The following is a 57671-nucleotide window of genomic DNA, read 5'->3' as shown; positions in this document are numbered from 1 at the left end:
AGCACCTGCGTCAGCGCCTCGCCGCGTTCAAACGCCTGCTGGCATTGGTGCAGGAACAGAAAACCGTGCACGTCGGCGCGACTGCGCAAACCCCGCGATTCGGCGCAGAACTCGACTTTTTCATAGGTGTAGATGCCCAGGTCGGCGAGCACGAACTCGGACCAATCCTGGTGCAGGTTGCCGAAGAACATCAGCCGCAGGCGGTCGCATAACTCCATCACGGTGAGGCTGTACAGCGTGTCGGCGAGGTCCGGGCACCAGTCGGCGAAACGGCGCGTGTCGGTGAACTGCGCCGCCAACCCTTCCAGCCAATCGGCCTTCTTGCCCTTGGGCTGGTCGATCCAGGGTGCGAAAGTGCTGAGGATCTCGCCTTTTTGCAGCAAGGCGAATAATGCTTCAAATGCCAGAAGATGGTTGTCGTCCACCCATCCCAATTCCCGCAAAGGCGCGGCAGCGCCATGGGGGCAACCGATCTCCACGTAGTGCAGCTTGCCCACGCGAAAATGCACGCCCTTGCGCATCACCATGCGCACCAACAGCGCCTGGGACGCTTGCGGCAACCTGTCGAATTGCTGAATGAAATGCTGTTCGTCAGGGTCGAGCAGATCGGCATAGCGTTGCCCCAGCCAATGCAGGACCTGGCGGAAGTTATGCAGGTAATAGAGCGGGTTTTCGAGGGGATTGGCCATGGTACGCATTGGTCGAATACTGGTTATGCATACAGAGTGCCGTCGTAAATGCGGTGTTGCAATCGGTAATAGATAAATGGCACACGCAACTTTTTGCATAAAAATGATCAGATGGGGAGTCGATGGCGTAACATTTGTCGCCCGCGTCCCTGGCGTGGGATTTTTCAGGGTTAAAGGTAAGGGTTATGAACATGAAGAATTTGGGGCTGCCACTGGTTGCACTCACTTTTCTGGTATTGGCCGGTTGCGCGACGCAAACCGTAGTGACACTGCAAAATGGCACGCAGTATTTGACCAAAGACTCTCCAAAAACCAAGACGGCCGACGGGTTTTATGAGTTCACCGATATCGCCGGCAAGCGCATCCGCGTCAAAGCCGACGATGTGGCCACGGTGCGCAAGGAAGACTGATTTCCGGTGGCCCGCATTGAACAAATGTGGGAGAGGGCTTGGCCCCCTCCCACCGTTTTAACCGATCACGATCCCCTCCCCCGACAAGCCAACCACCCCCACCAACGTCACCGAGTCCGCGCCAAAACTGATCACCGTATCCCCGCCGACGACCTTGGCGTGATCACGGTAATCCGCACTCCCCTCAACATCCCTGAACACCAGCTTGTCCGTTGCTTGATAGCCGATAATCCGGTCCTGGCCAAACGGCCCGCTGAACAAAAAGGTGTTATGCCCGCTGCTGTCGCGGATCGTGTCATTGCCCTTGCCGCCCTCGATAAAGTCCGCGCCCTTGCCGCCCTGGATCAGGTCATTGCCGTCGCTGCCAATGATGTAAGTATCGCCCTTGTGCGGTTCGGCGTTGCGGTTGAGGTCCTGCACCCAGGTGGTGGCGCGTGCCGGGTCGGACAGGTTGGCGACGATAATCGTCGAGTCGCGGCTCATCTGCCCATAGAACCCGGACTCGAGGATGCGCGTCATCCCGTCGCCATAACCCGTAGGTAAATGGGAGATCCAGGTCGGCAGGTTGGTGATGGAAAACGGCAGCACATTCCACAGCGTCGAAGCGTAATGGTCGTTGAAGCTGACGATATTGTCGGTGGTCGACTCATGGGGTTTGTCATGCACGCCCAACGATGACCAATTGAAGGATGAGCCGTCCAGCGCACGGAATACCGGGTCGTTTTCGTAGCCGATATTAAGCACCTTGTCGCCGGCGCTCTGGGTCGGCGAGGCGTAGGCCAGGTAGTTGGCGTCCTGGTAGAAACCCGCCCATTTGCTGCTGCTCAAGTCGGCCATGCTGTTGACCGCCAGGCCGCCCAGGCTATGGCCGCTGACCACTACGTCGTGGCCGCTGAGGCCGTGGGCACTGGCGTAGTCGGCGACGTTCTTGAGCAGGCCGCCAAAGGCTTCGCCGGCGTAGTTCTTGGCGTAATCCTTGGGCCCCAAGGCCGCGAGCAGATCGCTGACCAGATCGCCGATGGAGTCGCTGACCAGCGTTTCCCGAGGGCCCGACGTACCGCGAAAACCGATACCGATTTCCAGCAACTTGCCGGCTTCATCGTACTTGCCCAGCACCTCGACCTGGGCTGTGGTGTAGCCGGCTTTTTCGCCGAAGAACGTGTCGCGGGCGTCGACCTTGCCGGTATAGCCCAGGGTGCTGGCGCTGATGGGCGTCCAGCCTGCAGCCTGTATGGCGTCCAGGGCGGCTTTTTCCGAATCCGGGTTCCAGGGAATGCCGGGAATCACGCCCTGGGAATCGGTGCTGCCCAGCAGTGCACCGACCAGCGTGGCGGGCAAACCGAGCCCCAGGCCGTTGTGCTGGTAGCCCACGGCAAAGCCGTTATCCAGGTTGTGATAGGAGTACAGCGTGATCGCCATGGCATCGGCGAACAGCGCTTTGGAGCCTTCGGCCCCGAGTTTTTTATAGTCGAACACACCCATGGTATTGCCTCTCTGTTGTTGGAATTGTCGAGAAAGTCAATTAATGCGGTGCCGGCCCGAACGCCTCATCCACCTTGGCCAGGTCGGTGTCGCGCAGGTTGCCGGCGTAGTAGTGCAATTTGGTCCAGGCCATCAGGTAGTCGTAACGCGCCTGGGCCAGGTCACGCCGCGTGGTGTAGAGCTGTTGCTCGGCGTTCAACGCATCGAGGTTGACCCGCTCGCCACCGAGGATGCTTTGCTTGGTCGACACCACCAGCGCTTCCGCCGACGTCAGAGCCTTTTGATAGGCGCGCAGTTTGCTCACGCCGGACAGGCACGCACTGAACTGCCGACGCAGCTCGATCAAGGTCTCGCGAGTCTTGCCTTCCAGCTCATACTCGGCCTGTTCCATGGCGCGGCTGGCCTGGCGAGTGGACGCGGAGATGCCGCCACCGGCATACAGCGGCAGGCTCACTTCGACGCCGATGGTGTTGGTGTCGTAGCGCTGGTTGTAGGTATTGCCGCTGTCGGACTCCTGCTGGCGCGAACTGGCGTAAGCGGTGACCTTGGGCAGGTGCCCGGCGCGGTTACGCTCCACTTCATAACGCGCGACTTCCAGGGCCTGGCGCTGGGACGCGAGCGTGGGGTTGTTGCTGATCGCCAGTTCATGCCAGGTGTCGTAGTTCGCCGGAGTCAAGGTAAACGCGGCAAAGCTCTGGTTGAGCGGCGCCAGGTCGTGGATGTTGACGCTCTGCACACCGATCAACGCGCCCAGTTCTCTAAGCGAGGCGTCCTGTTCGTCCAACGCCTGGATCTCTTCGGCGGTGGCCAGCTCATAGCGCGACTCGGCTTCGAGGATATCGGTGCGGGTGCCCTCGCCCTGCTGGAACAGGTGCCGGTTCTGCTGGAACTGCTGCTCGAAGGCTTTCTTCTTGGCCCGTGCGATATCGATCTGGTCCTGGGCAAACAGCGCCTGGGTGTAATAGCTCAGCACCCGCACCAGCAGCGCCTGGCTCTTGTCGCGAAAGCTTTCATCGGCGAACAGCGCCTGGGCCACGCCCTTGCGGTAGTTGGCGTATGCCTCATAGTCGAACAGCGGCTGTTGCAGGCTGAAGGTCGAGCCGTAGCTGTTGTAGTTGCGGTCGTCGTGGTAATTGCCGCCGCGGCCGTCGGGCAAGGTCGCCTGGGAGTTGTTGCGGCCCTTGTTGTAGTTGTACGACAGCTTGGGCAGCAAGCCTGCGCGGCCGATGGTGCGGTTTTCCAGGCCGGCGTCGCGCTCCTTGATCGCGCCGAGAAACACCGGATCGTTACGCAGGGCCTGCTCGTACACATCGAAAGGGCCCATGGCGGCCTGGACATTGAAGCAGGTGAACAGCAAGGCAATGAACACAGCTTTCATGTTCATTCCTCGGTCAACGCGGAGCCGGCGCGGTCGAGCAGCGGCTTGAACAGATAATTGAGCAACGAGCGCTCGCCGGTGCGCACAAACATCTCGGCGGGCATGCCGGGCTTGATCACCAGGCCGTGGAGGGTCTCCAGCGCCGCCTCGCTGACGGTGGTGCGCAACACGTAATACGGCGCGCCGGTTTTTTCGTCGAGCATCTGGTCGGCGGAAATCAGGCTGACCTCCCCCGGCACACGCGGGGTGCGGCTCTGGTTAAAGGCGGTGAACAGAATATCCACCGGCAGGTGCGTGCCGACCTTGTCCACCAGGTGCACCGGCAAGTGCCCTTCGACTTCCAGGCGCGTGCCCTGGGGCACGATTTCCAGCAGGGTTTCACCGGCACGCACCACGGCGCCTTCGGTGTGCACGCTGAGGTTGACCGCAATGCCGTCAGCCGGTGCGTTGATCTCGCTGTGTTGCAGATCGAAGCCGGCCGAGGTGAGTTGCTGCTCGAGGGTCAGGCTGCGCAATTGCGCGTCGGCCAACTGGCTGCGCACGTCCTTCTGGTATTCCTCGCTGTGCTGCTGCAATTTCAGGCGCGATTCAAGGATGCCCTGCTCCACCCGGCCGCTCTCTCCGGTGTTCTGCGCCAGGTCCTGTTGCACCTGGGACAGCTGGCGTTGGTACTCCATCAGCCGGTTGCGCGGGATATAGCCGTTGTCGGCCAGGGGTTGCAGGTTGCTCAGTTGGTCGCGCAGGGACTGGGCCTGGGCGGTCAGGTCGCTGCGGGCGCGGCGCATGCCGTTGAGCTGCGCGGTGGCGCCCTCGATATTCGCGCGGATGCCCGCCTGTTCACGGGCAAAGGCTTCGCGACGGCTGCTGAACAATTGGCGCTGGCCTTCCAGGACCAACGCCAGTGCTGGATCGGGGTTGCTGCTCAGCTCGGCGGGAAAGGTGATAGCGGATTGGTTGTCGCGCTCACTCTGCCACCGCGCGACGCTGGCCCAGGCCATGCGGTACTGGGCCTGCAGGGACTGCACGTCGGCCTGGTGCTGGGTCTGGTCCAGACGGAACAGCGGCTGGCCTTGCTTCACCAGTTCACCCTCCTTGACCAGGATCCGACTGACCACGCCGGGGCTGAAGGTTTGCACCGCCTTGCGTTTGCCCGACACCACCACCGTGCCCTGCACCGGGATGCCCTGGTCCAGGGGCGCCAGGCTGGCCCAGAGGAAAAAGCCACCGGCACCGACCAGGGTCAGCAGCCAGCCCATGCGCGCAAAGAACCGGGGGTCGCGCTCTTTGAAACGTGGTTCAACAGTGATACTGCTCATGCGCCTGGATTCCTTCCGGCTTGATACTGACGGCTGAAACTCACACCGGGTTTTTCCTTCGGTGCTTCCTGCTGGCCCGATAACGCCCGCAGCACGTCCTGGCTCGGCCCGAACGCCTGCAAACGCCCTTCGTTGAGCACCAGCAATTTATCGGCCTGGGCCAAGGCCGAAGAACGATGGGTCACCAGCACCACACTGCTGCCCTGGGCCTTCATCTGCACAATGGCGCTGGCCAGCGCGGCTTCGCCGACGGTGTCGAGGTTGGAATTGGGCTCATCCAGTACGATCAAGCGCGGCCCGCCGTACAGCGCACGTGCCAGGGCTACACGTTGTTTCTGGCCGCCGGACAGGCCACCGCCGTTATCGCCGAGGACCGTGTCATAACCGTGGGGCAGGCGCAGGATCAATTCATGCACGCCGGCTTGCTGCGCAGCTTTCACTACCAGCTCGGGGTCGGCCTCGCGAAAACGTGCGATGTTGTCGGCGATGCTGCCGCTGAACAGTTCGATGTCCTGGGGCAGGTAGCCGATGTGCGGGCCGAGGTCGTCGCGGTCCCAGCGGTGAATATCCGCACCGTCCAGGCGCACGGTGCCGGCCAGGGTCGGCCACACGCCCACCAGCACGCGGGCCAGGGTAGATTTGCCGGAGCCGGAGGCACCAAGCACGCCGAGCACTTCGCCGGCGCCAAGGGTGAAGCTGACCTGATGCAAGGTGGGCATGCGCCGCCCGGGCGGCCCCGCGCTGACCTGTTCGAAGCTGACCTGGCCCTTGGGTGCGGGCAATTTCATCTGCTCCACTTCCGGCGGGAACTCGCGCAGCAGTTCGTCCAGCCGCTGATAGGCCAGCTTGGCCGAACTCCATTGCTTCCAGACCGCAATCAGCTGGTCGATGGGGCTGAGTACACGGCCCATCAGGATCGAGCCCGCGATCATCATCCCGGCGGTCATGTCGCCCTTGATCACCAGCAGCGCGCCCAGGCCCAGCACCAGGGATTGCAGGCACAGGCGCAGGGATTTGCTCAACGCGGTGATCACCGACCCGGTATCACTGGCTCTGTTCTGCAAACCCAGGAACTGCGAATGCACAGCAAACCAGCGGTGGCGCAACGCGCCGAGCATGCCCATGGCCTGGATGGTTTCGGCGTTGTGCAAATGGCTGGTGGCCAGCTGCGTCGACTGCTGGGAGAAGCCACTGGCCTCGCCCAAGGGTTTCTTGGTCAGGTATTCGTTGAGGCACGCAAGGCCGATCAACAGCACTGCGCCGGCGGTGGCCAACACCCCGAGCCATACGTTGAAGAGGAAAATCACAAACAGGTAGATGGGAAACCACGGCGCATCGAAGAACGCGAACAGCGCCGGCCCGGTGATGAATTGGCGGATATGGGTCAAGTCACCCAGGGATTGCCCGGCATGCCCCTGGCCGCGTTGCAGGTTGCGCTCGAACGCGGCCTTGTACACGCGCAAGTTGAAACGCCGCTCCAACTGACTGCCGATGCGGATCACGATAAAACTGCGGATGACTTCGAGCAGGCCAATAAAGGCAAAGAAGCCCACCACCATCAGGGTCAACATCACCAGGGTGGTTTCATTCTGCGAGGAGAGCACACGGTCATACACTTGCAGCATGTAGATCGATGGCACCAGCATCAACAGGTTAATCAACGCGGTAAAACAACCGACGCTGATCAAGATGCTCTTGTATTCACCCAGCGCCTTGAATAAAGGCGCAACCGCATGGGGCCTGGCCATAGGTTCTGATCTTCCTTGAATCAAATTACGCGCATAAGTTTGCCGTCCTCCGCGATAGAGGCCGCTCAACTAATGAAATCGAGTTATAGGCTTATAACAACAACTAAGGCACTCGTTTTAATTCAACCACGGTGCCGGACTTCGTCCGTGCCTGGTACTCACCGTCTTTCTGACGATTCAAATGGGTGATCCCGCTGCCTTCGGCATTGAACAGCCAGATACCGTCGGGTGTGGGCGACCAGGTCAGGGGCTTGTCCCCCAGCCACTGCGCCACACAGGCCACATCTCCGCCCAAAGCATTGGCCTGCTCGAGCAGGTCCAGTGCACACACCTGATCCTGCTGGTGCAACTGCCAGTGCCCGGCCAGTTGGGCGCTGGTGGGTAAAACAAGACTGCTCGCCATTGCGTGGGCTCCTGCCGACACGAACATCACCTGCAACACGCAGGCGATCACATTGTAAAAACGCTGCATCTGAACGCTCCAGCCTGGAGGCGCGGCGCTTGCGCGCCGCGCCCGTGCATCATGCCACGATGTCGCTGACCGCTGCCTGGCCGACGGTGGTGACGAGGAAATCCGCCACGCCGTGCCCGGAGAAGTCCACGGCCAGGGTGCCCAGGTTGGTACCTGCCGCGTAGGTCAATACCGCATCGCCGGCATGCCCGGTGAAGGCATTGACGAAGGTCAGGCCGGCCCCTTTGGTGATGCCGCTGAGGTCTATCTTGTCGGAGCCCGAGGTGAAGTCAAAGATCTTGTCCGCCGCCCCTGGCTTGGAGTCGGAACTGGCACCGAACACAAACGTGTCGTTGCCCGCGCCGCCCCACAGTTGATCCGCGCCGCCAGCGCCGTAGATGAGGTCGTTGCCGGCGCCACCCTTGATCACGTTGGCCGCGTTGTTGCCGATGATCAGGTCGTTGCCCGCACCGCCGAACGCGTTCTCGACGGTCACGCCCTTGGCGATGGAGACGTTGCCCACCAGGCCGCCAACGTCGGAGAACGAGGCCTCATTGAGGTTGATCTTCTGGTTCTGGGTAAATCCGGAGAAGTCCAGGGTGTCATTGCCGCCACCGTCCCAGACCGAGAACACCAGCTTGTCGGCGTTGGAAGTGGCGCTGAGGAAATCACGCCCGGTGTTGGAGTTGAACCCGTAGGTGGTGTCGCCGGCGCGGGTGTTGTAGTTGGCACCGTAGAGCTTCTGGATCGCGGCGATGTCGTCGATCAGCGGGCCGGAGGCATAGGCTTCTACCCCGCCTTTACTGAAGTTCTGGTTGGTGTTGCTCTCGCTCCAGTAACTCATGAGGCTGTAGCCACGCGTGTCCTGTCCATAGGTCGCGTCGTTGTAGGTCGGGGCGCCTTCGCCGGCGTTGTAGTCGCCAGGGTGAGCCAGGCCCAGGGTGTGCCCGATTTCGTGGGTCAGGGTCTGCCGGCCGTAGTTGTTCAGGTCCGGGGTCTTGTTCGGCGTGTAGCTGTTGTTGGTCAGGTACCACGAGGTGCCGTCGTAGCCTGCACCGGTGCCGGGCAGGTAGGCGAAGGCTGCCGCGCCGTCCTGGCCGCCGCTGTAGTTGCCGAATGTCATGTGGCCGTCACCGCCGCTGGCTTTCTCGGTGAAGGTGACGTTGGCCACGTCCGACCAGGATTGCATGGCCAGGGCGGCCTGTGCTTTCTGCTGGGCGTTGAACTGGCTGAAGCCCGAGATGCCATGTTTGTTCATGGTGCTCGAGGACGCCGAGGTCAGGAAGGTGTAGGTCAGGTCGATCTTGCCGTTGCCGTCAAAGTCCCGGTACGCGGCGCCGTCGCGCAGCAGCTGGGTGGCCGCCTGGTCAACGGTGTAGGAGGGTTTGCCATTGATCGTGAGATTGCCGCCACGGTCATACAGATGGCTGAAGCTATCGATTTGCGAGTAAGCGGTGCTGGCTTGCGCCGCCGACACGATAGCCTTGTCTTTTGCTTTTGACATAAACGTACTTCCTTGTTTGCAAATGCATCAGTCTTGGGTCGATAGGAATCCCGTGGGCGAGATCGTCCTATCACTCGCCTCTTTTGAAGGCGTCACGAAACTGACACAACTTGAAATCTTTCGTCTACATCTTTTCAAGGATGAAAATTGACCAACAAACATGCATTCCAAGTTAGGCGCCGTATCTGTTGGGCAACGTTGCTGTTGTCCGACAAAAGACAGCGGCGGGTTATTTAAATATTAAATAGCGCTAAAGCCGCTCAAGTTGAACGGCGTACTTGATAATTGGATCCATTGTATTGTCACGGTGTCATTGGCGACATTAAACAGCCACTGTTTATATTTATATATCGGCGCTGGCCCTCCATTATCGGGACGCGCGCCAGCCCGTGTCGTGCAATGCCCGTAACAACGTTTCGCCTTTCAAGCCCGGCACCTGTACGCCGTCGTCCGTCATCATGTCTTCGCCTGCCAGGATCGCGTTGATGATCGCCTCCTCCACCGCCTCCGCCGCAGCGCTGAACAGCGGGGATATATGATCGTTATTCACCATCTGCAAGGTGCTGCTCAACGGCAGGCCCTTGCGCGCGTAGTCCGCTGGCGGCAGCTCCTGGTTGCCGGTGGCGAAGGCCAGGAACAGGTCGCCGCTGGAATCCTCGGTGCCACCCCCGGTGCGCGCGATGCCGATAGACGCGCGCTGTGCCAGGCGCTGGCATTGGTGCGGCAGCAGGGGCGCATCCGTGGCGATGATCACCACGATCGAGCCCATGCCCGGCGTGCCTCGTTCGGCGAAAGGTGACGGGATGTCCGTCAAGCGGCGGCCCACCGGATAGCCGTCGACCCGCAATTCCTGGCGCTTGCCATGGTTGGCCTGGACCAGCACGCCGACGGTCCAGCCGCCCTGCTCTGCCGGCAAACGGCGCGAGGCGCTGCCGATACCGCCCTTGAATTCATGGCAGATCATCCCCGTCCCACCGCCCACGGCGCCTTCTTGCACGGGGCCGCGTTCGGCGCTCTCCAGCGCCTGGCGCACATGCTCGGGGGTGACGTGCTGGCCCCAGATATCGTTGAGCAGGCCGTCGTAGGTTTCCATCACCACCGGCATGCACCAGTACACCGCCGGGTCCGCCAGGCGCTCGCGCTCCAGGGCAATCAAGGTGTCGCGCACGATGCCGATGCTGTGGGTGTTGGTGATGGCCAGCGGCGTAGTCAACAGGCCCGCCTCGCTGATCCATTCCAGGCCAGTGGCGTCGCCATTGCCGTTCAGCACGTGATACCCGGCAAAGCACGGCTGCAACCGCGCTTCCCCGGCGCGGGGCTGGACCACGCTGACGCCAGTGCGCACCTGTTTACCGTCGACACGGGTCTTGAGCGTACTGTGACCAACCCGAACCCCGGGAACATCGGTGATGGCATTCAACTCGCCGGGTGTGCCCAGCCCCAACGTGATGCCCAATTGACGTGCACGCATAACCACTCCTTACAATTTTTGAAAGGCCGGACTCGACCTGCCACTGATGCAATACAGAATCACCGACAGGGCCAGTAAGCCGATGATGATCATGATGTCGCGTACTGACGCCGCGTAGATCAAGGTCACCAGCAAGTAACCCGCGCCCAGTGCAGCCAGCAACGCCGGCAGCGGCCACAGCGGCATGCGATAGGGATGCTCGCGGTCGCGCAGCAGCACGCGGCTCATCAGCGCGCTCAATGCCACCACCAGGTACACCAATATGATCAGCAATACGCTGAACGAGGTGAGGTCGGCCAGGTTGGAGCTGAAGCTCAGCAACGCCGACGGGATCGCCAGGAACAGCGTGGCCAGCCAGGGCGAATCCCAGCGCGGATGAATGCGGGTGAACAGCTTGTTGATGGTAGGCGTCCACAATGCATCGCGCCCGCTGCTGAACACCACGCGGCCAATCTGGATAACGATGGCGACGATGGCGTTGAACACCGACAGGAAGATCCCCGCACTGACCAGGCGCGACAGGGTTTCATTGCCATGACTGGTGAGCAGGTAGCCGATAGGGTCCGGGCTGCTGATCATCGCACTCAGTGACGGCGCGCCGATCAACAGCGCCGTGATCGGCACCAGCTCGATCACCACCACCAGGCCCAGGGACCACAGCACCGCCTTGTGTACGCCCTTGCCCCCGCATTTCATGTCTTCGGCCAGCAACACGGCGGGGCCGTAACCGTTGTAGGAAAACAGGCCAATGCCTACCGCGCCGATCACCAGGGCCCAGGGCGCCAGGTGCAATACACCGTTTTCGACGATCTGGGGTTGAAACAGCACGCTGGCGGGCTGCACCGGGTTACCGAAGCCGATGCACACGATCACCAGCAACGCCGCGACTTCCAGCAGCAGGCAGGTCCCGGTGATCCAGGCGTTGAGCTTGATATTGAGGATGCCCAGGGCGTAGCTGCACACCACGATCACCAGGGCCACGGTTTGCGCGTCGAAGGTGGTACCCAGGGCATTGTTGAGATAGGTGGCGGCACCGGTGGCCAATACCGGCGGAATAAACAACAGCATCACCAATACGGTCAGGAACGTCGCGTAGCCGGCCATGCCACCGAACACGCGCTTGGCATACACATACTCGCCACCGGCGCTGTTATGGGCGCGGCCCAGTTCGGCGTAGCAAAACGCGAACATCAGCGCGAGCAGCCCTGCCATCACGAACGCCAGGAACACGCCGCTGCCGGCCTGCTGGATGGCAAAGGGCGCGATCACGAAGACGGAACTGGCGGGGGTCACAGCCGAAACGGTGATGGCCACCACATCGAAGACGCTCAGGGTGGGTTTCAGCACGCCATCGGGCGTGGGGGAAGTGCTCATATCGTTATCCTCTGTCGTTGTTCTTGGTGTGAGGCAGAAACGAAAGGTCTGAAAGTGACGGGATATGTTTCCCGCTGAATGATGCCAAAGGTAACCGTGGGGTTTATGCCAGCCAATTCCCCTATTGGCGTACTCCCCTTGACGGCTCCCGGCAAAAGCCGAACCCTTGGCCGACCTTTTGCTGGCGGGAGCCTGCTACATGAGCCTGTTTCGCGAAGTCGGCATGCACGCCGGCCTGGGCCGTACCGTTGCGCACATCGGCACCGAGCGTTTCTGGAAACAGCTGGTGCTGTTGCTGCACCAGTGCGTGCCCTTCGATAACGCGCTGGCGATCTTCTACCCCGTGGATGGTGCGCCCCAGGCACTGGAAGAGTACGACGCCCAGCCGAGCAGCAAACCGGCGTCGATGCTGGCGTACCTCAATGGCCTGTATTTGCTCGATCCGTTTTTCCAGGCCTGTCGCGAGGGTTATGCCAGCGGTGTGTATCGCCTTGAGGAAGTGGCGCCGGACCATTTTCGCCAGAGCGAATATTTCCTCAGTTACTTTCACGACAATGTGCTGGAAGACGAGGTGCAGTTGATCCTGCAATTGCCGGGCGTGGGGACGCTGTCGCTGTCACTGGGCATGCAGCGGCGATTCAGCATTGAGGAGACCGGGTTGCTGACGACGCTGGCCGCCTGGGTGCTGCCGTTGATGCAGCAGCATTGGCAACAAAGCACCCGGCGCGTGCCGGCCATGGACAGTCAGATCCGGGATGCGCTGAGCCAATTTGGTTGCGGCGTGCTCTCGGAGCGCGAACTGGAAATCGCCCGCCTGGTACTGCGCGGGTTCTCGTCCAAGGCCATGGCCGAACGCCTGCATATCTCGCCGGACACGGTGAAGGTGCACCGCCGGCATCTGTACGCGAAGCTGGACATCTCGTCACAGCCGGAACTGTTTTCATTGTTTATCCAGTCGTTGGGGCATGACCTGGAAAACCCCTGACATCGGCGGTGTGCCCGACGCAGCCTCGCTTGCGCTCGGCAGCTGCTACGGGGGCGTGGGATGGCGCGTAGCAGCTGTCGAGCCCTGGCGAGGCTGCGTGAGGCCCTCACAATCGCCGCGAGAACGTGGAGGGTCAGTGATGTCGGCGGTGTGCCCGACGCAGTCTCGCTTGCGCTCGGCAGCTGCTACGGGGGCGTGGGATGGCGCGTAGCAGCTGTCGAGCCCTGGCGAGGCTGCGTGAGGCCCTCACAATCGCCGCGAGAACGTGGAGGGTCAGTGATGTCGGCGGTGTGCCCGACGCAGCCTCGCTTGCGCTCGGCAGCTGCTACGGATTTGCGTTGTATCTACGGGATACATGGGCTTTTAAAGCCACCAGACATCCCACAGCGGGTAGTCGTGAACACGACTGACCAGCCCTGCACGAATGGGGTTACACACCACGTAACGAGCAAAATCTTTCAAGTCCGCTTCGCGCCGTACACCACGGTCATGATAGCCCTTTTGCCATAAACGCCCTTTACGACCTAGAGCGCCGTTAACCGTTAAGCTGCTGCGCGATTTAATTCGGCACATCAGTTCCGCCAATGTCCGCTCATGGAGTTGAACCAGCCAATGCATATGATCTGGCATGACCACAAAGGCCAGAGAGTTAACCCAATCATCCTCGTGGGCTTCTCGAAACTGCTTCACAACCAGGCGCCCGAGCCGCCAATCGTCGAAGATTGGTTCACGCCGGTTCACCACGGCGGTCAGCAAGTAAACGTCCCCTGCTTGTGACACTCTACCGATTCGCAAACGGCCTGATTTGTTCGAAGTGAGCATTCCTTGCCCCCGTTCTATTGAAAGGAGGCAAGGACACTACAGAAAAAAACAGCTAAACAGCGAACCCAAAAGGCGACGAGATATTACTCGTCAGCGGCCCATTCGAATGGTGTTCCACACCCGCGTGCGAATCCGGTCGATGTTCAGCGGCATCGCTTCCAGCGCGAATAACTTGCCCATCATTTCGTCGCTGGGGTAGATCTTGGTGTCGGCCTTGATCTCAGGGTCTACCAGGCTATCCGCTGCACGGTTGCCATTGGCGTAGTGCACGGAGTTGGTGATGTCCGCCATCACCTGGGGCTCCAGCAGGTAGTTCATGAACGCGTAGCCGGCCTTTTCATCGGGGGCATCGGCGGGCATGGCGACCATGTCGAACCAGATTGCGGCGCCTTCCTTGGGAATCTCATAGCCGATCTTCACCCCATTCTTGGCCTCCTTGGCGCGGCTTTCGGCTTGCAGTACGTCGCCGGAGAAACCGACCGCCACGCAGATGTCGCCATTGGCCAGGTCGCCGGTGTATTTCGAGGAGTGGAAGTACGCCACATACGGCCGCACTTTCATCAGCAGCGCCTCGGCCTTTTTGTAGTCCTCGGGGTTTTTACTATGGGGCGGCAGCCCCAGGTAGTTAAGGGCGATAGGCAGCAATTCCGGGCCGTTATCGAGGATCGCCACCCCGCACTTGCTGAGCTTCTCCATGTACTCGGGCTTGAAGATCAGGTCCCAGGAATCCACCGGTGCGTTTTCCCCCAGTACCGCCTTGACCTTGTCGATGTTGTAACCGATGCCGGTACTGCCCCACAGGTACGGGAAGCCATGGGCATTACCCGGGTCGTTGTTTTCCAGGGCCTTGAGCAGTACGGGGTTGAGGTTTTTCCAGTTGGGCAACTGACTCTTGTCGAGCTTCTTCAGGGCGCCGCCCTGGATCTGCCGTGCCATGAAGTGGTTGGACGGAAACACCACGTCGTAGCCGGAGTTACCCGTCATCAGCTTGCCGTCGAGGGTTTCGTTGCTGTCATACACGTCGTAGCTGAAACCGATGCCGGTTTGTTTCTGGAAATTCTTCGTGGTGTCCGGCGCGATATAGCTGGACCAGTTGTAGATCTTCACCGTCTCAGCGGCCTGGCTGATAGCGGCCACCCACATCAAGGGCAACAGGGCAATGGCTTTCATGGTTCGATTTCCTGGCGATTTTAGGGCTGTTTTTATGGCAGGCGATCAAGGATCAAAGCGTTACAAAATCAGTACGTAGGTTTTGCGCACGGTTGCCTGGATGTCCCAGATACCGGTGCTGTTGGCCGGCAACATCAGTGCGTCACCGGCTTGTATGTGAACGATTTCACCGTTGTCAGGGGTGAAGGTGCAGCGCCCCTGGATAAAGTGGCAGAACTCCTGGGATTTGATCTGCCGACGCCAGCGGCCCGGGGTGCATTCCCAGATACCGGTCTCGACGCCGTCGCTGCGTTCAACGCTCAAGGTCGAGGCCACGGCGATCGGCTCGCCCAGGGGCACGGCCACCGGTGATGAGTCCGGCAGGTGGGCATGCAGCGTGTCTTTGAATTGAGTGATGCTCATGGGGTTTTCTCGTGTAGGTGAAACGGCTCAATGCATGAAACCTTCCATGAACCCGGCTATGCCGATCGCCAGCTTGCGGCGCCAAGGCGCGGTGTTGGGGTTGGCCAGCACCTGGTCTTCATGGACAAAACTGCGAATGATCGCGTTGTAGCCAAGCCAGCGGCATGGCTCCGGCTCCCAGGCCTTGAGCGCGTGCAGGCCACGCTCACGGATCACCCAGGGTTGGTGGATAAGCGGTGTGTCGCGACCGAGGATCAGGTCGGCCAGGGTGCGGCCACCCAGGTTGGTGGCGCCGACGCCCTCCCCGCCGTAACCACCGGCCAGGGCGATGCCGGTCTTGTGATCGCAGAGCATGTGCGGGCGGAAACGGCGCGACATGCCGAGGTTGCCGCCCCAGGAATGGGTAATCCGCACCTTTTTCAGCTGTGGGAAGAGTTCGCCGAACAGGTAGCGCCGCAGTGCCACTTCGCTGTCAGTCAAATCAAAGTTGTGGCGCAATTTGCCGGCGAACTGGTAACCGCCGCGGGCGCCGAACACCAGGCGGTTATCCGCCGTACGCTGGCCATAGGTGACCTGGCGGCTATTTTCGCCAAAGGCCTGTCCACGGCTCAGGCCGATTTCATCCCAGGTACCGGCGGGCAGCGGTTCGGTGGCAACGATCAGGCTTTGCACCGGCAACTGGTATCGGCCGAGGGGCGGCAAGGTATTCGCATAACCTTCGACAGCCGGCACCACCCAGGCAGCCCGCACACGGGCCTTGGCGGTGCGCACAGTGCCGGACTGCCAATGGGCAACCGGGCTGTTTTCATAAATCGTCACGCCCATGTTCTCCACCACCCGCGCAAGGCCGCGCACCAGCTTGGCCGGGTTGATCGTGGCGACATGGGGGGCATGGATACCGCCATAGGGCTTGGCGATGCGGATCTGCTCAGCCAACTGTCGAGGGCTCAGCCAGCGGTAGTCGGCTTCGGTCAGGCCTTGGGCGTAGAGTTTGTCCAGATAAGCGCGCAGGCTGCCTTCCTGTTCGGGATAGCGCGCGGCGCAGTACAGCGCGCCGCCCTTGCGGTAATCGCAGTCGATGCCTTCACGGGCCAGCACCTGGGCCACTTCGTCGGGAATGCCATGCAGCAGGTCGAAAGAGGCGCGGCGCTGTTCAGGCGCAAGGCCGGCCAGCAGGCGGTCTTCGCCCAGCAGATTGCCCATCAGCCAGCCGCCGTTGCGACCCGAGGCGCCGAAGCCAGCGGTTTGCGCCTCGATAATCGCGATCTTCAGCTCAGGCGCCTGGCGTTTCAGGTAGTAGGCGGTCCACAGCCCGGTGTAGCCGGCACCGATAATGGCCACATCGACGTCCAGGTCATGCTCAAGGGCCGGCCGCGCCGACAGCGGGTCGTCCAGTTGGTCCATCCATAAACTGATAGTGCGCCATGCCGGCATGCCAAGTTCCCCAACCACGTTTCGATGGGGGGATCCTAGAACTGCGGGTTATTCGCTGTCTTGCGCGCGTGCACGCAGGGAAATTTGTTTGACGTAGGCCTTGGGCGACTGGCCGGTATGCTGGCGGAAGGCGCTGTAGAACGCCGACAACGAATTGAAACCGGCGGCGAAGGCCAGGTCGTCGACCTTGATCGGTGGTTGCGCGGTATCCAGTGCGGCCAGCAGGTGCTGGAGCCGAGCCTGGTTGACGTAGCGGTAGAAACTTTGCCCCAGCACCTGGTTGAGCAGGTAGGAAATCTGATTGCGGCTGTAGCCACACTCCTTGGCGACGCGCTGCAGGTCCAGTTCCGGGTCCAGATAAGGCTGCCTGCGCTCGAAGTACTGCTGCAAGTCATTGGCCATATGCCCCAATTGCTGGGGGGACAGGCCCAGGCGGCTGACGCTGGGGCGCTGGGCCTGGGAGGGTTGTTCATGCACCAATGACGCGTACTCGTTGACGCGCCAGATCAACCCATCGCGGACGGTGATGGCTTCGCTGGTACGGAATGACACCAGTCCCTGACCGCCGCGCAAGGTGATGCGGTACTGGATGAATGCCGTGTCGCCATCGGCGCGGATGCGGTCGGTATGTTCAATGGCCTCGTCGGCTTCGCGGGGCATGCTGGCTTGCAGGTACTCACGCAGTTCGGCGTAACCGACCACACGATTCTGGAAAAAGTCGTGGTACTGGATGTCCGGGTGGTAGTAGGACATCACGCCCTCAAGGTCGCGATGACGCCAGCACAGGTGGTGGCGCAGCACCAGCTCACGCGTGGCGTGGGTGTTATGGCAATCATCGTCTGGCGCGATGTCGGGCATGGAAGGCTCTGAGGCGGGTAAACCTCGGAGATTGCCGAATTTTGCCAGTGCCGACAATGGCCAATTGGAACTTCGCATTAGTGGCATTGTGCCCAGTCATTGGTAAGAGATGACCCACATCAAGCGAATGGCTGACAACCGCCGAACGGGGCAGAAAAAGTCACCTTGTACTTGCGAACGAATGCTATTTTTAGCTCCTACGACGCCACGACCAGTGACGGTCCTGGCCCCCTGCCGCGAGCTAAAGGAAGCGCTCAATGAACAAGGTGGGCAACATGAACAAAGTGACATTCCCCAATGCCTGCCAGCTGATGCGCTGGCATTTTCATCCGATGGGCTTCGAGGGCAGCATGGATGCGCCCGGCAGTATGGTCGCCCGCCTGTTCGATCGGGCCAGCGGCGAGACGCTGATTGCCATCGCCGGCATCCCCTGCGCCACCGTGATGAATGCTGCCGACGTGGAACGGATTATCGAGGCGGTGGAGGATGAGTTGGAGTCGTTTGTGCCGCCGTTGTCGCTGAGGGCCTGATCCCGGCCCAGCCAACAGAAAGAAGCTCAACTGTGGGAGGGAGCAAGCCCCCTCCCACATTGGAATCGCCTTTGTCCCCTACTAATGGCGCTGATCGTCGAAAAACGCTTTCCTGCCGTCGACCCGGTCAGAGGCCTTGGGCACATTCACCGCCTGGCCCTCGGTTTTTTCCACATACCAGTAGCAATGGCTCACGGCCCGGGTAATCCCGACGTAGGCCAGGCGCAGCACTTCGTCCTTTTGCGCAGTGTCGTAGGGTTCGCTGTCCCCGTCCTTGCCCAGGCCCGCCATGCGGTAGACCTGGTTCTTGTAGGGCGAGCTGGTCACATGCTGGCAATCACCGAGCAGGAACACCGCATCCGCCTGCAGGCCCTTGGCGCTGTGGTACGTCAGCTGCTTCAACCTGCGCGTCGCTGCGGGCAAGCTAGAATCAACATTAACAATCGACTGAATATGCTCTTGAATCAGTAACTTATCGCTACTTCTTCGATACAGCATTAATATCGAATCACCCCGTTGATAATGCTCCAGCAGTTGCCGCCCCAACGCCGCATCGTCCCGTTCCAGTACCGTGACCGGCACCAAGGCTTTTGGCGTGCCGCTGGCCTTGGCCTTTTTTCCCGGGATGGCCGGTGCGGCGCGCACGATATGTTCGGCGGCGTCGATGATGTGCTGATGGCTGCGGTAGTTCTCGCCGAGCATGACGCGGGTAGTGCTCGGCGATGGGAATTGCTGGTTGAATTCCATGAAGTACTTGGGCGAACTGCCGCGCCAGCCGTAGATCGACTGCCAGTCATCACCCACGCACAGCAAGGACGAACGTTGCGCGCCACGGCCCACATGCATCGCGGGCCCACGACTGCGGATTTCCCGCAGGCTGGCGCGTATCCACGAGACGATCTGGGGCGATACGTCCTGGAATTCGTCGATCATCAGGTGCGACATCGGCCGCAGCAGCGGATCGCTGAGGAGCTTGAGGTTTTCCGGGGTGTTCTCGCCGAACAGCGAGAACATGCGGTTATAGGTCATGATCGGCGGCGACTGATCCAGCAGGTGGTCTTCCAGGGCCTTCCAGAAAATGCTCAGGGCTTCAAAGAAGAACCGGTCCGGGTCGTCCTTGGCGAAGCTCATCTGGCCGACGGCGGTCGGCACGTCCAGCCCCAGGTTCTCGATAAAACCGGCGGCCATCACGAAACTGTCCAGCAGCGGTGCCGACGCCAGCTCGCCCTTGACCTTGTAATCAAAGCCGGGACCTGCGCTGGCATCCTCGGCGAGGCTGCTTAAAAGACGCTTTGACGAATCATAGCTATCCAGCCATATCAATGGCTTACGACAGAAAGCTTGAAACAAGGTGCGCTTAACCGCCCACTCTGCACGGACCGACAGCTTCGAGTTCGGCCGGCTGGCCTGGGGGTTTTCACTGGCGTCAAAGCCCAGCACTACCCACGCATCCAGCGCCGGGATATAGCCGTGGCAATGGAACTGCGCGCCATTGATTTCGAAGCGCTGGCGACTGGGCTCAATCCCCTTGATCGGCCAGGCGCCGGCACGAAACCACAGGTCCTCGATCACATCGCAGAGTTCTTCATCGCGCTTGGCCGCCAGTTCGGTCACCGCTATGCGCTTCTGTACATCCGGATGATCGCGCTCCAGTTCACGCAGTTGCAGGCCGTGGCGCGCCAGTGGCGCAATCAGTTCACGAAACCGTGCATGTCGCCCCTGCAACTGGTGGTAGCACGCATTCATCTGCTGGCGCTGGGCGTCGCTGATGCGCAGGTCGAACGGGTTGCTGTCAGCGTCTTCGAAACCGGCACTGAGGTTTTCAAACGCCTGCAGCCGTTCAAAACCCGGCAGGCTGCGGACCATCGGCAGGATGCGCGAGTGAAAGGTGCGCACCACCGCCTGGGCTTCTTTCATGCCAATGGGTTGGCCCCACAGGGTGAGAATGTCCATGAGCTTGTCGATGAAGTCTTTGCGCGACTCGCGGGTGAAGGTCACCACGGTCATCGAGCTCAATTCGAAGCCCAGGTAATGGGTGAGCAGCAAAATACGCAGCACCAGCGAGGTGGATTTACCCGCGCCGGCACCGGCGATCACCGAGGTTGACGGCGTATCGCTGAAGATCATCTTCCATTGCGCCGCGCTCGGCTGGGCATGGGCCGGTAACAAGCGGGCCACATCAGCCTTGATGCGTTTCTTCACGTCGGCGGTCAAGGGCAGCCGCCAATCGTCGAACAGGCTGTCATCGACGCCGGGCGCGCGGTGCTCATCGGGACGGAAGTCGCGGATCAACAGGACTTGTCGGCCCTCCTCGAGGCCATCGGCCTTGCCCTCGCGATAGCCATACTCCACGCCGGCCTCGTGGCCACTGCGAAAACCATCGGCCTGCCCGTGCAACCAGGAAAACCGGTGCTGTGCGCGCAAACGCGTCAGGCCATGGCCAAACAGGCGTGCGGCAAGGCGTTTGAGCAGCGGCATTTCCGCCAGTGGGCGCAGTTCGGGGGGCAGATCAGGCTTGTGTTGCGGCACGCGGACTCCTGCGATGAGCTGGGTTTTGACAAGGGCACCATGGTCGCCGGAATCGGCGCTCAGTTCCAGCCAATTGCTTTATCGTCATGCAGTTAGGCGATGAAGTGAAAGTCAAAACACTCTTTAACCATCGAATTTGCTGATAGGAATCAGGCATTTTTTACGCTTTTTATCGATCATGAGCTCACGGATCATAGCGCCATCAACAGGAGACGATCATGCTTGAACTTCGACCTTTCAACGCCCTGGGCGGCGCCCACCACGGCTGGCTTGACGCCCATCACCATTTTTCATTTGCCGAATACCACGACCCCAAGCGCATGCACTGGGGCAACCTGCGGGTCTGGAACGACGACATCATCGCCCCCGGCACCGGCTTCCCGCAGCACGCCCATCGCGACATGGAGATCATTACCTATGTCCGTGAAGGCGCCATCAGCCACGCCGACAACCTGGGCAATCAGGGCCGCACCGAAGCCGGCGATGTGCAGGTGATGAGCGCAGGCACGGGGATCGCCCACAGCGAGTACAACCTGGAAGCGACGCCGACCAAGATTTTCCAGATATGGATTATCCCTAACGAGGCCGGCCTGCCACCCTCCTGGGGCGCCAAGCCGTTTCCGAAAGGCGATCGCGAAGGGTTCGTGACCCTGGCCAGTGGCAAGGCCGGTGACAGCGAGAGCCTGCGTATCCGCGCGGATGCACGCCTGGTAGCGGCGAACCTGAAAGCCGGGGAAAGCGCGGAATACCGCTTGGACAGCGGGCGCCGAGCTTACCTGGTGCCGGCGACCGGCGTGATTGAAGTCAACGGCTTGCGTGCGCAGGCTCGAGACGGTGTAGCGGTTGAGGATGAGCAGGTGTTACGAGTGACCGCGATTGAAGACAGCGAGATCGTGTTGGTCGACCTGGCCTGATCAACCCTGTGGGAGGAAGGAAACCCTCCTCCCACAGTGGTTTTGCGGCGTTACTGGGAGATGGCTCCGTCTACCAGCACCTGCGCCTCTTGCACCAGCTGCTTGAGGTGATCTTCACCAATAAAGCTCTCGGCGTAGATCTTGTAGATGTCCTCGGTGCCCGATGGCCGTGCGGCGAACCAGCCGTTTTCGGTCATCACTTTCAGGCCGCCAATCGCCTGGTTGTTGCCCGGCGCGTGGCTGAGGATCTGCTGGATGCTTTCCCCGGCCAGTTGCGTGGAGGTCACTTGCTCAGGCGACAGCTTGCCCAACAAGGCTTTCTGCGCCGGCGTGGCCTTGGCGTCGACACGAATGGCGAACGGCTCGCCCAAGGCATCGGTGAGGCCACGGTAGATCTGGCTCGGGTCCTGGCCTTTGCGCGAGGTCATTTCCGCCGCCAGCAAGGCCGGGATCAGGCCGTCCTTGTCGGTGCTCCACACCGTGCCATCCTTGCGCAGGAACGACGCCCCGGCGCTTTCTTCGCCGCCAAAGCCCAATGAACCCTCGAACAGGCCATCGGCAAACCACTTGAAGCCCACCGGCACTTCATACAGGCGCCGCCCCATGCGCGCGGCCACGCGATCGATCAGGCCGCTGCTGACCACGGTCTTGCCCACGGCCGCATCGGCGCGCCAGTCGGGACGGTTCTGGAACAGGTAGTCGATGGACACCGCCAGGTAGTTGTTCGGCGCCAACAGGCCGCCGGACGGGGTCACGATGCCATGGCGATCATGGTCCGGGTCGCAGGCGAACGCTACGTCAAAGCGCTCCTTGAGACCGATCAGGCCTTGCATGGCGTAGCTGGAGGACGGGTCCATGCGGATCTGGCCGTCCCAGTCGACGCTCATGAAGCGGAACGTGGCGTCGACTTCAGTGTTCACCACCTCCAGGTTCAGTCGATAGTGCTCGGCAATCGCCGACCAGTAGCGCACCCCTGCTCCGCCCAGCGGGTCCACGCCCAGGCGAAGGCCGGCACTGCGGATGGCGTCCATGTCGATCACGTTGATCAGGTCGGCCACGTAGCTGTTGAGGTAGTCATGGCGATGGGTGGTGTCGGCCTTGAGCGCCTGCGCATGGGTGATGCGCTTGACCCCGGCCAGTTTATTGGCCAGCAGCTCGTTGGCCTTGGCTTCGATCCACTTGGTGACGTGGGTATCGGCCGGGCCGCCATTGGGCGGGTTGTACTTGTAGCCACCGCTTTGCGGCGGATTGTGGGACGGCGTGATAACGATGCCGTCGGCCAGGCCGCTGGTACGGCCACGGTTGTAGCAGATGATGGCGTGGGAAATTGCCGGGGTTGGCGTGTATTCATCGCCTTCGGCCAGCATCACGTGCACGCCATTGGCGGCCAGCACTTCGAGTGCGCTGGCACCGGCCGGGGTCGACAGCGCGTGGGTGTCCAGGCCGACGAACAGCGGGCCGTCGATGCCTTGGGCTTCGCGATACAGGCAGATGGCCTGGCTGATGGCAAGCACATGCCATTCGTTGAAGCTCAGGTCGAACGAGCTGCCACGGTGCCCGGAGGTACCAAAGGCTACGCGCTGAGTGGAGATCGCTGCATCAGGCTGGCCGGTGTAATAGGCCGTGACCAGTCGCGGGATATCCACCAGCAACTGGGCCGGCGCCGGTTTGCCCGCAAAAGGACTGATTGTCATGCATAAACCTCGGATAGAAGGATTCGGAAAAAACGGCAGTTTACTGAGAGTTGGACTGCTGCGCGACGGTATCGATCCTACATCGTTAAGAGAAATTTCACCCAGTCTGCGCCTGGCGCAATGCGTCGCTCAATGCTTCCAGGGCAATATCCAGATTGGGTTGCCCGTGGAAGGTGTGACTCACGCGCAGGTGCTGGTGGTGCAAGCCACTGACACTGAACAGCTCACCGGGGGCGATCACCACTTGCCGTGCCAGCAGGCGCTGAAATGCCTGGCGCATGTCTACGGCCCGGGTGGAGGCCAGCCAGAACGCGGCACCGGCGGCCGGCATCCGATAAGTCACCTGGTCGCCCAAGTGCTGTTCCAGGCGCTGGCTCATGTGCGCCGCCTGCTCGCTCAAGCGTTGGCGCAGCGTGCGCAGGTGCTGGTCAATCCGCCCGCTTTGGTACAAACGGGCAATCGCGCGCTGACGGATCGACGATAAACGGAATGAGCGCAGCAGGAACTGACGCTGCAACTCATTGCTCATGCGCCGGCACAGCAGGTAGCCGTAGGGGGCTTCCGAACCGAGCACTTTCTCGAACGAAGAAAACACGATCAGCCGCTCAGGGTTCACCCGTTCACGCAATGCGGTGTGGGGGGCTTCAAAACCCAGCTCGCCAAAGGTGTCGTTTTCAAGCAACCAGCAACCGGACTGCTCCAGCAGGTGTGCCACGTCGAGACGCTCGTCGATTGACATGGCCACCCCGCCGGGCAGGCTGACGGAAGACGAGAGCAACACCAGATGCACCGGCTCATCGCGCAACAGCTTCCCCAGCACGGTTCGATCCAGGCGCCCCTCCAGCGTCCAGGGCAACTCGATGATGCGCACCCCGGCATCCTGCAACAAGCGCAGGATCAGCCAGTCGCAGGGCGACTCGACAATCACGGTGGTGCCCCGCAGGCCCAGCACTTCGATCAGGATGTCCAGCACGCCGCGCAGGTCGGCGCCGATATACACGTCGTCGGCATGCCAGCAGCGCATAGGCGACGAGGTATAGCGCGCGGCCAGGGCTGCGCGTAATTCCCATACACCGCAGGGCTGGGACCAGGGCTGCAAATGCGACGGGTACTGGCGCACCAGTTCCCGCTCGAGCCGCAGCAGTGTTTCATCCAGGGAGCCCAGCAATGCCGGCTCGTCACCACTGAGTACCAGCATGCCGGGGCGCCGGGCCGCCGCGTAGAGGCGATCAAGCAGGTCCCCGCCGGCCCAGGCCAGCGGGTTTGCCGACATCGGCCAGGCGTAATAGCCGGATTTGGCCACCGAATACACCCTGCCCTCCTTCTCCAGCAGCGCATAGGCGTACTGGATCGTCGAAATGGACACGTTCAGGCGTCCGGCCAACTGCCGTAAAGACGGCAGTTTTACCCGGGTGTCGGTACTGACCTCGTTGATCAGACTGATCATGTAGCGATAGACCGCCTGATACGCGAAATCCGCCTGACGCTCGCCACGCAGGGTCATCGCCCGAACAATGGCACGGCCTGCGCGGCGCCCTGGGCCGCAGCGGCGCGACACATGCCGTTTTCTCTGGCCAGCGGCCGTTTGCGGTACAGGTGCTGCAACAAGGGCATCGGCAAACCGCTGGTGTCCGTTACCCACTGCTGCAGCATTTCGGCGGAACCGTTGCCCTGGAGGACTTTGTGCAACTCAGGCAACGCCACCAGCATGCCCGGGTGACATTGGCGCAGATAACCTTCCAGTCGCTCTCCGTGATGAACAAAGGGTGAAAACAGCAGGCAGGTCAGCTGGGTCTCATCCAAGCCGAAGAACTCCTGGGCGTAGGTACTCCAGAGCATGCGCCCTTCGCGGGTCCCGGCCTGAATGAGCAAGTCGTCGGGCATGCGCAGACGGCGCATGTACGCGGCGGCCTGCTGGACAAAACCTTCGACGCCTTCCTCATAATCCAGCGCACGCAGGCATTCGGCCTGCAACCCACGTAGATGAGCCATCAGCAACGGATTGGAATAGGCCGGATGGCTGAAGTGAAAACCCAGCGGATCGGGAGCGTAGGCCATGAACTCGGTCAGCAGGGAGGTCGACGCGATGTCGACATCTTCCAGCAGGTCGGCGATGCCGATGTAGGCCAAGTGACGATGCCCCGCCGTGCTGGGGTTATCGCTGGCCACGTAATGCTCACCGAACACATCCTGGTAATAACCGGTGCTCCACTCGTCCATGTGTGCGAACAACGCGTTGAGGGACATCGGATGGCCCTTGGGAACACGGACGCCTGCGCCCTGGGCGGTTTTCTTGAGCCAGGCAAGAAACCGACTTTGCCTACGCGGGGAGTCACCACTGACCAGCGCGTGGACGCCGCCATTGCACGTGGTGACACGCTGGTAAAAATCACCGACGGCCAGGTAAGTGTCGTTGCACAGGGTGGCGCGGCAGTCCCCGGCACTCACATGGCCCACCATCAACATATTGCGCTGGCTGATCTTTCGCCCGATCGCTGAGGCCGGGCGCTGGTGATTGAAGGGTTGTACCTCCTGGTTTTCCACCATCAACAACTCGACACGCGGGTCATCGTGGAGAAACAGCCGGCCGTAGCCGCGATTCAGGGTATCGAGCTGCCCCTCGGTCATGCCCGCGTGACGTAGCGTCGCGACCCTCAGTTGAAAGGTACGTGGCGCGCGACCGGCAATGGTCAGTTGAGCCGCTCGGAGCAGCGCCAGGGTATAGCTGCTGACTTCACCGCCACCATGGGCCACCAGTACCTTGAAGTCCCCCACCTGTTCCATCCCGCCTGCCGCGACAATGATTCGCTGGACCAGTAACTGGAGAGCGGTACGTCCCGCGCGACTGAAGTGCCCGATCAGACGTTGCAGAACTTGCTGGTAAACATGATTCATAGCCTGTTCGTGAATAGTGCTCATAGTTTACTACCCGAGTTGAAATATCAGTTTCAAGCAACTGCTGACAGTGTTTGCTTGACCTATTTTGCGTGTAGGAAAATCGCGCCCCGTAGTGTGCGCCGATGATTAAACACTAGCACCACGCAACAAAACGACAGGGATTGCCGGGGAGCATTTTTCACCCGCACAAGCGCACAACCTAATGAAAATATTGGGAAAAACTTTTACAAGGTTAGCCCTAGGAGTCTTCCGACAAGGTCCTACGCGTTTTTAACCAGCCTTTTAAAGAAGTGTCCGACAACAAGCTTAAACAACTTTTCCATTTGCATGGCCGGTACGCTTTATGAAAGTACCTGTCTTGCTGAGCACACCTGTGGGGCGCGTCGATAGTTCGAGTAACTATCAGCAGCCGAGTCATAGTTTCAATCATTGCTCAATCCTTGAGATGAAAGTGAAGGCGCAATTATCAGTGTTGGAATAATGATTAATAGATACAGAAGCGGGCCGAAAACCAGTTCAGATGTACAACCTATGTCGCGTAAAAGGCGCACATGCAACGACGCCGCACTGGGATTCAGGGCGGCGTCGGGGAGAAAGGCCTGGATTTGTGGGCTAAAGCGCCAGGTCGGCAGCTTCCGGGGCAGGCAGGTTAAGCCCTGTCAAATGGCACATTTGCCCCATTCACTCAGGCGTAGGAACGTTCATTTACGAATACTCCTACAGCTCAAACAGCCGCAACCTGCAACGCAACCCGCTCGCGGCACGGGCATTCGTCCATATAACGGTGGGCTTCGACAAACTGATTGAACGGAAACACCGTGGTTTTCAGGGGCACGAGCACACGATCGGCGGTCAGCTGGTTGATATCACGCAACGCGCGCTGCAACGCCACCTGATCCTGGATGATGCCCAGCTCCGGCTTGCCGGTGAAGTTGCCGATACAGTGCACGAAGAACTGAATGTTCTTCTGGAACGCCGCGCACGCCGGGAACGGTGTCTGGTTACCACCCTGCAAGCCATACAGCACCAGGCTGCCACGGGGCGCCAGCACATCACCGAGCAGCGACATCTGCGGGCCACCCAAGCCATCGAACACCACGTCGACACCGCGGTTGTCGGTGAACTTGTTGATTTGCATCAGCAGGTCCTGTTCCTCGGTGACAATGACTTTTTCTGCGCCAAGAGAAAGCAGGTACTCGCGCTCAGCGCTGTCCTTGGTGGCGGCAATCACCCGCACACCCAGGGCCTTGCCCAGTTGCACAAACGAAGGGCCGGCGCAATGGCTGGCGTCGGTCACCAGGGCAAACTGCCCGGGCTTGACCCGTGCCAGGTCCACATACGCAAAGTAGGCAATCAGCAGCGGCGTGTAGTGCACGCTGGCTTCGATGGGGCTCAGGACGTCCGGATAGCGGGTCAGGGCCGAACGGGGCAGGACGATCTGCTCGCCATACACCGGGTAATCATTGGGGCTCTCGGCCGGAAAACTGGCCACTTTATCGCCCACTGCCAAGTCATCCACGCCCTCGCCCAAGGCTACGACCACCCCGGCCATCTCATGGCCAAGGCCGGATGGAAGGCGTGCGTGAGAAGACGCCAGGTTCTGGCGCCACAAAATGTCATACCAGCTGATGCCAATCGCCTCGACACGGACCTGCACTTCGCCCGGTGCGGGCTGCGCGGCTGCATGCTCTTCGCACTTGAGCACCTCGGCCGGACCAAACTTGTGAAAACGGATCGTGCGGGACATCGCAAACCTCGTCAAAGTAACCTCTATTGCCATGAACTCTATCTGGGCTTTCCGGCTAAGGCCACCGGTCGCCGTTAATAGTCGACATGTCTGTCATTGATTCCGCATCTGAGGAATAGACCTCAAGTAACGTAGGAAAACTCAATTAGCCGGTGCAGAGTACCAGCCTTTCCCCGTAAGATTCATACCGGTCACGCGTCTGAATGGACCTTCAGGGCTCTTATATCGCCGTTCTCGTCAAATAAAGCTGACTCTTCCAGGACACAAGATGAACCGTAACGACCTGCGTCGTGTCGACCTTAACCTCTTGATCGTATTCGAAACCTTGATGCATGAGCGCAGTGTGACCCGCGCCGCCGAGAAATTGTTCCTTGGCCAACCAGCCATCAGCGCCGCGTTATCACGCTTGCGTGGGCTGTTCGACGACCCACTGTTCGTACGCACCGGCCGCAGCATGGAACCCTCGGCCCGGGCCGTGGAAATCTTCGCCCTGCTCTCCCCGGCCCTGGACTCGATTTCCACCGCCGTCAGCCGCGCCGCCGAGTTCGACCCGGCCACCAGCACCGCGGTGTTCCGTATCGGCCTGTCCGACGACGTCGAATTCGCCCTGCTGCCCCAACTGCTCAAACGCCTGCGCGCCGAAGCGCCCGGCATTGTACTGGTGGTGCGACGGGTCAATTACATCCTGATGCCCGGCCTGCTCGCCTCCGGCGAAATTTCCATCGGCGTCAGCTACACCGCCGACCTGCCGGCCAACGCCAAGCGCAAAGTACTGCGCCGCAGCCTTCCGAAACTGCTGCGCGCCGACAGCGTGCCGGGCTCCCTGAGCCTGGACGACTTCTGCGCCCGCCCCCACGCCCTGGTGTCGTTCGCCGGCGACTTGAGCGGGTTCATCGATGAAGAGCTGGAGAAACTCGACCGCAAGCGCCATGTGGTGCTGGCGGTGCCGCAATTCAACGGGCTGGGGACATTGCTGGCAGGCACGGACATTGTCGCCATTGTGCCGGACTATGCCGCCGAGGCACTGACCGCCGCAGGGGGTTTGCGCGCGGAAGAACCGCCGTTGCCGGTACGCTCGTTCGAGCTGCATATGGCTTGGCGTGGGTCGCAGGACAATGATCCGGGGGAGCGGTGGTTGCGATCGCGGATACAGATGTTTTTTGGGGACCCTGAGAGTTTGTAAAAAAACTCTACCAGGCTCTATAAACGGATATAAAACATTACGAACCCGACAAGCACGCTGCGACGTGGCCAACCACATCGCCCCGCTCAAGGCCAAGACCGCCAACTTCGAGGCACAGTTGCTCAATGAAGAGCGCACCTTCGAGTATGTCGCCAAGCAATGGCTAGCATTTAAGTCTGGCGAACGGGTGACCAAATCCATTACAGGGTCTAGTGGTGCGCTGAGTAACCTTATCTTGCCTGCTATCGGCAATAAACTGCATCGACACCTTGAACTCGATATTTAATACCTGGCGCAGCAGCCCAAAACCCCTCCGGCCTGCGACCACATACGCTTTGGGCCAAAACTCGTCGATAGGCCCCCTGCATCACGCGGCTAGGCCGGGAAACATCTGACTAGCCAGTGCCCACGCAGCTGCTCCGGATCTGTCGACGTGCGCCCTGACTGATAAATTGAATCCCACGCAAGGGAGCAAGTTGGAAATACCAGTCAACTCGCCAGGCGTGGCCATTTTGCAGCAATGCAAACTAAGGCCAAGTACGTGCCACGATCGCGGTCATTCCACATAACGCAGCCAAAGATGGGTCCGACCGGAGATCGCCTGGGCGACTGCGAGGTGGCGTGCTTGCAGGTATTCATCGCTAGTGTTGTAGAGCGCACAAATGTCTTTGGCAACCAGATTAGCCAGGGCTAGGTCAGGCGGCTCAGCACGAATGAAGCCGATGTAAGAGGCACCTACTCCTATCAGTTCATAACCATGCGCCAGTAAAAAATGATGCGCCACCGCAAAGTTCTTTGCAGGATCAAGATCTGAAGTGAAATAGCCGTTCGGAAAAGCCGCCAGTGCCTCGCACGACTGCTGAACGGGTACCAAGAGCGCTGAAAGGGGCTGATCTAGAAGAGAGACAGGGTCGTTCTGGTAAGCGATCCACTCCTGTAGGGCCTGCTCATCAAGCGTCAAGCCATGGGCGCAAGCATCTTCGAAAGAGGTGAATGCAACCAGGTTCATGAAATTGCGAAAGCACATTGCAAATTCCGCTTTCGTTGTCGGATAGCCAATGTATTCACCATTCTCAAAGCATTCCGGCGGTAACGCCGCGATGTCCTGCTCCGATGCATCGTCCATTCCTGAATTGTTGCGCGCATGCCCCGAGGTGTAGCGGGCTTGGTGCAAGTCATCGAGCGAGAACAGAGGTTTAAAGCCTGGGTGCAACTCAGCAATCCTACGATGGGCTTCGGCCATATCGTCAAAGCGGGTAATCCCGCTTACGCCGTACTCATCGCATGTACCTACAGACGGGTTCTCACGCATGCCATTACCGCGAAATTCGATATCCATAAACAGTGGTCTGCTCCGTCTTGTTACTGAAATAAGTGGGTAATCCCAAGGACCTCTCTGCCTGCCCAATACTCCTTTTACTATTGATGAGAGTCCGCCTCCTCAGCGGGATAAAACTCGCCAGCCTTCCCACTCTTTTTCAGCCGTTCGCGCACAATTATCTCAACCCGGGCCACTGCGGCTTGATCATCAGGATTGACCAACTGCACGCACAGGCGTCGGACATTCTGATCGTGGGTGCCCTCGCTCATCATCTCGTGAGTGAAGACCTGCTCGCCACGCCATAGGCACAGTTGGGCATGAGTTGCGCCGAGCCATATCTCGTTGATTGATCCAAGGTCGGTAGTATCCAATTGATCCACGGTGATGGTCTTATCCATGGCGCTATACCTTACCAAATGAGTAGGTATAGATAGACTGACAGGCATTGACGGTCGTTCCAAACATCGGCAGGTCAACGGCGCCAACGGTGGTTAAGCACGCGGCGGACCTAGCTCTCAATAGTTACGTATTGCGCAGGAAACGCTCGAGCACATTGTTGGTGATCATCACGGTGTAGAAGTCTGCCTGCATGAGCCCATGCACCCATTCGCACGTGGCGGCGGTAAACACCTCGCCTCGACCTTTGTGGAAGTGCACCACCATGCCGGCCCCGCGGCTATGCAAATCGATGCTGGCGTCGCTGAGGTCGGGCGCCAGGATGGAAGCACGAAACCGCGCATCGCCATCGCCGAGCATGAATGAATAGGCATCCTCGGACCGGCCATGCTCGGCATTGGTCGCCCAGCCCATGGCGAGGATTTGCAATCCGCAGGGCGCCCCGTCTGTGTAGAGCGGTTCCGGAAGGCCGTCGACGAAGGTGTATTCCAGGCCATCCACCTCATAGCCGAAGATGTTGGCTTCGTCCGCGAACATATCCGCGTAACCCAGGCCCGTCCCCAGGAACGCCCAGTGCTCAGGCCTGAAGACGGTATACCCGCGCGGGCTGCGCGGCGCCATGCCTCCAAAGCTGGCGTAAATCCCTCGCAGAGCATTCACCCCGAACGTCGTTGCCCCGGGGTGATTCACCCTCGGATCTTCCCAGGCCCCCGTTAGCCGATGAGGCTCGGTAGCGGCCACAGGATCGAACGCACCGGCATCGTACTTGTAGGCCACCTGCCGCCGGCCTTCATCCTCCAGGCGAATCTGCCACATGAAATTGCCGGCGAAGCGCGCGACCTTGCCGCCCTCCTCGACAAAGGCGTCGACATGGTCGCGCATTTCCCGCGTCCAGTACTCGTCGTGCCCGATGAAGACGGCGCAGGCGTAGCCCTCAAGCGCCTGGGGGTCGTGATGCAAATCGTCCTGGGTCACGATATGCACCGTATAACCTTGCTGCTCGGCCCAGACTACAAAAGGTCTCTCGAAGGAAGCCCACCCCGCCAGCGCGTAGTACTTGGCGTAGCCGTTAAGGGAGGCCCATTCGATGAACTCATAGCGCGCCGGCCCTGGCGTGCGGGGCCGGGTCGCGTTGACGCAACGTGGCGCATCGGCCGGCAGCCACACCTGCCCTCGCGCCCAGGGGCGCTGTGCCGACAGCAACGGTGAGCGGCCACGTGGCGTGCCGGGATGAACGCCAAAGTAATGATTGGCACCGCCCCAGTCGTTATAAGCGGCCCACGTCGAGGTGGCCGCGACGAGCACCAAGGCATCGGCACGCTTGCGCAGCGCCTTGACGATAAACAGATGATGCCCGAGGACGCTGTCGTCGCCGTCCCGCACTTCCACTATGTAGCCACCCTGCTCGGCATCCGCCGGAATTGACCATTGCATGAAGACAGGCCATTGGCAGCCATGCTCATAGGCACGTTCGGGTATGGGGTGGAATCGAGCGTCAAGGCTGTCGGTGGTATGCAGCGTGCGGGCGATGGCGCCATCACGATAGATCCGCAGCCTCAAGTGCGGGCGGTTCGACGACAGATACAGGCAAACCGAATCACCCGGGCCATAGGCGCGACGGTCCGAGTAGCACCAGGCGGCCGCCGGGCCCGACTCGCAAGGAACTTCGACCCAGGTCTCGCGTGCGGCCTGACGTGGGCCCGAAGTCCGGCTGACGGTCACGTTGGCGCCCGGGCGTTCGCCTCGCGCAGCGGTGTTTTTGAGGTCTGTGGAATTCATTGAACCGTACTCGTTTGATCGGCTGATTCTGCGGATCGACCAGCCAATGTGGTTACGCTGACTCGAGCGCCAGGCGCCTTGATGTGCGCAAGGTCGATGCCCGCTGTTTCGTCGATAAGAAACCCCGCCAGGACGGTGACGACGCCCAACCCGATCACATAGCTGACGTACAGATAGCCAAGGTCGGCGCCGCTGAGATAGTTGTGTAGATAAGGGGCGGTGCCGCCAAAGATCGCCACTGAAACCGACGAGACCAAACCGACGCCCTGGGCCCGTGCCTGGGTCGGCACCTGCTCGGACAGCACAGCGGGGAAAATCGCCGCGATCAACGACCAGGCGCCCAGCCCCAGCACCTGGGCCAAAAACAGCGTCCAGGGCTCAGTGGTCACCATTATCGAAAGGGGATAGGTCAGCACGATCACGCCCAGGCCCCAGGCGATAACCATGGGCCGGCGCCCTACCCGATCGGACACCATCCCGCAGACCGGCAACCAGCACACGCAGAGGATCTGCGCGAGGAGACTGGCCACATAGGCCCCCGTGGCGTCCATGCCCTGGGCAATCGCCGTCGAGGCGCCGAACGTGACCCACGCGTAGTAAGTGACATTGGCGGCCGCTGCAAGCATGACGATGTTGCGCGCCACGCGCAGCATCTCCCCCGTGGACAGCTTGCGCGGCGGCCGCACCAGACCCTGCTGCTCTACAAATACATGAGACTCCTGGGCGCCACGGCGCAAAAACAGCGCATAAATACCGAGTACTCCACCGATGGCGAAGCCAATCCTCCAGCCGTAGTCACCCATGGCCTGCGCCCCCAGCAGCCCAGTCAGAACTGCCGCCACGGCCGTTGCCGCCATCACGCCCAGCGTCACCCCCACATACACGGAACTGGACCATAAGCCACGGTGCTTGCTTGGGGCGATCTCGGCGACATAGGTGTAGGACACCCCTGTCTCGCCACCATGGGCGAGCCCCTGCATCAGCCGGAAAAACAGCAGCGCGACCGACGCATACAGGCCAATGCTCTGGTAGTCAGGGATAAGCGCGATGCCCAGGCTGCTGGTCGCAAGCAGCAGCATGGTGAGCACCATGATGGTCCGGCGCCCCAGTCGGTCGCTCAGCCGGCCAAACAACCAGCCGCCGACAGGGCGTGCGACAAAGCCAACCGCAAACACTGCAAGGGTCGCGAGCATCGCCGAGCGCGCATCGGTCTTGTCGAACAGGTTGCTTGCCAGATACACCGAAAAGGTGGCGTACAGGGTCCAGTCGAACCATTCGAGCGCATTGCCGATACCGGCTGCGCGCAACGATTTGAGGCGTCCTTGGTGAGACGTCGTATTGTTCATGGGGTATCTCCTGGTGACGAACGGGATCGAAGCGGTTTGGCAAACCGGATCAAAGGTGCAACGCGGGCTTGGGCTGGCGTACGCCCTGGGCAGAAGGGACGCGGACACGCAGCGCAATCAGCAACGCGGCCAGCAGCATCAGCACGGCCGCCGCTACGAATACGCCTGCGCTGCCGCCGAAGCTGAACACTGCACCGCCAGCGGCGGCGCCCGTGGCAATGGCCGACTGCACGGAGGCCACTACCATGCCTCCGGCGCTTTCCGCCTGGTCAGGTACCGCGCTGGCGACCCAGTTCGACCACGCCACCGGCACACCACCAAAGGCCAAGCCCCAGACCGCCAGCAGTAGCGCCTGCCCCGGCAACGAGGCCGGTAACAGCACCAACGCCAGGGCTGCAACGCCGACCAGCGCCGGCATCAACACCAGCGTGGCCAGCGGGTGGCGCTCCAGCAGCCTGCCGGCCAACAGCGTGCCGGCGAAGTTCGCCACGCCAAAACCCAGCAACATCAACGACAGCCCCTGGGGGCCGATGCCAGTCGTCCCTTCAAGGAATGGCCGAACATAAGTGAACATCGCAAAGTGGCCGCTGTGCACCAGCACACAACCGAACATCCCCATGGCGATGCCCGGGCGCTGCAACACCTCGAGCACAGTGCGCAGGCGTGCCGGCCGGCGCGGCGCCAGGCGCGGCAGCGTGAACGACTGGAAAGCCAGGGTCACCATGCCTACCGCCGCCGCGGCAAAGAACGCGCTGCGCCAGCCGTACAGCCCGCCCAGATAGCTGCCCAGCGGCACAGCCACGACCGTGCCGACGGCAATGCCACTGAAAATGATCGACAGCGCCCGGGGCAACAACGCACTCGGCACCAAGCGCATCGCCACCGCCGCCGCCATGCTCCAGAACCCGCCAAGGGCAATGCCCAGCAAGATGCGCATCACCAACAGCACCGCGAAGCTGGAGGAAACGGCGACCAACAGATTGGAGGCGACCATCAACGTGGAAAAACCCAGCAGCACCCAACGTCGGTCGATGCTGCGGGTCAGGCCGGGCACCAGCAAGCCAGCGAACAGCGCCACCACGGCGGTCACCGTTACCGCCTGGCCAGCCAGCGCTTCGGACACGCCCAGGTCGGCAGACATCAGCGTCAACAAACTGGCCGGAAGATACTCAGCGGTCAGTAATCCGAATACGCCCATTGCCAACGAAAATACTGCCATCCACGCGGGCGTCGCAGGCTCTACGTCCGCACCGACGCCGGAATGGCGGTCGGATAAGGTGTTACATACACAGTCAGTCATTGCACGGATCTCCCAATCTTCATGGCGAGCCGAAGTCTAGGCGCGGGAAGCTGGATGATCTATGATCGTAAATCTCTACTTTTTGACTAAAACACCTGAATGATGCCAGCAGATCAGTTTGCTCTTTCCTCGGACCTCATCAACGAGCTGTTGCGCGGCATGCGCCTGCGTGGCGTCGAATACCGGCGTATCCAGGCAGGTCCAACCTTTGGTTTGGGCTTCGCGGAAAAACCTGGGCACGCCTGGTTCCACTTCATGGCCGTCGGCAACGCAGTGCTGCGAATGGAGGACGGCAGCACCTACGCGCTATCTGCCGGCAACGCCGTGTTCATTTCCCACGGCGCGACCCACCAACTGTTTTCCGATCCGGACGCACCTGTTCAAGACATCGACCGCCTGGACGGCGCGCCCTTAGGTGACACCGTCAGCGCGGTGGATACCGGAACCGATGCCAGCCCCACGCCGAGCACTATTTTGTTCAGTGGTTGCATGGAGTTCGAACTGGGCAGCATCCATGGCCTTGGTCGGCTGATGCCGGGACTGATGCTGATTGATGCCGGCGGCCAGCGTTACCCCGGACTGGTGCCGATCCTGACCACCATGGAGCGGGAGGTCGGCGCCGCGCGTATCGGCTTCGCCGGTATCCTCGCGCGGTTGGCCGACGTGGTGGCCGCCATGGTCGTTCGCGGGTGGGTGGAGTGCGCCTGCGGGAATGCCTCTGGCCTGGTCGCCGCCTTGCGCGATCCACGCTTGGCCGGTGCACTGCTTGCGCTCCATCAACAACCGGGGCGCGACTGGACTGTTGCGCAGCTGGCCGAGCACTGCAATACCTCGCGCTCGGCCTTCGCGGACCGCTTTCAAGTGACGATTGGCATGACCCCGCTGCGCTACGTCACCGAACTGCGAATGCGGCTGGCAAGCCAGTGGCTGACGCTCGAAAGGCTGCCGATTGAAGAGGTGGCGCAGCGCTTGGGCTATACCTCCCAGGCCGCTTTCAGCCGCGCATTCAAGCGCATTACGGGCAAGACACCGGGTTTGAGTCGCAAGGTGAGGCCGCACGCTGTTACTTGAAGCCGATGAGCCTTTGACTCATTTACCCCCCGTTACGTCGAGGAATGTACCGGTAACGAAGGATGCCTCCGCGCTCGCCAGCCATAGAATCGCGCGCGCCACTTCCTCCGGCTGACCGCCCCGCCCCATGGGGATCGAGTCCTTGACACGATCCACCCGCCCCGGCTCTCCGCCACTGGCGTGCATGTCGGTATAGATATGTCCGGGGCGAATACAGTTGACCCGTATCCCTTCCCGAGCCACCTCCTTGGCAAACCCAATGGTGAAAGTCTCCAACGCGCCCTTTGACGCCGCATAGTCGACGTATTCATTGGGGCTGCCGAGGCGCGCCGACGCCGAAGAGACATTGATCACCACCCCGCCCGGGCCGTTGTAGCGGTAAGACATGCGCTTCAACGCCTGCTGGGCACAGAGTATTGGCCCGATGGCATTGACCGCAAAGATGCGCTGCATCCGCTCGAAGCCAAGGTCCTCAAGGCGTGACTGAGGTGCGAGCACCCCGGCGTTATTGACCAGTACGTCGATGCGACCGAACGTGCGGTCGATGGCCGCGAACATATCGGCCACCTGTTGGGGGTCCGCACTGTCGGCCCGCATCGCCAACGCCCGGCGCCCCAATGCTTCTACATCCGCCACCACCGCCAGCGCTGCGGACTGGTTGGCAACGTAGCTGATCGCGACGTCATAACCTCTTTCGGCGGCCAGCCGGGCGGTTGCCGCCCCCACTCCACGACTTCCACCCGTGATTAGAATCAGCGGTGCCTGCGAGACGTTGACCATTCGATATTGCTCCTGAGCCGTTGGCTGTATCAGCCGATGATGAGGGTGCCGCTGGCGATCACTACGCATGCCAGTATCCGGCGTGCGGTAAGCGTCTCGCCGAGGAACACATAGCCGATCAACGCCGCAAACAGCACGCTGGTTTCGCGCAATGCGGATACCGCGCCCAGTGGCGCTTCGTTCATGGCGTAAATGACCATTCCATAGGCGAGCAAAGAGACCAGCCCGCCGACCAACGCGGTCACTGTTCCAGGCCGGACGCGGAACAAGCTGCGGGTGTCGCGCAGGCCGAGGTAGACCACCGGCATCAGCACGCCCCACAGCGCGCACATCCACACCGTGTAGGCAAGCGGCGCACCGGAGAGCCTGGCGCCGATGCCGTCGACCACGCTGTAGGCCGCGATAAAGCCGCCCGTCCCCAGCGCATAGGGCAGGCTGGGAACCGACAGACTGCGCCCTCTGAAAGCCAGCGAAATAATCCCGCCGGACACCAACGCAATACCGAGCAACTCGCCTGGCGTGATGCTTTCCCCGGCAAACACGGCGGCACCCAAGGTGATCAGCACCGGCGACGATCCGCGTGAAATCGGATAGATCTGCCCCAGGTCACCGACGCGGTAACTGCGCACCAGAAACAGGTTGTAGCCCACATGCAGCAACCCCGACAGCACCGCGTAGCCCCAGCTTTCAATCGCGGGGGGCACCATGAACGCTGCGGCGACGACACTGGCGATGGCGATGGCAATGCACATCACCGTCATGGACCACAGCCGGTCGGCGCCGCTACGCAGCAGCGCATTCCAGCTGGCATGCAGCAGCGCGGCGAAAAGCACGAGGAGGATGAGATGAGTAGGCATGCCCCACTGTAGGCAATCCGGCGCCGGGGCTAAAGCGAAGTCTCCTCAGCGCAGCATGAGCGGAGACTCATGACTCACTCATCCGGTCGCTGGACTTTCAGTGCCTCGCTGACCAGCCATTGGCGAAAGCTGGCGATGTGCGGCTGGGATTCGATGCCCTTGGGGCAGACAAAGTAGTAAGCCAATGGCGATGGAAGCGGCACATCAAACAGCCGCACCAAACGGCCATCGCTGATTTCGTTCTCGACATGCCCGCTGCGCACCAATGCAACGCCCTGGCCGAGCAAAGCCGCCTCGACCGTCATGTTGGTATCGCCAAACCTGACGCTTTCCTGGAGCGGCAAATAGGCCAACCCGACGGCTTGAAACCACACCTCCCACTTTGGCACCAACTCGGCGCCATCCCGAGTCAGGAGCGGGAAATGCAACAAGTCTGCCGGGCTTTGCGGCGTGCCAACGCGCCGCAGCAATTCGGGACTGGCCACGGGAAATACCTGCTCCCCAAACAGGAACTCCGAATGCAGGCCTGGGTAATTGCCCTTGCCGAGCCTGATCGCAACATCAGCCTGGCCGTGAGAGAAGTGGATGATTTTATCCGTGGTGTCCAGCGAGACCAGCAGCTCGGGATGCTGGCGAGACAGACGCGGCAAGCGTGGCAGCAGCCATTTGAGCGCAAAGGAATAGGTGGTGCTGACGCTGAGCCGAACCCGGCCCTTTTGCTCGCGCAGATCACCCAAAGTCGCCTCCAGGCTGATGAAAAACTCCCGCACGATGGGCGCCAGCGCAGCCCCCGCTGCCGTGAGGCGTAACGCCTTGCCACGTTCAAACAGCGGCAGCCCCCAAAGCGCCTCAAGGTGCTTGAGCTGGTGGCTGACCGCGCTTTGAGTCACATGCAGTTCCTGTGCGGCTGCAGTAAACGTCGGGTGGCGGGTGGCAACTTCAAAGGCGCGCAAGGTCGCGGTAGGCGGCAGGTCTCTCATCGGGGCAGGATCCAGCGAGTTATAGGAAAAGCGCATGCATGAACGTTAGCTCATGCAGCAGCTTACTTCACTGTACCCATTTGAATCCTCGTCCTTGTTCAATCCGCGCCTACAGAAGCAGCAGCTTTGGCGAGTTGACCGACGAGAGGACGCCGGCGCCCTCCCCTCGAACACCCTTTGTTCAGGCAGGTTGCACTGCTTGAGCCTTGCTCGCGTTGCCAGGGCGGATTTTGAACCAGATGGCGTACATCGCCGGCAGGAACACCAACGTCATGATGGTGCCGACCAAAGTACCGCCGATCAGTGTGTAGGCCAGCGTGCCCCAAAAAACAGAATGGGTCAGCGGGATGAATGCCAGGATGGCCGCCATCGCCGTCAGCAGTACCGGGCGAGCCCTCTGTACCGTGGCTTCGATGACGGCGTGAAAGGGATCCAGGCCTTCCTGGGCGTTGTGATGGATCTGCCCGATCAGAATCAGCGTGTTGCGCATCAGGATGCCCGACAGCGCGATCAGCCCAACCAGGGCGTTGATACCAAACGGTTGATGAAACATCAGCAGCGTCGGCACCACGCCAATAAGACCCAGCGGTGCGGTGAAAAACACCATGATCATTGCCGAGATCGAACGCACCTGGACGATGATGATCAGCAGCGTCAGCGCAATCATGATCGGAACCAGCGGCACTATCGCCTGGCCTGCCTTGCCCGACTCCTCGATTGCACCCGCTTGCTCGATCCGATAGCCGGCGGGGAGCGTGTCGATAATCGGCTGCAGTTGCTTGATGATCACACCCGATACATCAGGTGGTTGAAGGCCTTCGTCAATATCGCCACGCACGGTGATCGTCGGTGTACGGTCACGGCGCCTGAGGATCGGATCCTCCATGCGCACATCCACCTCTCCGACCTGGGACAGCGGGATCCGCTGGCCCGCGGCGCCCACCAATGTAAACCCTTCAATCCGCGCAGGGTCCAGACGTATATCGCCTGCGGCGCGCCCAACCACCTGCACTGAACGAATGTCTTCACGAACCGACGTGATCGGCACGCCCGCCAGCAGGAATTGCAACTGCTGGGCGACGGCGCTGGAGGTCAGTCCAACCGCCTGCAAGCGATCCTGATCCAGGCTGAAATGCAGGGTCGGCGCCAGAGGGCCCCAGTCGCTGTTGACCGTCCTCATCAACGGACTCGCTTGCATGACCGCGTGTACACGGCCCGCAATCTCGCGCAGCTTCGTCGGGTCAGGCCCCATTACCCTGTAGGCGACGGGATAGGGTGAATACGGACCAAACACAATTTGAGTCGCCCTGACACGGGCCTCGGGGGCGAGCCCGGCAGCGACCGCCTCGCGAAAACGCAGCTTGAGGGTTTCACGTGCCTCCTGGCTGGACGTCAGCACCACGATTTTGGCGAATGACGGATCCGGCAGTTCTGGCGCCATCGCCAGGAAGAAACGCGGCGCGCCCTGCCCGATATAGGCCGTGACGATTTTTGCCTCTTCCTGCTTTTGCAGCCAGGCCTCGACCTTTTTCGCAGTGGCACTGGTCTGCTCGATGGAGGTTCCGTAGGGCATCTGCACCTCGACCATCACCTCGGGACGATCTGACGTCGGGAAGAACTGCTTCTTCACCAGGCCCATGCCCAGGACGGCCACGACAAACAGCGTGATAACCGTGCCAGCCACCAGCCATTTGAGTTCGATGACCCGGGTCAGGACCCGGCGGAAGCGGTTGTAGCGCGGGGTATTGTAGATAGCCGCATGCCCACCCTCTACCTGCTTGATGTCTGGCAGCAACTTCACGCCCAGGTAAGGGGTGAAAGCCACTGCGACAACCCAAGAAGCGATCAGAGCAATGCCCACGATCCAGAACATGTTGCTGGTGTACTCGCCGGCAGTGGACTGGGCGAAACCGTTTGGCATGAAGCCAACCGCCGTTACCAGTGTGCCAGAGAGCATCGGCGCAGCCGTATGACTCCAGGCATACGCAGAGGCTTTGATGCGGTCGTAGCCCTCCTCCATTTTCACGACCATCATTTCGATCGCGATGATGGCGTCATCTACCAGCAACCCGAGCGCCAGGATCAATGAACCGAGGGTAATACGGTCAAAGTTCTTTCCGGTGGCCGCCATCACCACAAACACGATCGCCAGTGTCAATGGCACGGCAGCTGCGACCACGACGCCTACACGCCAGCCCATGCTGAGGAAGCAAACAAGCATCACCACGAGCAGCGCGACAAAAAACTTGACCATGAACTCGCCAACGGCCGAGTCGATGTTGACGGCTTGATCGGTCACCTTGGTCAGCGTCATGCCCAGTGGCATGCCTTCATTGATCTTGGTCGTCTCGGCGTCCAGCGCCTTGCCCAGGTCCAGGCCGTTCCAGCCTTCGCGCATGATGACCCCCAGCAGCAGGGTCTCTTCTCCGTTACTGCGCACCAGAAAGGTTGCCGGGTCTTCATAGCCACGTTCGACAGTGGCCACGTCGGAGAGCTTGAGCGTGCGCCCCTGAACCACAATCGGCGTGTCACGAATCTTCTCCAGCTTGTCCAAGGCGCCGTCCAGGCGGAGGAAGACTTGCGGCCCATTTGTTTCAATCGAACCGGCGGGCGTGAGCACGTTTTGATTATTCAGCGCGGCAAAGATGTCCTGAGGCGCAATGCCCAGGGTGGCCAACCGATCATGGGAGAACGAAACAAATATTCGCTCGGCTTGCTCACCGATGATGTTGACCTTCTTCACGCCCGGCACATGCAACAGTTGCTGGCGCAACGACTCAGCATCACGCACCAGCAGCCGCTGCGGCTCGCCTTTGGCTTTGAGGGCGAACAGCGCAAACGTCACGTCCGAATACTCGTCGTTGACCAAGGGCCCGATTACCCCCGCCGGTAGCTTGGTGGCTTCGTCGTCGAGCTTTTTGCGTGCCTGATAAAACTCTTCCTGCACCTGTGAGGGTGGCGTGCGGTCCAACAACGACACCATGGTGAAAGCAAGACCAGGCCGCGTATAGGTTTCCGAGCGGTCGTACCATTTCAATTCCTGCAGGCGTTTTTCAAGTGGCTCTGCGACCTGGTCCTGCATTTCCTGCGCAGTAGCCCCCGGCCAGGCAGTAATGACCGTCAACTGCTTGACCGTAAACGGTGGATCCTCCGCACGCCCCAGTTGGAAGAACGCCAGGGTGCCCGCAACCGCGATCAGAAAGATCAGGAATACGGTAATGGATCGCTCACGAACGGCAATCGCCGAAATATTAAAGCGGCCTTCGCTCATGGATGACTCCCGGCAACATGGGCTTCATCCTGCTGGGGCACTCTCACGTCCTCTCCATCGCGCAGCAGATGGGCGCCTAACGCGACGATCTGCTCACCGACCTTGAGATCGCCTGCCACGCGCGCGGCATCGTCGCTCAATCCCAGCACCTGAACAGGACGCCAGGTCACCTTTGCCGGCGAGCCTGCGATCACCCACACTCCGCTGCCATTGCCTGGGTCATAAAGGGCCGCGATGGGGACTTGCAGCGCCTGCCCGTGCGCGGCGCCTTCTGCGATCCCCAGCGTGACCGTCGAACCTATCGGGGCATTGGCCAGCGCGCCCTCAAGCACATACCGCGCCTCAAACGTGCGCGTCACTGGGTCGGCAGAGTCAGAAAGCAGCCTGAGCTTCGCTGTAACAGCCCCTGCGGTACTGCCGTAAAGCGTCGCTTGCGCGCTGGATCCGGCTGCAGGACGCAACGTCTCGGGCAGATGCACGATGGCTTCGCGCTGGCCTGCGCGGGCCAGTCGAACCACGGGCTGCCCCGGGCTGACGACTTGCCCGGGCTCCGCGAGTGTTTCCACCACGACACCGTCGGAATCCGCAAATAACACCGCGTAGCCGGAAGCATTGCGGGCGACATCGGCCTGGGCTTGTGCGGCGCTGAGCTGCGCCTTTGCGCTATCCGCTGCGGCCTTGACCTGGTCGTAGGCCGATGCAGAAACAGCCCCTGCGGCGACGAGGTCGCGATATCGCGCCTCGTCATCGGCGGTCTGCCTGGCGCGGGCCCTGGCGGCGGTGACCGACTCTTGCTGCGCTCGCGCCTGCAACCCCAAGTCGATAGGGTCAAGGCGCATAAGCGGCTGACCGCGTTTAACGCTCTGGCCGGTATCGACCAGCCGTTCGAGGATCTTGCCGGAGACCCGAAAGCCGAGATCGCCCTGCACGCGGGCCGCCACTACCCCCGTGAATGAACGTGACGTCTCCGATGAGCCCTCAACCGTTCCGGGCCTTACCAGAGGAGCCTGCGTGCGCGGATCGTCAATGTTGGATGAGTCACCACACGCCGTCAGGACGAGAGGCAACAAGCAGGCTGCAATGGGGATGGGTCGGAGCCGGAGCATAGGTTCCCTTATTGAATAGAAAGAACAGGGATCACATATTCAGACTTGTGACCATTATTGTCAATGGTCACGCTCGAGATCTCAAATAACGCAGAAGGATGCGCTCCCCCCGCAACGCAATCGCTCATGACCTCGTTGAAACAAGACCCGGCTGATGCAGGACTGCATATTCCAAAGGAGCACATGACGGGAATGAACGATATTATCCAGTCATATCTGAATTTAGCCCAGAGGCCTCAATTGACAGAGAGTGACCATACAGTACTATGGTCACCAACAATGTTCGATTCAAGGAATCTCAATGCACTCCCTCCGCCCCGCTGCTTTTTTGATCAGCGCCAGCTTGATGACAGGTTGTGCGGTCGGTCCGGACTATCGCCGTCCGGACGCCCCGCTCCCGGACCGTTACCTGAGCCAGTCTTCTGTCGAGCAGAGACCAGGGGCGACGCCTGCCAGCCTCGTCATCTGGTGGGAGGGCTTCGGTGATCCACTGCTCGCCGACTTCGTCGCCAAGGCGCTTGAACAGAACCTCGATCTGGCCCAGGCCCAGGCACGAGTCGCGCAGGCGCGGGCAGGACTAGGCGCCGCCAATGCCGCTTTATTGCCCTCAGGAAACATCAGCGGCCAGGCCGCCCGCGCCTACCAATCAGTCGAGACGCCACTCGGCCAGGTGCTGAACTCAACCCCCGGCTATGATCGCTATGGCAGTTCCTACGAGGCCGACCTCAATGCCAGCTGGGAAGTGGATGTCTTTGGCGGCCTGCGACGCGGACGCGAGGCGGCACTGGCCGAGTACCAAGCGTCCGAGGCTGGCGCCGCGGCCACGCGATTGGCCATCGCCGCACAGACTGCGGATATCTACATCACTGTCCGCGGATTGCAGGCTCGGCTGGACATCGCTAATCGACAAGTCAAAACCCAGCAGGGGCTGCTGGAGAAAGTCCAATTGCTCTACAGCAAGGGGCTTGCCGCCAGCTATGAGGTTCGTCAGACCGAGGGGGCTTTAGCACAGGTCCAAGCCACCGTACCGGTGCTGCAGACCGGTCTGGATGCGGCCATGAATTCACTCGATGTCATGCTCGGCACGCCACCCGGTACTCATCGCACGCAACTTGCCATGGTCGCAAGCATTCCGGCAGCGCCGCAGTTAAAGGCCATGGGAACGCCAGCCGACTTACTGCGCCGCAGGCCTGACCTCATAGTGGCCGAGCGCCGCCTTGCCGCCTCAAACGCACGCATCGGGGAGGCGATTGCCGAGTACTACCCTAAGTTCTCTCTGAGCGCATTACTGGGGAGTGCAACGGCTGTATCGGCAGGCAATCTTTTTTCCGGCGGCGCCAGTCAATCGTCGGGCGTACTGGGACTGCGCTGGAGACTCTTCGACTTCGGGCGCATCAACGCCCAAATCGACCAAGCCAAGGGACAGGAAGCCGAATCCCTGGCCGCGTACCGTCAGTCTGTGCTGCGCGCCACCGAGGATGTCGAGAACGCGCTCTCCTCACTGGTGAATCGGGACGCCCAAGCGTCCACCCTCATTGGAGGCGAGACGTCTTTGACGCAAGCGCGCCAATCGTCGTTCACTGCTTATGAGAAAGGCACGGCCAGCTTGATTGACGTCCTGCACGCTGACGAGACCCTGCTTCAGGCTTCCGACGCTCGGGCGCAGGCACAAACCGAATCGGCACGCGCGGCAGTCGCCGCGTTCAAGGCGCTGGGCGGCGGCTGGCAGCCCTCGGATAGCCGACTGACGAGCCGATGACACGGGTGCTTTTCGAGATTCAATCAAGGGGTATGCAAGATGACAGTGAGAGAAAATTCATGGGTGCTCATTACCGGAGCCTCCAGCGGATTCGGCAAGGAATTTGCCCGACAGTACGCCGCAAAAGGGAAATCGCTGATTCTGGTAGCCCGCAGGCTGAACGAGCTTGAAGCACTCGCGGACGAATTGCGTAGTCGTTTCGACGTCGACGTGATGGTGCAGCAAGCAGATCTTTCATCAATAAATGTGATTATCGATCTGCATCGGCGCCTGCATGACAGCAATACGGTGGTCGATGTCCTGATCAACAATGCGGGTTACGGCTTGCAGGGAGCATTCCTGGATGAGCCCCTGGAAAGCTCCCTGGCGATGATCGACCTGGACGTCGCCAGCCTGACCGCCATCACTCGTCTGTTTGCAGAGGATATGCGGGCCAGGCGCAAGGGGCATATCTTGATGACGGCCAGCCTGCTGTCCTACCAGGGCGTGAAGAACTTTGCGGTTTACTCTGCCGCCAAGGCTTACGTACTCAGATTCTCCGACGCCCTGCATCGTGAGCTCAAACAAGACGGTGTGGTGGTCACAGCGCTTTGTCCAGGCATGTCGGATACCGGGTTTGCAGCAAGTGCCAAACAAAAGATAACACCGGTCTTGAAGAGGGTCATGATGCAACCCGAGCCTGTAGTGCGTGCAGGGATACAAGCGTTGCACGCAGGCCGCATGAGCGTCGTGCCGGGCTTTGGCAACAAGGCTATTGCGGTCTTGACCTGGGCCACACCCCGTCGACTTCACCAGGGCCTGATGTCGCGCGTAATGGGTGTTTGAGCGGGCCAGGCAATGCCTCCGACGACGGATACCTGATCCACTAGGTATCCGCTCTCAGGCCACGCAGTGAGTCAGAATCGATAGCTGACAGAAGTGCCCAAACCGCTCGCGCTATTTTTATACTTCGAGCTGTAGGCGCCTCTTGAGGCGGATACGTCATTGACCTGTACGCTTTCCTCCCATAGGTAGGAATACGCCACATCGATCGTGACATTCTCTGCCGGCGTCCACCCTGCCCCGACACTGATGACTTTCCGGTCACCGGTAGGGATTCGCGGCCCACGGTTGACGTTGTTGGCGGGGGACTGGTCAACCGAGAAGCCGGCGCGAAGAACCCACTGATTGTTCAGCTTATACGCCGTGCCGATAGCGTGCGCCCACGTGTCGTGCCAGTTCTGCTCCTCGGTAATACGACTCAGCGTTCCGCTCAACGCCGCAGGCAAGCCACTGTTTTCGAACACCAACTCCTTGAAGCGACTCCAGCGCGTCCACGTACTGCCCAGGTAGAGCGTCCAGTCACTGTTGAGTTGGTGAGTCACGGAAAAATCGACTGATTCCGGGGTGTCCACGTCCAAGGAAGCGTCATAGCTCGTACCGCTTACACCCAGCACACTGAAGATGCCGTCGGTGAGCTTGGTCTTGGCATCCAGCTGGTAGCTGACTTTGGAGTGATAGGTCAGACCCAACCGAGTTCGATCTGTCGCCTGCACTAGAATACCCGCGTTAAACCCAAGCGCCGTGTCATCACCGGTGCTTTTGAGTTTTCCGTCATTGCGGCCCGGGCTGAGTGGATTGAGCACCATCCCGGAAAGCTCACCACTGATACGGTTGATGGTCGGTCCGAAACCGATCGAGACCTTGTCGTTGAACGCATAGCTGATGGTGGGCTGAAACGTAAGGGTCGTGACCTCACTTTTGTTGGCGTAGTAGCGGCCGGCGAACCCACTGCCATAATCGGTCATTAGCCCAAACGGCACATAGAAACCCACACCGAACGCCCAGTGCTCATCGATGGGTTTGACGTAGTAACCCATGGGCACTGTGGTGGTCGGCACCATGTCCCCGTCCTCCTGCCCCCCGAATGTGCTGCGCGTCTGGCTTATATGGGCCTTTGCGAAAAGCGTTGCCGCCCCGACGCTGGCCTGCTCTTTTTTCAAGCGAGACATACCGGCCGGATTACCGAAGACGGTACTCGCATCTTCTGCCGATGAAGAACGGCCGGCAAATCCGGAGCCCATCCCACTGATGCTTTGTTCATTGAGAGCGAAACCGCTCGCGAACAGTTGTGTCGACGAGAGGGCAACAGCAAGGCCAAGCGGGGTCCTGCGCAGTATTTTTTTCATTATTAGGACTCGATAGATCATCGGGATAAAGCGGTAGAGAGCGTCACGCTGAGCGCGGGCTACCGGGAGGGGCCGCTGCGCAGCGTGACGAAGATCGTGCGCGCCGCGGCGATTCCTCCAGGATAGGTACAGCATATTTATTCATGTGACCATTTATGTCAATAGTCACCAATTCGACAAATGAACATGCGTGGCTAGGCGGCAAATGCTGCGCGGATAATCCACTCAGTTACCTGGTGAGGTTTGATACATGGCTGTGAATGTGGGGATCAGGCCCCGGATTCGAGTTAATACCGCGCCCCGGAAAATGGTGTCCACCTGGATCGGTGTTCACCATCATCTCAGCGTTGATATCAGAGCAAAGTGATAGAGATGATTAGCGCAGGCTCACGGCATCAAGCTACGCAGAATGAGATTGGAGGTGAGGACCGGAGCCAGCTCGACGAAGTCAAGGTTGTATTGCAAAAGCAACGGATTGACGAAAGGGCGCAGCGTAAGGTGAATCGAATCGACTGTTTCGTCCAAGGGTGTTTTGCGTTCAAATTCGCCGATTTCTCGGCCTTCACGCACAATCTGCAACACGAAGCCCCTGACCAAGACGTCATATTGCTGAGCGCAGGGCCAGTTCTCAGACGCTGCAAATGCGGCGATGTCATAGAGCTTTCGATCACTGAAGAACAAATTCACCCCGGTAGCGATCAGCGTTTTCACCAAACGTCGAAAACGTTCGGTCGGCGAGATGTCCTCTACATTAATGGCCTGTTCTACGGCCGCGATGATTTCCGCCAGGCAATTGCCGCAGATAGCCTCACCAATCGCCTGCTTGGAATCAAAAAACTTGTAGATGTACGCCTTGGAAAACCCGATCGCTTTCGCCAGGTCGGAAACCGTAGTTTTGCTATAGCCGTATTGACTGAAGTGCTGATTGGCCGCCGCGACGATCTGATTCCGGATCTCATGATCGGCTGGGCCACGGATGCTGGGGGAAGCTATGGATGTCTTGTTCATACGAGCTAGCTTACGCATCCGAAAAGCGCTTGACAACGAGTGACCAAATTATACTTTTGTCACAACCTCGCAATGATCAGGGTTGGTTTCAGGTCAATTGTCTCTACGCGGAAGGCCAAACACCTCCCCTATCAATCCCTGTCAGCTTGCCGGATTGCGTGCCATGACGATCCACGTCGCGCCGTCGATCATCACCGACCGCTCGCCGGCTAGGCCCGCGAAGGCGGCGCGAACCGCGGCCCAGGCGCGGGCTCGGATGGCGTCGGGCTGATCAGCGAGCACAAGCGCCAGCGGGCCCCCCTCGAATGCCATCTTCACCGCGTCGTCGATCGCCGCGTCCCGCGTCACGCCCTCGCCGAACGGGATGGAAGCATCGAAGGGTGTGCTGGTGATATCGGTGAAGCCGGCCGCTGTCAGGATGCGTGCCACGCGCTCCCGGTCGCCAAACGAGAATGGGCCGGGCGCTTCGGGATCGGGCCGTGCGGTCAGCGGGAGGATGCCCTTGAGCGCGCCCATCGGCAGGCGCACCCAATCATTCTCGGCCACACCACGCCAGCAGACGAAAGCGGCCCGCCCGCCCGGCCGGAGCGCGCGTCGCATATGGGCGAACGCCCCTGTCGGATCGTCGAAGAACATCACCCCGAAACGCGAAAACAGGAGGTCAAACGCGCCCTCAGGCAACTCGGCGCTGCTGGCATCGGCTACCCGGAACCGGGCCGGCGTATCCTGTGGCGCCAGCGCACGCGCGCGGCCGATCAGCGGTTCGGATATGTCCACGCCCAGCACATGGCCACCCGCGCCGACGCGGGCGGCCAGAGCCAGGCTCGACGCGCCCGCGCCGCAACCGATGTCAAGCACGCGTTCGCCCGTGGCGGGCGCGGCGGCTTCGATCGCGGCCTGGCCGAACACCGCAAACATGGCGTCGAGCCGGGCCTGGTTAGCGGCCCAGTACTCTCCGCTTTGGCCATTCCAGTCGGCAACCTGATAGGCATTTTGCTCTGTCATGACATCTCCTCGTTTTGATCCGTTTTTAACCAGGCCGTGCAAAAGCCGGGAACACCGACCTTCTGAGACCGGTGTTCCAGAAGCCTGCGACAACCGAATTGCCCTCAAACCAGCATCGACTGTTGGGCGGAGATACCCGCCGTCGCGCCGTGCGATATTGCCAGGGTGACCGAGGCCATAAGGGGGTTTGCCAAGTCGCCCGCAGCATAGATGCCGGGCACGCTGGTTTCGCGGCGCTCGTCGACCTTCAGGGCGATGCCCTGGGGCGTATCCACCGTGGCGAGGCCCAGCGACTCATGCAAGCGTGCAGACGGCTTGTTGCGCGGATGCGCGAACAGAATGTCGACCGCGACAGGGAGGCCGGCGTTGAGCCTGACGGTGGCGTTATGGTTCTCGTCATGGTCGATTTCGGTGATCCGGCCATTGACGACAGAGATGCCACGTCGCGCCAGGTCGGCCTGGATGTCGGGTGGAATGTCATGCCCATTGGCGAAGACCGTCAACATGTCGGTCCAATCGTGGAACAGCCTGACCTGATTCATCGATTGCGGGCCGGACCAGACGAGGCCCCAATGCTGGCCGGCGACTTCAAAGCCATCGCAATAGGGGCAAGGCACGATGGAGGTGCCCCAGTTTTCGGCATAGCCCGGAACATCAGGTATCTGGTCAACGACGCCATAGCTCAGGATCAGGCGGCGGGCCCTGAGGCTTTCGCCATCGCCAGTGAGGACGCAGAAATCGTCGATGGCGCCGGAGATGCTCTCGGCACAGGCAGTGACCAGCCTGACCGTGGGATAGCGCGCCAGCTGCCGCCGCGCCTCGGCCAGGATCTCCAGCGGTGGCTTGTGATCGTGGCCGAGCAGGCCATGGGAGTGGCCGGCGAAGCGGTTGCGTGGCAGGCCGGTATCGAGAACGGTGACCTTGCGCCGGGCACGACCGAGCTGCAGGGCTGCAGCAAGACCGGCAAAGCTGCCGCCGATGATGATGACGTCATTCATGGTGATGGGCTCCGCGCTGTGGATGAAGGGAAATCGGCTTGCATTTTTAAGATACTTTGAAGTACCCTAATTCAAGAATTAGAATACTGTCAAGTACTGGAATATTTATGACTGAACACAACCAGGGTCGGCGCGGCCGGCCCGCCAACGAGGCGCTTGGCCAAACGATAGTCGACGCCGCGTGCGAACTTTTTGTGGAATTGGGTTTTCAAGCGACGACAATGGACAAGGTCGCCCAGCGGGCGAAGATATCCAAGCTCAGCATCTATCGGCACTTTGAGAACAAGGAGGCGCTGTACAGCGCGGCCATCGCGGCCCACTGCCATCAGTTTGCACCACAGACCCTTATTGAAGGCGTCGACGGTTCGGCGGCAGATCAGCTCATGGCGGTGGGAACATTCCTGCTTCGCACGTTGTTGAGCCCGGATGTGCGCAGTGTCGAAGCCATGATCATGGTCGACAAGACGAATCAAACGTCGTTAAGCAAGCTCCATTACGAAGCCGGCCCCGCCTATGTCATCGCCCAGATCGAGGCCCTGCTGCGTCAGTTGCACGGGAAGGCGGTGCTGAATGTGCCCGATCCTCTGGGGTCCGCCCGCTTGTTTGCCGCGCTTTTCAAAGGCTCCGATCTCCTGATGATCGCCCGCTTCGATGAGGCGAGAGCAGAGGATGAAATCGAATCCTATTGCCGATCGGCCGTCACCCTGTTCATCGCCGCGCATGGTGGCAACGACCGCGCTGGCGGATAAGCATTCATTGCGCCAGGCAGCTTGGCCTGAGCCGCTGTCCGGGCCTTGGCAGCTATCACCTGATCTATTCGAGCCAGCAGGCCAAACATCTGCATGGCCCCATGGCTTAGCTGAACACCGAAGAACTCTCAGCTTCGATATCGACCAAGGCGCGCCCTTTCGACCAACGCTTATAATCCGCGGGAGTCATCCCCGTCAGTTGTATAAAAGAACGACGAAATGACGTGTCCTCGTTATAGCCACAATTAAGGGCTACCTGTTTAACGCTGGCCCCTGGTATCTGTAGCAGTACACAGGCCGTCTCTATTCTCACGCGGGTTATGAGTTCTTTAGGCGATTCATTTGTGAGGTTCTTGAAGCGTCTGTGTAAAGTTCGCTCGCTCACATTCAACGCCTTGGCCAGCCCCGCAGCGGTCAGGCCAGGATTTCCGTGTCGAATGATTTGCTCCGTTTCCAGCAGCAGGGGATCGGCATTGTTAATGAATCCTCGGGGCGCGTAGACGGACTGGGGCAATGGCAAGCTATCGGTCACAGAAATATCAGCCGTTAATTTCGCTACCTCCGCGCCTGCCAGGCTCCTGATCACATAAAGCGCCAAATCAATCCACGACAAAGGCCCGCCGGTAGTCACGATGCGATCCTGGGACTCTACTGCGGAACCCCATGCAACCAGCGCCTTGGGAAATCGCTGTTTGAAAACATGGTGGAGCCACCACGTTGTGGTACAGCGCCGACGGTTCAACAGGCCTGCCTCGCCCAGCACAAATGTGCCGGCACACGCCGCCCCCACCAGTGCTCCCTGTTGGTGATTGGCTTTAATCCACTGCGCAGCTCGCGTGAGGGATTCAGAGCCAGGTGGCAGCCGATCAGCCCCGAGTGCCATCCCGGTAACAAGTACAGCGTCGCAAGGCCCGACATTTTCAAATGTTGTATCAACGGGGATCACCCGCCCTTGCGGGTCTCGCACTGCGTTGCCATCGGCACTGACTATGATCGTCTCAAACTCGTCGCAGACGTGGGCCTTTAAGGCAGATGGCAGCCCCGCCGGTGGAGACCTCAACGCCTGATTGGTCATCCAGAACAAATCAGCCAGCCCGGTAATCGCAGACATCAGGCTGCCCTCTAAAGCAACGATGGCAATGCGCATGGTAATTCCCTGTTTAAAGATCAAGATGGCGAGTTTTGCATGAAATATGGCCGATCCGAGCCCTCACGGTTTTAGCAGAGTCTCCCTAGACTTGCAGCACAAACTGTAGAGACGGCCTACATGAAAAAGCTACTGCACCTAAATGTTCACTGCGCAAAAGAACGTTTGTGGGCCTTTCTGAGGTGGTCAGGTCGACTCACCTTCACAGTGGGAGCGTTCCTGCTGATATCTGGAGGCTCCGCCATGGCGGCAACAACCGCACACCCCGTGCCTAATATCGTGCTGGTACATGGTGCTTTCGCAGATGGCTCGAGTTGGTCGGCAGTGATGGAGCGATTGACTGCGATGGGCTATCACGTCACCGCTGTCCAGAATCCATTGACTTCATTGAGTGATGACGTAATCACCACGGAGCGCGTTCTGCGCAGGCAAAAGGGCGATGTACTACTGGTGGGACACTCGTGGGCTGGCGCGGTGATAACACAGGCTGGCAACGCCAGTAATGTAAAAGGCCTGGTCTATCTATCCGCGCTCGTGCCTGACAGTGGTGAGTCTGCTGCGGATCTCTTGGCGCGGTTGAAGGCGCCAATGACGGGCCTCAGCCCGGATGCGGATGGGCTGCTTTGGCTGGATGACCCAGCGCAATTTCATCACGTGATGGGCGCAGACCTGGCGATGTCAAACGCACGGTTTCTGTCATCAGTGCAGCAGCCCATTGCCGCCGTCTGTTTCGCCGCAAAGGTCAAGCATGCGGCCTGGCATGACAAGCCAAGTTGGTACTTGCAAACAATCGATGACGAGGCACTTCCCTACCCGGTGCAGCAAACCATTGCGCGCCAGATTGGCGCCAGGACCTTGTCTATTCGATCCAGCCACCTGTCATTGATTTCTCAGCCCGATGCAGTAGCCAAATTCATCGACCGTGCTGCCAGCGAATCGGAAAGATGAGCCTGCGCCCAAAAACAACGTTGATAACAACGCTTTTCCACTCCCGAGGAAATCAAGAATGAAAGTGCTCCATATTGACTCCAGCATCATGGGCAAAGATTCCATCACCCGAGATCTTACCGCCTCCATCGTTGCGCACATTCAAGCCAGTAATCCTGGTGCCCACGTGCAGCGCCGCGACCTCGCCGACCAAGAAGTGAGACACCTGAGTGGCTCAATTGCCGCAGGGTTTCGACAAATGGGAAACAGTGATTTTTCGGCGGAAATTTTATTGGAACATCAACTCTCGGAAACGCTGGTGACCGAGTTTCTCGCGAGCGAAGTGCTCGTAATCGGTGCGCCAATGTACAACTTCAGCGTTTCGACTCAGTTGAAGGCTTGGTTAGACAGAGTCGCGCAGGTGGGGCGCACGTTCAAATATACCGAACGCGGCCCTGTTGGCTTATGCGGCGGGAAGCGCGTCATCGTGGCATCGGCGCGCGGAGGTTTTTACGCTGAAGGTCCTTTTCAGAACATGGACTTTCAGGAAAGTTACCTGAAAGCGTTTTTTGGCTTTCTGGGAATTGACGATATCGAATTCGTTCGTGCCGAAGGCGCCTCTAAAGGCGAGCAGGTTCGCGATAACGGCGTAACGCTGGCCAAAAACGCCATTACCTCGGCAGTTGCACACTTGTCAGCAGCCCACTAATAACCATTAAAGCCAGGAGATTAACGGATGCTTTACGCCATAAAGTTGACCTACACCAGTTCTGCCGAACAGATTCGGGAGCACCTGGATGCGCACAAGGGCTGGCTGATCAAATACATCCGATCGGCACATGTGCTTTTCGCCGGCCCGCTCATGGATAAGAGTGGCGGATTCATTCTCGCCCATGCCCATCAGTTGTCAGACATTCAGAAAATAATGGACGAGGATCCTTTTGTTGCCCACAGGCTTGTAAGCCTCGACATAATTGAGTGCGACCCGGCAATTCGCTCGACGGATTTCGCAGCACGCTGGGCCGAGAATGCGCAGTCTGTATAAATGACCGGTGAGTTTGGAAACAACAGGCTGCTTTAGACGAGGGGTCCAGAAATACCAACTTTGTCGACTCTTCACTGCAATCTTTGACTTGCCTGCACCACCGCGATTCGATGAGCAATCCGATTCTATACGCTATGTAGAAGCGTTCCTCATCATTCACCTCTGATTGATCTGGAACTCCCCATGGATATTTCTTTCACGACCTTGGTTCTATTTGCTACGTCAGTGGCGATTCTAATGATCACGCCCGGGGCGGACATGATCTACATCCTGTCTAATTCGATCAGTAATGGTGCCCGCGGGGGTATGGCTGCGATTCTTGGCGTGGCAAGTGGCGCGTTTTGTTATGTGCTTCTGGCGATAGCGGGTGTGGCGGCCCTGATCGCCGCGTCGCCACTGTTGTATGGCCTGTTGGTAATAGCAGGCGCGGCATACCTCTCCTGGCTGGGTGTGGGCCTGCTCCGCTCCCGTCAATCGGTGACACAGGTCCAGGGCGGAATCAGGGCAACTTTCTGGACCGTCTACCGACGCGGGTTGATGACCAACTTGCTCAACCCGAAGGCGATGATGTTCACCCTCTCATTCATGCCGCAATTCATTCCGCAGCACGCAAGTCATAAAGCACTTTCTATGCTTTATCTCGGTGTCGTCCTGGTAGTGGTCATGATTTTAGTAGAGCTGCCCCTTGCGCTCTGTGGACGACAGATTGGCCTTAAGTTAGGTAATAATCCACGCATTGGTGTGTGGATCAACCGAGTCGCAGGGGCGTTGCTGCTGTCCATTGGTGTTTTTCTTGTACTCTCTAACGTCTTCTAAACCATCTTGCCCAGGATAGTCGTTGGACAAATAACGGTCATTCCCTTTGGAAAACCACAGCGCTAGAACACAAAGCTATGCCCTAACTCCACCTCCATCCACCCCAAGAACCGCCTGACCCTGGGAAAACTGGAGTGCGCCTTCGGGAACACCAAATGGTGGGCGGCAACCGGAGCGCTCAACGCTTCGGGGGCGACTTCAACCAGCGAACCGTTGGCCAGGTATTTTTGCGCCAGCAGCGTGCTTTCAAGAGCGAACCCCAGGCCGTGGCTCGCGGCTTCCAGGCTCATGTAGGAACGGTCGAAACTCAAGGCGTAGGGCTTTTCGGGGCGCGCCAGGCCATGCTGGGCGAACCACTCAGGCCACCTGAGCAAGGTTGCTTCGGAAAGGATCAGCTCTTGTGCCAGGAGATCTGCGGCGTTTTCTACCGCGCAGCGCGCGATCAGCTTGGGCGAGGCCAGCACCGCGAAACTTTCGTTGCGTACGGTGCGCACTTCATAGCTGGGCCAATTAGGCCGGCCGTGACGAATATCCACATCGATCTTGTCCTGGCTGAAATGCAGCGACTCATAGGAACACGACAAATTGATCTGGATGTCCGGATTGCTCGCGCGAAACGACTCCAACCGCGGCATCAGCCAGAGCAAGCCAAAGCTGGGGGCCGAATGCAGCCGCAGGCAATCCAGGCTGACGTCACTCGCGGCGCGCTCGGTGGCGACCTCAAGGCTCTGCAACAGGCCGGAAATATCCTTCAAGTACTGCTCACCCACTGGCGTCAGGGTCACCCCACGCGCTGCCCGCACAAACAACTGTCGACCAATCATCACCTCCAGCTTGGCCAGTTGATGGCTGATCGCTGACGGTGTGAGGTCGAGCACTTCGGCGGCCCTTGCCAGGTTGCCAAAACGGGCTGTCTGCTCGAAGGCCTGAATGGCTCTCAGCGGTGGCAGATTGGAGGTGGGGATATCGTCCTGGCGCATCGGTATTCAGCCTATTGTTTTTGGGTCGCGGGCGGATCGTGCCATTCAAACATTTGCGGTCTACATTGACGAGTGCTGAATTTTATTCATGTAGCAGTGAGGTTTGCGTTATTGCTCGGCCCGTCGACGGGGACCACTCTGAGCCATCGATCGCTGAATCGAACCATAAAAACAATCAGAGGTATCCCTCATGCTTCTTCAAGGCAAAGTCGCGATTATTACTGGCGCCGCATCCGCACGCGGCATCGGCCGCGCAACCGCGCTCACCTTCGCCCAACACGGCGCCCGCGTTGTGATCCTGGATCTCGACGAGTCCGCCGCCCGTGACGCCGCGGCCACCCTCGGCGAAGGCCACCTGGGCCTGGCTGCCAACGTGGCCGATGAGCAACAAGTCCAGGCTGCGGTCGCCAAGGTGCTGGAGCACTACGGCCGTATCGACATACTCGTCAACAATGCCGGCATCACTCAGCCCATCAAGACCCTGGACATTCGCCCGAGCGATTACGACAAGGTCCTGGATGTCAGCCTGCGCGGCACGCTGTTGATGTCCCAGGCGGTGATTCCGGTGATGCGCGCCCAGGCTTCGGGCAGCATCGTCTGCATGTCATCCGTATCGGCCCAGCGCGGCGGCGGGATTTTCGGCGGCCCGCACTACAGCGCCGCCAAGGCCGGCGTGCTCGGACTGGGCAAGGCCATGGCCCGCGAATTCGGCGCGGACAACATTCGCGTCAACGCCATTGCGCCAGGCCTGATCCATACCGACATCACCGGGGGCCTGATGCAGGATGAACGCCGCCACGCAATCATCGAAAGCATCCCCCTGGGTCGGCTTGGTGCCGCGCAGGATGTTGCCAATGCGGCACTGTTTCTTGCCAGCGACTTGTCCTCCTACCTCACCGGCATCACCCTGGATGTCAACGGCGGCATGTTGATCCACTGACCACAGGTGCCAGCACCCGCTGTCCATTAAGTTCTGGATCGAAGATACGTCGGGCCTCAAGCCCGGCGTTCTATAAAAACAAGAGATCAGACCCTCATGATGACCACCATGACGCTTGACACTGTGTCCACAGTGCGCGCAAGCGCGTATCGCAAAACTGCCTGGCGATTGATGCCTTTCCTGATGCTGTGCTACCTGTGCGCCTACCTGGATCGGGTAAACGTCGGGTTTGCAAAGCTGCAGATGATGAATGACCTGTCCCTGAGCGAAACCGTATACGGGCTCGGCGCGGGCATGTTCTTTCTTGGCTATTTCCTCTGCGAAGTGCCGAGCAATCTCATCCTCCACAAAGTCGGTGCCCGGCGCTGGATCGCGCGGATCATGATTTCGTGGGGCATTATCTCCGCCCTCTTCGCCTTCGTGGAAACGGCCTGGCAGTTCTATGCGCTGCGCTTCCTGCTCGGTATCGCCGAAGCCGGGCTCGCACCGGGCCTGCTGCTCTACCTCACCTACTGGTTCCCCTCATACCGCCGCGCCAAAATGACCGTGCTGTGGTTCATCGCCATCCCGCTCTCCGGCATGATCGGCGGGCCGCTCTCGGGCTACATCATGACCCAGTTCGCCGGCGTGCATGGCTGGGCGGGCTGGCAGTGGATGTTCGTGCTCGAAGCCATTCCGACCGTCATCGTTGGCCTGATGGTGCTGGCTTACCTCAAGGACGGCGTGCACCAGGCGACCTGGCTCACCGATGAAGAAAAAGCGCTGGTCAGCAAAGAACTCGCCGAGGACAACAGCCGTAAAGTCACCCATGCATCGGTCGGCGCCTTCCTGCGCGACCGCCGCCTGTGGATTCTCGCCTGCATCTACTTTTGCGTGGTGATGGGCCAGTACGCGATCACCTTCTGGCTGCCGACCCTTATCCGTAATGCCGGT

51 protein-coding genes (2 of these 51 cut by a window edge) are annotated in these 57671 nt (G+C 60.2%); 16 read left to right on the top strand and 35 right to left on the bottom strand.

All coding sequences use genetic code 11. The features are described from left to right. Positions 1-689, bottom strand: the start of a protein-coding gene (locus BM416_RS00495; protein WP_092484146.1) for a VRR-NUC domain-containing protein. Its footprint begins 961 nt before the window's first position; the window shows 689 of its 1650 coding nt (coding positions 1-689); its start codon is at positions 687-689; its stop codon lies off the left edge, out of view. 185 nt (positions 690-874) lie between these two features. On the opposite strand from BM416_RS00495, the gene BM416_RS00490 reads away from it, so the two are divergent. Then, positions 875-1099, top strand: a complete 225-nt coding sequence (locus tag BM416_RS00490; RefSeq protein ID WP_027605784.1) for a YgdI/YgdR family lipoprotein — start codon at positions 875-877, stop codon at positions 1097-1099. 57 nt (positions 1100-1156) lie between these two features. Here BM416_RS00490 and BM416_RS00485 read toward each other — a convergent pair whose 3' ends face one another. The 8 genes from BM416_RS00485 to BM416_RS00450 form a co-directional block, all read right to left on the bottom strand. Further along, positions 1157-2581: a polyurethane esterase gene (locus tag BM416_RS00485; protein ID WP_092484143.1), complete on the bottom strand. Its 1425-nt coding sequence runs from the start codon at positions 2579-2581 to the stop codon at positions 1157-1159. Between the two features lie 40 nt (positions 2582-2621). Further along, positions 2622-3959, bottom strand: coding sequence for a TolC family outer membrane protein (locus BM416_RS00480; protein ID WP_092484140.1), 1338 nt, complete (start codon positions 3957-3959; stop codon positions 2622-2624). 2 nt (positions 3960-3961) lie between these two features. Continuing rightward, a complete protein-coding gene (locus BM416_RS00475; RefSeq protein WP_092484137.1) occupies positions 3962-5275 on the bottom strand; it encodes an HlyD family type I secretion periplasmic adaptor subunit in 1314 nt (437 codons plus the stop codon). Beyond that, positions 5272-7023, bottom strand: coding sequence for a type I secretion system permease/ATPase (locus BM416_RS00470; protein WP_092484134.1), 1752 nt, complete (start codon positions 7021-7023; stop codon positions 5272-5274). The genes BM416_RS00475 and BM416_RS00470 overlap by 4 nt, the downstream gene beginning before the upstream one ends. Positions 7024-7126: 103 nt before the next feature. After that, a complete protein-coding gene (locus BM416_RS00465) occupies positions 7127-7495 on the bottom strand; it encodes an AprI/Inh family metalloprotease inhibitor (RefSeq protein ID WP_027605779.1) in 369 nt (122 codons plus the stop codon). Positions 7496-7544: 49 nt separating this feature from the next. Then, positions 7545-8978: a serralysin family metalloprotease gene (locus BM416_RS00460; protein WP_092484132.1), complete on the bottom strand. Its 1434-nt coding sequence runs from the start codon at positions 8976-8978 to the stop codon at positions 7545-7547. Positions 8979-9345: 367 nt separating this feature from the next. After that, positions 9346-10449 carry a DmpA family aminopeptidase gene (locus tag BM416_RS00455; protein ID WP_092484129.1) on the bottom strand — a complete coding sequence of 368 codons (1104 nt, stop codon included), beginning with the start codon at positions 10447-10449 and terminating at the stop codon, positions 9346-9348. Positions 10450-10458: 9 nt separating this feature from the next. Continuing rightward, positions 10459-11823: an APC family permease gene (locus BM416_RS00450; protein WP_092358082.1), complete on the bottom strand. Its 1365-nt coding sequence runs from the start codon at positions 11821-11823 to the stop codon at positions 10459-10461. A 199-nt stretch (positions 11824-12022) separates the two neighbouring features. On the opposite strand from BM416_RS00450, the gene BM416_RS00445 reads away from it, so the two are divergent. Further along, positions 12023-12808 carry a helix-turn-helix transcriptional regulator gene (locus tag BM416_RS00445; protein WP_092484126.1) on the top strand — a complete coding sequence of 262 codons (786 nt, stop codon included), beginning with the start codon at positions 12023-12025 and terminating at the stop codon, positions 12806-12808. A 363-nt stretch (positions 12809-13171) separates the two neighbouring features. Here the strand turns inward: BM416_RS00445 and BM416_RS00440 are convergent, their stop codons facing one another. From BM416_RS00440 to BM416_RS00420, 5 genes are all read right to left on the bottom strand, one after another. Further along, the gene (locus BM416_RS00440; protein WP_092484123.1) at positions 13172-13630 is read right to left on the bottom strand and encodes an REP-associated tyrosine transposase; all 459 of its coding nucleotides are present in this window, start codon (positions 13628-13630) and stop codon (positions 13172-13174) included. A gap of 90 nt (positions 13631-13720) precedes the next feature. Then, positions 13721-14800 carry a polyamine ABC transporter substrate-binding protein gene (locus BM416_RS00435; protein ID WP_092484120.1) on the bottom strand — a complete coding sequence of 360 codons (1080 nt, stop codon included), beginning with the start codon at positions 14798-14800 and terminating at the stop codon, positions 13721-13723. A 60-nt stretch (positions 14801-14860) separates the two neighbouring features. After that, positions 14861-15202, bottom strand: coding sequence for a cupin domain-containing protein (locus BM416_RS00430; RefSeq protein ID WP_092484117.1), 342 nt, complete (start codon positions 15200-15202; stop codon positions 14861-14863). A gap of 27 nt (positions 15203-15229) precedes the next feature. Then, on the bottom strand, positions 15230-16636 hold the full coding sequence (locus BM416_RS00425) for an NAD(P)/FAD-dependent oxidoreductase (protein WP_092484114.1): 1407 nt from the start codon (positions 16634-16636) through the stop codon (positions 15230-15232). A gap of 48 nt (positions 16637-16684) precedes the next feature. Further along, positions 16685-17494 carry a helix-turn-helix transcriptional regulator gene (locus BM416_RS00420; RefSeq protein WP_092484111.1) on the bottom strand — a complete coding sequence of 270 codons (810 nt, stop codon included), beginning with the start codon at positions 17492-17494 and terminating at the stop codon, positions 16685-16687. A gap of 257 nt (positions 17495-17751) precedes the next feature. Here BM416_RS00420 and BM416_RS00415 point away from each other — a divergent pair, with 257 nt between their 5' ends. Beyond that, entirely contained in the window at positions 17752-18024 is a 273-nt protein-coding gene (locus BM416_RS00415) for a DUF1652 domain-containing protein (protein ID WP_027605770.1), read from the top strand. 81 nt (positions 18025-18105) lie between these two features. Here BM416_RS00415 and BM416_RS00410 read toward each other — a convergent pair whose 3' ends face one another. After that, positions 18106-20553 carry a UvrD-helicase domain-containing protein gene (locus BM416_RS00410; RefSeq protein WP_092484108.1) on the bottom strand — a complete coding sequence of 816 codons (2448 nt, stop codon included), beginning with the start codon at positions 20551-20553 and terminating at the stop codon, positions 18106-18108. A gap of 218 nt (positions 20554-20771) precedes the next feature. Between BM416_RS00410 and BM416_RS00405 the strand changes: the two genes are divergently transcribed. Beyond that, positions 20772-21467, top strand: coding sequence for a pirin family protein (locus BM416_RS00405; RefSeq protein WP_092484105.1), 696 nt, complete (start codon positions 20772-20774; stop codon positions 21465-21467). A 50-nt stretch (positions 21468-21517) separates the two neighbouring features. On the opposite strand, the gene pgm is transcribed toward BM416_RS00405, so the two are convergent. The 4 genes from pgm to BM416_RS00385 form a co-directional block, all read right to left on the bottom strand. Then, positions 21518-23161, bottom strand: a complete 1644-nt coding sequence (gene pgm / locus BM416_RS00400; protein ID WP_092484102.1) for a phosphoglucomutase (alpha-D-glucose-1,6-bisphosphate-dependent) — start codon at positions 23159-23161, stop codon at positions 21518-21520. Between the two features lie 97 nt (positions 23162-23258). Next, positions 23259-24665 carry an aminotransferase-like domain-containing protein gene (locus tag BM416_RS00395; protein ID WP_092484099.1) on the bottom strand — a complete coding sequence of 469 codons (1407 nt, stop codon included), beginning with the start codon at positions 24663-24665 and terminating at the stop codon, positions 23259-23261. Then, the gene (locus BM416_RS00390) at positions 24662-26080 is read right to left on the bottom strand and encodes a hypothetical protein (protein ID WP_092484096.1); all 1419 of its coding nucleotides are present in this window, start codon (positions 26078-26080) and stop codon (positions 24662-24664) included. Before BM416_RS00390 ends, BM416_RS00395 begins: the two co-directional genes overlap by 4 nt. A 703-nt stretch (positions 26081-26783) precedes the next feature. Next, positions 26784-27806, bottom strand: coding sequence for a zinc-dependent alcohol dehydrogenase family protein (locus tag BM416_RS00385; protein WP_027605764.1), 1023 nt, complete (start codon positions 27804-27806; stop codon positions 26784-26786). A gap of 268 nt (positions 27807-28074) precedes the next feature. Between BM416_RS00385 and BM416_RS00380 the strand changes: the two genes are divergently transcribed. Both BM416_RS00380 and BM416_RS00375 read left to right on the top strand, forming a co-directional pair. After that, a complete protein-coding gene (locus BM416_RS00380) occupies positions 28075-28989 on the top strand; it encodes a LysR family transcriptional regulator (RefSeq protein ID WP_027605763.1) in 915 nt (304 codons plus the stop codon). 64 nt (positions 28990-29053) lie between these two features. Further along, on the top strand, positions 29054-29275 hold the full coding sequence (locus BM416_RS00375; protein ID WP_256577393.1) for a hypothetical protein: 222 nt from the start codon (positions 29054-29056) through the stop codon (positions 29273-29275). Between the two features lie 270 nt (positions 29276-29545). Here BM416_RS00375 and BM416_RS00370 read toward each other — a convergent pair whose 3' ends face one another. The 5 genes from BM416_RS00370 to BM416_RS00350 form a co-directional block, all read right to left on the bottom strand. Then, positions 29546-30328, bottom strand: coding sequence for a hypothetical protein (locus tag BM416_RS00370; protein WP_256577392.1), 783 nt, complete (start codon positions 30326-30328; stop codon positions 29546-29548). Between the two features lie 80 nt (positions 30329-30408). Further along, positions 30409-30708, bottom strand: a complete 300-nt coding sequence (locus tag BM416_RS00365) for a hypothetical protein (RefSeq protein ID WP_092484093.1) — start codon at positions 30706-30708, stop codon at positions 30409-30411. Between the two features lie 124 nt (positions 30709-30832). Then, the gene (locus BM416_RS00360) at positions 30833-32485 is read right to left on the bottom strand and encodes a N,N-dimethylformamidase beta subunit family domain-containing protein (RefSeq protein WP_092484090.1); all 1653 of its coding nucleotides are present in this window, start codon (positions 32483-32485) and stop codon (positions 30833-30835) included. Further along, the gene (locus BM416_RS00355; RefSeq protein ID WP_092484087.1) at positions 32482-33831 is read right to left on the bottom strand and encodes an MFS transporter; all 1350 of its coding nucleotides are present in this window, start codon (positions 33829-33831) and stop codon (positions 32482-32484) included. The genes BM416_RS00360 and BM416_RS00355 overlap by 4 nt, the downstream gene beginning before the upstream one ends. A gap of 49 nt (positions 33832-33880) precedes the next feature. Then, entirely contained in the window at positions 33881-35131 is a 1251-nt protein-coding gene (locus BM416_RS00350; RefSeq protein WP_092484084.1) for an MFS transporter, read from the bottom strand. A 102-nt stretch (positions 35132-35233) separates the two neighbouring features. Between BM416_RS00350 and BM416_RS00345 the strand changes: the two genes are divergently transcribed. Further along, on the top strand, positions 35234-36202 hold the full coding sequence (locus BM416_RS00345; RefSeq protein ID WP_092485542.1) for an AraC family transcriptional regulator: 969 nt from the start codon (positions 35234-35236) through the stop codon (positions 36200-36202). Positions 36203-36220: 18 nt separating this feature from the next. On the opposite strand, the gene BM416_RS00340 is transcribed toward BM416_RS00345, so the two are convergent. The 5 genes from BM416_RS00340 to BM416_RS00320 all read right to left on the bottom strand — a co-directional run bounded on the left by BM416_RS00340 (position 36221) and on the right by BM416_RS00320 (position 43196). Beyond that, complete coding sequence (locus tag BM416_RS00340; protein WP_092484081.1) at positions 36221-36982, bottom strand: SDR family oxidoreductase; 762 nt, start codon at positions 36980-36982, stop codon at positions 36221-36223. 29 nt (positions 36983-37011) lie between these two features. After that, positions 37012-37839, bottom strand: a complete 828-nt coding sequence (locus tag BM416_RS00335; RefSeq protein ID WP_092484078.1) for a DMT family transporter — start codon at positions 37837-37839, stop codon at positions 37012-37014. 74 nt (positions 37840-37913) lie between these two features. Beyond that, a complete protein-coding gene (gene gcvA / locus BM416_RS00330) occupies positions 37914-38819 on the bottom strand; it encodes a transcriptional regulator GcvA (protein ID WP_092485540.1) in 906 nt (301 codons plus the stop codon). A 181-nt stretch (positions 38820-39000) separates the two neighbouring features. After that, positions 39001-42090, bottom strand: coding sequence for an efflux RND transporter permease subunit (locus tag BM416_RS00325; RefSeq protein ID WP_092484075.1), 3090 nt, complete (start codon positions 42088-42090; stop codon positions 39001-39003). Then, positions 42087-43196: an efflux RND transporter periplasmic adaptor subunit gene (locus BM416_RS00320; RefSeq protein ID WP_092484072.1), complete on the bottom strand. Its 1110-nt coding sequence runs from the start codon at positions 43194-43196 to the stop codon at positions 42087-42089. The genes BM416_RS00325 and BM416_RS00320 overlap by 4 nt, the downstream gene beginning before the upstream one ends. Before the next feature lie 301 nt (positions 43197-43497). On the opposite strand from BM416_RS00320, the gene BM416_RS00315 reads away from it, so the two are divergent. Together BM416_RS00315 and BM416_RS00310 are read left to right on the top strand one after the other, a co-directional pair. Beyond that, the gene (locus BM416_RS00315; protein ID WP_092484070.1) at positions 43498-44955 is read left to right on the top strand and encodes an efflux transporter outer membrane subunit; all 1458 of its coding nucleotides are present in this window, start codon (positions 43498-43500) and stop codon (positions 44953-44955) included. 39 nt (positions 44956-44994) lie between these two features. Then, complete coding sequence (locus tag BM416_RS00310) at positions 44995-45780, top strand: SDR family NAD(P)-dependent oxidoreductase (RefSeq protein WP_092484067.1); 786 nt, start codon at positions 44995-44997, stop codon at positions 45778-45780. Between the two features lie 71 nt (positions 45781-45851). On the opposite strand, the gene BM416_RS00305 is transcribed toward BM416_RS00310, so the two are convergent. The 4 genes from BM416_RS00305 to BM416_RS00290 all read right to left on the bottom strand — a co-directional run bounded on the left by BM416_RS00305 (position 45852) and on the right by BM416_RS00290 (position 50134). Beyond that, the gene (locus BM416_RS00305) at positions 45852-47123 is read right to left on the bottom strand and encodes an OmpP1/FadL family transporter (RefSeq protein ID WP_092485537.1); all 1272 of its coding nucleotides are present in this window, start codon (positions 47121-47123) and stop codon (positions 45852-45854) included. A 387-nt stretch (positions 47124-47510) separates the two neighbouring features. Next, complete coding sequence (locus BM416_RS00300; protein ID WP_027605733.1) at positions 47511-48131, bottom strand: TetR/AcrR family transcriptional regulator; 621 nt, start codon at positions 48129-48131, stop codon at positions 47511-47513. Positions 48132-48272: 141 nt separating this feature from the next. Further along, positions 48273-49136 carry a class I SAM-dependent methyltransferase gene (locus BM416_RS00295; protein WP_092484064.1) on the bottom strand — a complete coding sequence of 288 codons (864 nt, stop codon included), beginning with the start codon at positions 49134-49136 and terminating at the stop codon, positions 48273-48275. A 104-nt stretch (positions 49137-49240) separates the two neighbouring features. Next, the gene (locus BM416_RS00290) at positions 49241-50134 is read right to left on the bottom strand and encodes an NAD(P)/FAD-dependent oxidoreductase (protein ID WP_092484061.1); all 894 of its coding nucleotides are present in this window, start codon (positions 50132-50134) and stop codon (positions 49241-49243) included. A 107-nt stretch (positions 50135-50241) separates the two neighbouring features. Between BM416_RS00290 and BM416_RS00285 the strand changes: the two genes are divergently transcribed. Next, entirely contained in the window at positions 50242-50883 is a 642-nt protein-coding gene (locus BM416_RS00285) for a TetR/AcrR family transcriptional regulator (protein WP_027605730.1), read from the top strand. A 106-nt stretch (positions 50884-50989) separates the two neighbouring features. Here the strand turns inward: BM416_RS00285 and BM416_RS00280 are convergent, their stop codons facing one another. Next, positions 50990-52030 (bottom strand): GlxA family transcriptional regulator, encoded by a 1041-nt coding sequence (locus tag BM416_RS00280; protein ID WP_027605729.1) that lies wholly within the window; start codon positions 52028-52030, stop codon positions 50990-50992. Between the two features lie 243 nt (positions 52031-52273). Between BM416_RS00280 and BM416_RS00275 the strand changes: the two genes are divergently transcribed. The 4 genes from BM416_RS00275 (at position 52274) to BM416_RS00260 (ending at position 54818) form a co-directional block, all read left to right on the top strand. Then, positions 52274-52978 carry an alpha/beta fold hydrolase gene (locus BM416_RS00275; RefSeq protein WP_092484058.1) on the top strand — a complete coding sequence of 235 codons (705 nt, stop codon included), beginning with the start codon at positions 52274-52276 and terminating at the stop codon, positions 52976-52978. A 58-nt stretch (positions 52979-53036) separates the two neighbouring features. Continuing rightward, positions 53037-53666: an FMN-dependent NADH-azoreductase gene (locus tag BM416_RS00270; protein ID WP_092484055.1), complete on the top strand. Its 630-nt coding sequence runs from the start codon at positions 53037-53039 to the stop codon at positions 53664-53666. A gap of 27 nt (positions 53667-53693) precedes the next feature. Continuing rightward, on the top strand, positions 53694-54002 hold the full coding sequence (locus BM416_RS00265) for a YciI family protein (RefSeq protein WP_092484052.1): 309 nt from the start codon (positions 53694-53696) through the stop codon (positions 54000-54002). A gap of 183 nt (positions 54003-54185) precedes the next feature. Then, complete coding sequence (locus tag BM416_RS00260; RefSeq protein ID WP_092484049.1) at positions 54186-54818, top strand: LysE family translocator; 633 nt, start codon at positions 54186-54188, stop codon at positions 54816-54818. Between the two features lie 62 nt (positions 54819-54880). Here BM416_RS00260 and BM416_RS00255 read toward each other — a convergent pair whose 3' ends face one another. After that, positions 54881-55798 carry a LysR substrate-binding domain-containing protein gene (locus BM416_RS00255; RefSeq protein WP_092484046.1) on the bottom strand — a complete coding sequence of 306 codons (918 nt, stop codon included), beginning with the start codon at positions 55796-55798 and terminating at the stop codon, positions 54881-54883. A gap of 190 nt (positions 55799-55988) precedes the next feature. Here BM416_RS00255 and BM416_RS00250 point away from each other — a divergent pair, with 190 nt between their 5' ends. Next, complete coding sequence (locus tag BM416_RS00250; RefSeq protein ID WP_027605723.1) at positions 55989-56738, top strand: SDR family NAD(P)-dependent oxidoreductase; 750 nt, start codon at positions 55989-55991, stop codon at positions 56736-56738. 96 nt (positions 56739-56834) lie between these two features. Beyond that, positions 56835-57671: the 5' portion of an MFS transporter gene (locus tag BM416_RS00245; RefSeq protein ID WP_092358102.1), read on the top strand. Its footprint extends 465 nt past the window's final position; 837 of the gene's 1302 nt are visible here — the first part of the coding sequence; the start codon lies at positions 56835-56837; its stop codon lies beyond the right edge, outside the window.

The organism is Pseudomonas sp. NFACC42-2 (genome assembly GCF_900116055.1).
Classification (GTDB): domain Bacteria; phylum Pseudomonadota; class Gammaproteobacteria; order Pseudomonadales; family Pseudomonadaceae; genus Aquipseudomonas; species Aquipseudomonas marginalis.
The sequence above is the reverse complement of the archived record's forward strand: the minus strand, read 5'-3'. Positions and strand labels throughout refer to the sequence as shown.

What these genes read in the sequence shown, in the direction of transcription:
- BM416_RS00460 (WP_092484132.1), bottom strand. Translation starts at nt 8,978, where the DNA reads ATGTCAAAAGCAAAAGACAAGGCTATCGTGTCGGCGGCGCAAGCCAGC.
- BM416_RS00470 (WP_092484134.1), bottom strand. Translation starts at nt 7,023, where the DNA reads ATGGCCAGGCCCCATGCGGTTGCGCCTTTATTCAAGGCGCTGGGTGAA.
- BM416_RS00260 (WP_092484049.1), top strand. Translation starts at nt 54,186, where the DNA reads ATGGATATTTCTTTCACGACCTTGGTTCTATTTGCTACGTCAGTGGCG.
- BM416_RS00485 (WP_092484143.1), bottom strand. Translation starts at nt 2,581, where the DNA reads ATGGGTGTGTTCGACTATAAAAAACTCGGGGCCGAAGGCTCCAAAGCG.
- BM416_RS00455 (WP_092484129.1), bottom strand. Translation starts at nt 10,449, where the DNA reads ATGCGTGCACGTCAATTGGGCATCACGTTGGGGCTGGGCACACCCGGC.
- BM416_RS00285 (WP_027605730.1), top strand. Translation starts at nt 50,242, where the DNA reads ATGACTGAACACAACCAGGGTCGGCGCGGCCGGCCCGCCAACGAGGCG.
- BM416_RS00290 (WP_092484061.1), bottom strand. Translation starts at nt 50,134, where the DNA reads ATGAATGACGTCATCATCATCGGCGGCAGCTTTGCCGGTCTTGCTGCA.
- BM416_RS00480 (WP_092484140.1), bottom strand. Translation starts at nt 3,959, where the DNA reads ATGAAAGCTGTGTTCATTGCCTTGCTGTTCACCTGCTTCAATGTCCAG.
- pgm (WP_092484102.1), bottom strand. Translation starts at nt 23,161, where the DNA reads ATGACAATCAGTCCTTTTGCGGGCAAACCGGCGCCGGCCCAGTTGCTG.
- BM416_RS00310 (WP_092484067.1), top strand. Translation starts at nt 44,995, where the DNA reads ATGACAGTGAGAGAAAATTCATGGGTGCTCATTACCGGAGCCTCCAGC.
- BM416_RS00320 (WP_092484072.1), bottom strand. Translation starts at nt 43,196, where the DNA reads ATGCTCCGGCTCCGACCCATCCCCATTGCAGCCTGCTTGTTGCCTCTC.
- BM416_RS00395 (WP_092484099.1), bottom strand. Translation starts at nt 24,665, where the DNA reads ATGACCCTGCGTGGCGAGCGTCAGGCGGATTTCGCGTATCAGGCGGTC.
- BM416_RS00435 (WP_092484120.1), bottom strand. Translation starts at nt 14,800, where the DNA reads ATGAAAGCCATTGCCCTGTTGCCCTTGATGTGGGTGGCCGCTATCAGC.
- BM416_RS00270 (WP_092484055.1), top strand. Translation starts at nt 53,037, where the DNA reads ATGAAAGTGCTCCATATTGACTCCAGCATCATGGGCAAAGATTCCATC.
- BM416_RS00380 (WP_027605763.1), top strand. Translation starts at nt 28,075, where the DNA reads ATGAACCGTAACGACCTGCGTCGTGTCGACCTTAACCTCTTGATCGTA.
- BM416_RS00325 (WP_092484075.1), bottom strand. Translation starts at nt 42,090, where the DNA reads ATGAGCGAAGGCCGCTTTAATATTTCGGCGATTGCCGTTCGTGAGCGA.
- BM416_RS00345 (WP_092485542.1), top strand. Translation starts at nt 35,234, where the DNA reads ATGCCAGCAGATCAGTTTGCTCTTTCCTCGGACCTCATCAACGAGCTG.
- BM416_RS00440 (WP_092484123.1), bottom strand. Translation starts at nt 13,630, where the DNA reads ATGCTCACTTCGAACAAATCAGGCCGTTTGCGAATCGGTAGAGTGTCA.
- BM416_RS00385 (WP_027605764.1), bottom strand. Translation starts at nt 27,806, where the DNA reads ATGTCCCGCACGATCCGTTTTCACAAGTTTGGTCCGGCCGAGGTGCTC.
- BM416_RS00335 (WP_092484078.1), bottom strand. Translation starts at nt 37,839, where the DNA reads ATGCCTACTCATCTCATCCTCCTCGTGCTTTTCGCCGCGCTGCTGCAT.
- BM416_RS00265 (WP_092484052.1), top strand. Translation starts at nt 53,694, where the DNA reads ATGCTTTACGCCATAAAGTTGACCTACACCAGTTCTGCCGAACAGATT.
- BM416_RS00250 (WP_027605723.1), top strand. Translation starts at nt 55,989, where the DNA reads ATGCTTCTTCAAGGCAAAGTCGCGATTATTACTGGCGCCGCATCCGCA.
- BM416_RS00340 (WP_092484081.1), bottom strand. Translation starts at nt 36,982, where the DNA reads ATGGTCAACGTCTCGCAGGCACCGCTGATTCTAATCACGGGTGGAAGT.
- BM416_RS00360 (WP_092484090.1), bottom strand. Translation starts at nt 32,485, where the DNA reads ATGAATTCCACAGACCTCAAAAACACCGCTGCGCGAGGCGAACGCCCG.
- BM416_RS00465 (WP_027605779.1), bottom strand. Translation starts at nt 7,495, where the DNA reads ATGCAGCGTTTTTACAATGTGATCGCCTGCGTGTTGCAGGTGATGTTC.
- BM416_RS00425 (WP_092484114.1), bottom strand. Translation starts at nt 16,636, where the DNA reads ATGCCGGCATGGCGCACTATCAGTTTATGGATGGACCAACTGGACGAC.
- BM416_RS00450 (WP_092358082.1), bottom strand. Translation starts at nt 11,823, where the DNA reads ATGAGCACTTCCCCCACGCCCGATGGCGTGCTGAAACCCACCCTGAGC.
- BM416_RS00445 (WP_092484126.1), top strand. Translation starts at nt 12,023, where the DNA reads ATGAGCCTGTTTCGCGAAGTCGGCATGCACGCCGGCCTGGGCCGTACC.
- BM416_RS00280 (WP_027605729.1), bottom strand. Translation starts at nt 52,030, where the DNA reads ATGCGCATTGCCATCGTTGCTTTAGAGGGCAGCCTGATGTCTGCGATT.
- BM416_RS00275 (WP_092484058.1), top strand. Translation starts at nt 52,274, where the DNA reads ATGGCGGCAACAACCGCACACCCCGTGCCTAATATCGTGCTGGTACAT.
- gcvA (WP_092485540.1), bottom strand. Translation starts at nt 38,819, where the DNA reads ATGAGAGACCTGCCGCCTACCGCGACCTTGCGCGCCTTTGAAGTTGCC.
- BM416_RS00490 (WP_027605784.1), top strand. Translation starts at nt 875, where the DNA reads ATGAACATGAAGAATTTGGGGCTGCCACTGGTTGCACTCACTTTTCTG.
- BM416_RS00300 (WP_027605733.1), bottom strand. Translation starts at nt 48,131, where the DNA reads ATGAACAAGACATCCATAGCTTCCCCCAGCATCCGTGGCCCAGCCGAT.
- BM416_RS00370 (WP_256577392.1), bottom strand. Translation starts at nt 30,328, where the DNA reads ATGGATATCGAATTTCGCGGTAATGGCATGCGTGAGAACCCGTCTGTA.
- BM416_RS00255 (WP_092484046.1), bottom strand. Translation starts at nt 55,798, where the DNA reads ATGCGCCAGGACGATATCCCCACCTCCAATCTGCCACCGCTGAGAGCC.
- BM416_RS00430 (WP_092484117.1), bottom strand. Translation starts at nt 15,202, where the DNA reads ATGAGCATCACTCAATTCAAAGACACGCTGCATGCCCACCTGCCGGAC.
- BM416_RS00420 (WP_092484111.1), bottom strand. Translation starts at nt 17,494, where the DNA reads ATGCCCGACATCGCGCCAGACGATGATTGCCATAACACCCACGCCACG.
- BM416_RS00295 (WP_092484064.1), bottom strand. Translation starts at nt 49,136, where the DNA reads ATGACAGAGCAAAATGCCTATCAGGTTGCCGACTGGAATGGCCAAAGC.
- BM416_RS00390 (WP_092484096.1), bottom strand. Translation starts at nt 26,080, where the DNA reads ATGAGCACTATTCACGAACAGGCTATGAATCATGTTTACCAGCAAGTT.
- BM416_RS00365 (WP_092484093.1), bottom strand. Translation starts at nt 30,708, where the DNA reads ATGGATAAGACCATCACCGTGGATCAATTGGATACTACCGACCTTGGA.
- BM416_RS00355 (WP_092484087.1), bottom strand. Translation starts at nt 33,831, where the DNA reads ATGAACAATACGACGTCTCACCAAGGACGCCTCAAATCGTTGCGCGCA.
- BM416_RS00475 (WP_092484137.1), bottom strand. Translation starts at nt 5,275, where the DNA reads ATGAGCAGTATCACTGTTGAACCACGTTTCAAAGAGCGCGACCCCCGG.
- BM416_RS00305 (WP_092485537.1), bottom strand. Translation starts at nt 47,123, where the DNA reads ATGAAAAAAATACTGCGCAGGACCCCGCTTGGCCTTGCTGTTGCCCTC.
- BM416_RS00405 (WP_092484105.1), top strand. Translation starts at nt 20,772, where the DNA reads ATGCTTGAACTTCGACCTTTCAACGCCCTGGGCGGCGCCCACCACGGC.
- BM416_RS00350 (WP_092484084.1), bottom strand. Translation starts at nt 35,131, where the DNA reads ATGACTGACTGTGTATGTAACACCTTATCCGACCGCCATTCCGGCGTC.
- BM416_RS00315 (WP_092484070.1), top strand. Translation starts at nt 43,498, where the DNA reads ATGCACTCCCTCCGCCCCGCTGCTTTTTTGATCAGCGCCAGCTTGATG.
- BM416_RS00415 (WP_027605770.1), top strand. Translation starts at nt 17,752, where the DNA reads ATGAACAAGGTGGGCAACATGAACAAAGTGACATTCCCCAATGCCTGC.